This is a genomic window from Natronorubrum halalkaliphilum (assembly GCF_009834785.1).
Lineage (GTDB): Archaea > Halobacteriota > Halobacteria > Halobacteriales > Natrialbaceae > Natronorubrum > Natronorubrum halalkaliphilum.
In genome coordinates this window covers 55642-106247 of sequence record NZ_WUYX01000019.1, presented here as the reverse complement: position 1 = coordinate 106247, position 50606 = coordinate 55642, and the positions used below count along the sequence as shown (strand labels likewise).

Sequence of the window (50606 nt, the reverse complement as noted above, 5' to 3'; positions counted from 1 at the left end):
GACGAACCACGCCGTCAGCGCGTGGGGGTGTCCTTCGAGCGTAATTCCCGCATACCGGCTTTCGAGTCTGTTTCGAGTAGTAGTGGACATGATCGGATTCCTCTTTATACTCGATACGAGGCGGGCAAGACCTTTGAACGAATACCCATTTTCCCGCCCGTTGGGAACAACATCCGTGCGCTACTGGCGTTCTCGCTTCCGATCCGACCGCGAAACGGTCGGTCGAGTCCAACTTGTACCGCCGCGATCGATCACCTCCCTCAAGAACTCCATACGCGTCCGGCGGCACTCGAGCGTACTCACGCCCGACCGCGGTCGAATAGTGCCCCCGGACCGTCGAGATCGCCCTCGAGTCCGACGGCGCCACAACTGTCCCACAGCGTCGCGCCGTTGCTCGTGATCACCGGGAGCCCCAGTTCTGACTCGAGATCTTCGACGGCGGCCAGCGACCGATAGTTCGTACAGGAGACGAAGACGGCGTCGAGGTCGTCGTCCCTGTCGGCGGCGTCGAGCACCTGCTGGTGGGCGTCGTCGGCGTCAAGCGCGCCGATCGCCGTGTTCGCCTCGAGTCCCCAGCCGTCGATCGACGCGACTTCGAAGCCCGACGCTTCGAGAAAGTCGCGCTCTTTTGCGTCGAGGTCGGCGGTATAGGGCGTGACGACGGCGATTTGTTCGGCCTCGAGCGCCTCGAGTGCGCGCACCACCGAGCGGGCCGTCGCGACGGCGGGCGCGTCGGCCGCCTCTCGAAGTCGCTCCTCGAGTTCCGCGTCGAACCCAGGGCCGTGGAGCAGGCTGCCGGTGGTACAGGCGTAGGCGACGACGTCGACGTCAGCGTGACCCAGCAGTTCGGCCGCCCGCGCAGCGTCGTCGCTCATGGCGTCCAGCGCGTCGACGGTCACAGACTCGAGTTCCATTCGCGCGCCGTGGACCGTAATCTCGCCGGGAAGCCACCGGCGGGAACTCCGGTTCGGCCGTGGTGTTCGAGGAGGGGACGATTAGCCCGAGTCGGCCGCGGACGTCGTCGGCGTCGGCGCCGGTGTTCATCGGTCAGTCTCCCCCGTCTCCACGTCTGAGTCGGTTCGCTTCCCGGCCGACCGATCGGCCTCGAGGGCCTTTCCGTCCCGTTCATCGGAATCGCCGTGGCCGCCGCCGCCGGGCGTTCGAACGGTCACCGTCGTCCCGGCCGCCACGTCGACGGTGGTCTTTGCGGGCACCGCGTCGCCGTCGATCAGGTTCTCGCCCACCGCGCCGTTCTCGCCGCCGGCGACGCCCTTCGGCGCGTGACGGCGGCGCTCGGTCAGCAGCGAGACGGTCGCGTCCTGTTCGACGGTCACCGTGCGCTCGAGGCCCAACCCGCCCCGAAATCGCCCGCGTCCGCCGCTGCCGTCCCGGAGCGCGTAGCGACCGACCCGCAGCGGGTACTCGGTTTCGAGCGATTCGATCGGCGTGTTGAGCGTGTTCGTCATGCCCACCTGCACGCCGTCCATCCCGTCGCGGTCGGCTCGAGCGCCGAAGCCGCCGCCGATCGTCTCGTAGTAGGTAAAGGAGCCGTCGCGCGCGCCGATGGTGAGGTTATTCATCGTCCCCTGACCCTGGGCGGGCACGCGCTCGGGTGCGGCCCCCGCGAGTGCGGTAAAGACGACGTCGGTCACGCGCTGGCTGGTCTCGACGTTGCCGCCGACCACGGCGGCAGGAGGGTCGGGATTCAGCAACGTTCCCTCGGGTGCGTGGACGCTCACCGGTTCGTAGCAGCCGTGGTTCGGCGGGATCTCGGGGTCCGTAATACAGCGAACGACGAAGTAGACCGCACTCTTTGCGACCGCGATCGGAGCGTTGAGGTTCCCCTCGAGTTGCCCCGCGGTTCCCGAGAAATCGACGCCGATCGTTTCGCCGTCGACCGTCACCGAGACGCTGATCTCGATATCCTCGTCGGTGACGCCGTCGCCCTCGAGGACGTCACTCGCCTCGTAGGTGCCGTCGGGAAGGGCCGCGATCTCGTCCGCGATCCGCTCGCGGGAGTAATCGATCACGGCGTCGAACCCCGACAGCACCGTCTCGCGGCCGTGCTCGTCGAAGAGCGCGCTCAGCCGTTCCTCGGCGCGTTCGTTCGCCGCGAGTTGGGCCCGCAGGTCGGCCCGTCGCTCGGTGGGGTTGCGGACGTTCGCGAGGATGAGCGACTGCACGTCCTCACGGCGTTCGCCGCCCTCGACGAGTCGAGTCGGCGGCAGTCGAAGCCCCTCCTGATAGATCTCCTGGGCCCCGGCGGGCATGCTGCCGGGGGTCATCCCACCTACGTCGGCGTGGTGGGCGCGGGAGACGGCGTAGCCGACGATTTCGGTTCCGTCGCTCTCCGGCGCCCCCTCCGTTTTGGGTGCAATAGTTGATACCATCGTCACGTCCGGCAGGTGCGTCCCGCCAGTGAAGGGGTCGTTGAGCACGAACACGTCGCCCGGCTTCGGGTCGTACTCGCGGACGGCGTCGACGGCTGCCGGCATCGCCCCGAGGTGGACCGGGATGTGTTCGGCCTGCGCGATCATCCGTCCCTCGGCGTCGAAGAGGGCCGTCGAGCAGTCCCGTCGTTCCTTGATGTTCGGCGAGTACGCGCCGCGGATCAAGGTCTGTCCCATCTCCTCGGCGACGCTCTCGAGTTGGTTACGAAGGACCTCGAGGGTCACCGGATCGATACCGTCGGCGTCGGTCGGGTCGGTTGTCGAATTTGTCGTCATCGCTCGCTCACCTCCGTTTCGTCCGCCGCTCGACGCATCACCAGCGTGCCGTCCTCGAGGATCTCGCCGCCCCAGTTCGGCGGGACGACGGTCGTACTCTCGGCCTGTTCGAGGATCGCCGGCCCGGAAATCGCTGCGCCGGACGCGAGTCGATCCCGGTCGTAGACGGTCGTCTTTCGGGACTCGACGCCGGCACCGGGGAAGTGTGCGTTCCGGGAGCCGAGATGCGCGTCGCCAGCCCCTTTGTGGCGGACGGTCGGCTCCGTTCCCGGAATCGTCGCCGTCGCTCGCAGGTTGACGACCTCGAGCGATTCGTCCATCGCGTAGCCGTAGGCGCGCTCGTGGGCGGCGTGGAAGCGCTCCGCGACCGCGTCTGCGTCGAACGTCTCGTCGACGGGAACGGTCAGTTCGAAGCTCTGGCCAGCGTAGCGACAGTCCGCGGCGCGTTCGACCCGCGCCGCGTCGGGGTCGGAGGCGTCCGCGAGTACGTTTTCGACGAGGTCGTCGTAGACGTCCTCGAGTTCCGATGAATCGGCCGTCTCACGGGTCGCTTCGCTCCCCGTTCGACCGTCCGAGGCGCTACGCGCCTCGCAATCGAGTCCGACACCGACCGTCCGAACCGCGTCGTAGCTCTCGTCTGCCGCGAGCAGACCGAACGCGGAGAGGACGCCGCCCGGCCGCGGGACGACGACGCGATCCACTTCGAGCGAGTCGGCTAGCGCGGCGGCGTGCATCGGTCCCGCGCCGCCGAATGCGACGACAGCGAACTCGCGGGGGTCGTGACCCCGCTCGACCGTCACCGAGCGGATGGTCCGGGTCATCGTCGCGTTCGCGACGCGGTAGACGCCGCGTGCGGCCTCGAGCGCGCTCTCGAGGCCCGCCTCGTCGGCGAGTCGCTCGAGAGCGTCGTGTGCGGTCTCGACGTCGAGGGTCATCTCGCCGCCCAGCGCGGTCTCGGAGCCGATGTAGCCCAGCACGACGTTGGCGTCGGTGACCGTCGGCTCGGTCCCGCCGCGTCCGTAACAGGCCGGACCCGGCTCCGCGCCGGACGAGCGCGGACCGACTCGGAGCGCGCCGCCGGAATCGACCCACGCGATCGAGCCGCCGCCCGCGCCGACGGTGTTCACGTCGACCATCGGCGTCCGGATCGGCAGGCCGTCGATCTCGGCGTCGGTCGTTCGCTCCGCTCGACCGTCGCGGACGAGGCTCACGTCGCTCGAGGTGCCGCCCATGTCGAAGGTGACGAGCCCCTCGACGTCGGCGTCGTCGACGGTCGCCGCGGCGCCGACGACGCCCGCGGCGGGGCCGGACAGCGTCGTCGTCACGGCGTGTTCACGAACGGTTTCGGGGTCGGTAATGCCGCCGTTTGCCTGCATGATCCGCGGTGCCGGGATTCCGGCGTCCTCGCTCTCCTCGACCAGTCGCCCGACGTAGTTGTCGATCGCCGGCCGAACGTAGGCGTCGACAGCGGTCGTCGACGTCCGCTCGAACTCGCGAAACTCCGCGAGCACCTCGTGGGAAGCCGAAACGGGAACGTCGAGTTCCTCGCGTAACGTCTCCGCGACGAGCCGTTCGTTTTCGGGATCGGCGTAGGAGTGCAGGAGACAGACCGCGACCGCTTCGGCCTCGGATTCGCGGAGGTCCGCTGCGAGGGCGCGGACCTCGTCGGGATCGACCGCTCGCTCGACGCCCTCGGGTGTCGTCCGCTCGTCGACCTCGAATCGGCGCTGGCGAGGGACCAGCGGATCCGGCTTCTCGGCCTCGAGGTCGTACAGTTCCGGCCGGTTCTGCCGGCCGATCTCGAGGACGTCCCGGAACCCCTCGGTCGTGACGAGCGCCGTCTTCGCGCCGCCGCGCTCGAGGAGGGCGTTGACCGAGACGGTCATCGCGTGGGCGAACTCGTCGATCGCCGCGGGCTCGATACCGGCCCGGTCGCAAGCCTTCGAGATCCCTTCGAGGACGCCGACGTGCTGGTCGTCGGTGGTCGGTACCTTCGCCGTGACGAGGCGGTCGTCGACGGTGAGCGCGACGTCGGTGAAGGTGCCGCCGACGTCGACGCCGATTCGGGTGGCCGAACTCGAGGCGCGGCCGCCGTCGGCGTGCAGGTCGTTGTCGGTCATCGGTACGTCTGAGTTATCGTTCGCGTTTGAATCATCCATCGCTTAGAGAATCAGCACGTCGTAGAGCGTCTGCAGGCCGATACCGATCACGACGAGCGTGACGAGGCCGCCGAGGACGTTCTGGAGGGTCGTGTTCGTGTGTTCGCCGAGCAGTTCGTCGTTGTTCATCGCGTAGATGAGGAAGACCGCGAGGATCGGCAGGAGGAGCCCGTTGGCGACCTGCGCGAAGACGATGACCTCGACGGGGTTGTAATCGAGCGCGGAGAAGACGATGCCGACGCCGAGGATCGTCATCCAGATCGCGCGGAACCGGGTCGATTGCAGGTCGCGCTCCCAGCCGAGTGCGCCCGCGGTCGCGTACGCTCCCGCGAGGGGTGCACTCATCGCGCTCGTAAAGCCGGCCGCGAAGAGCCCGATCGCGAAGAACGTGAGCGCGTAGCCGCCGAAGACGGGATCGAGTTGGTCGGCCATCGCGCCGACGTCGGCGATCTGTGTTCCGTCGGGGAACACCGCGGCGGCCGTCACGACGATCGAGGTCGTGATGACCCCGCCGATAACGACCATTGCGATCGTGTCGGTTCGACACTCCGCGAGATCGCTTACGCCGTCCCAGCGCTCCTGGACGGTGCTCGCGTGCAGGAACAGGTTGTAGCCGACGACGGTGGTGCCGACGAGGCCGGCGATCAGGTACGCCGAGCCCTCGGGAACCGTCGGCACGAGGCCGCCGCCGAGGGCGGTGATATCCGGTCGAACGATGATCGCGTTGAGCACGAACGCGAGACCCATGACAATGACGAGTCCGATGAAGACCCGCTCGATCAGTTTGTAGCTGCCCGACCACAGCAACGCGGCGGCGACCAGTCCGATGAGCGGTCCCCAGATGTTCTCGCTGACGCCGGTGATCGTCGCCAGAATCGAGAACGCGATCGTCCACACGAGCAGGTACGCGTACTCCGCGCCGATCACACTCGCCGTCGTTACCGTTCACGGACCGACGAACGCCGCCGCAACCAGCGCGCCCGGTCCGATCGCCTTCAGTCTGTCGAGTACACCCATGATATGTGTCCACAGTCATCCCTCTCCGAGAGCAGTAAAAGGGTTGTTAAGAATCGTACATACGATTCACAATCGCGCTCGAGTCGTCGTCGAGCGAGACGGTTACGCGCTGTGTCATGCTCTCACGTAGAACGCGAGCTACGTATAGTTCACGCACTGGTCCGGTCAGCGAACGAGCACTACACGGGAGAGTGCCTGGCTACGGCATCCAGTCCCGAAAGCGATTCCCTGCGCGCGGTCGTGCGAGCAGGTATGACCGATCAGATGGGGACCGAGGACGGGGACGAACGTACGAGCCACGTCGTCACCGCCTTCCTCCGACATCGCGGCGACGTACTGTTGTTACACCGGAGCGACGCCGTCGGCACCTACGCGGGCCGGTGGGGCGGCGTCTCCGGCTTCGCGGAGGGCAATCCCGACGAACAGGTCCGCGTCGAGATTCGGGAGGAGACCGGCCTCGAGCCCGGCGACGGCGTCTCGTTCGTCCGCGCCGGCCGTCCGGTCGAGTTCGAGGATCCGGCGCTCGGACGCGAGTGGGTCGTCCATCCGTACCTGTTCGATACGGACTCGCGAGCGGTCGACCCGAGCGAGGAACACGACGCCCTCGAGTGGGTCGCGCCGACCGAGATGTTGGATCTCGACCCCGACGACGGCCTCGAGACCCGGTTCAACGCCGACCGGGAAACGGTGCCCGAACTGTGGACGGCCTACGAACGCGTCGCGCCGACGGTCCGTTCGATCGCGGCCGACGACGAACACGGGGCTGCGCTCCTGTCGATCCGCGCACTCGAGGTCCTTCGCGACCGGGCGGGGCTGCTCGTCGCCGAACGGGCGGAGTTCGGTCCCGATCCGGCGGGCGAGTGGGACGAACTCACCGGACTCGTTGACCGACTGCTCGAGGCCCGGCCCTCGATGGCGGTCCTGCGGAACCGGGTCAACCGGGCGATGGCCGACGCCGTCGCCGCCGAAGACGAGGATTCGGTCGCCGGTGCGCCGGCGGTCCTCGAGTCGACCCTCTCGAATGTCGACCGCGCGCTCGCGGCCGACGACGACGCCGCGGCGACGGCGAGCGAGCGCGCCGCCGGGACCGTGATGACGCTCTCGCGATCGGGAACCGTCCTCGAGGCCCTCCGCGGGGGCGAGCCGTCTCGCGTCTTCGTCGCCGAGTCGCGACCGGCCCGGGAAGGGATCGACGTCGCCGAGGAACTGGCCGCGGCCGACGAGGTCGACTGTCCCGTGACGGTCCACACCGATGCCGCCGCGGCGCACCTCCTCTCGCGGGAGGACGTCGACCGGGTGCTCGTCGGGGCCGACACGATCCGCGCCGACGGAGCCGTCGTGAACAAGACCGGGACGCGGATGCTCGCCCTCGCCGGGTCCCGCGAGGGGATTCCGGTCTCGGTCGTCGCCGCCACCGACAAGCTCTCGACCCGCGAGGAGGTTCCCCTCGAGTGCGGCGGCCGATCGGCGGTGTACGACGGCGACGCCTTGTTCGATGTCGCGAACCCGACCTTCGACGTGACGCCCGCCGACTGCGTCGACGAGGTCGTCACCGAGCGCGGCGCACTCGAGACCGACGCCGTCGGGGACGTCGTCGAAGAGTTGCGGGCGCTCGAGGAGTGGAGCGACGGCTGATACGGTTTACTGTGGTCAATTACCGCCGATCACCAGGGACGGGGTCGGTGATCGGCGGTACATAGTTACAGCAATCCGTATGAGGAAGCGACAGAGGGAAATCCCTTCGGGACTTACGAGGGGCCGCGGCAGTGACGAAGAGTTACCCCCTCCGAGCCCCTTGTGACGAGGGCTTTTCTCCGAGCCGCATTCTTACGCTGCTAGCGAGTCGTTCCGTCATCTCCCCGGTAGACGAACTCGGTCGCGATTTCCGCCGGCGTGGTCAGTTCGATCTCGCCCGCGGCGACGAGCGCCGAGAGGTGCGCGGCCGTCTCCTCGAGTGCCGCGGCGTCCTCGTCGTCCATCTCGTAGAAGGTGATCGTCGTGAGCCCGCCGTAGCGAGCCGTCCAGTCGATCGCGTCGATCATCTGCTCGGCGGTGAGGTTCCGCCGGTCGACGCCGCCGGAGATGCGCGTGACGGTCAGCGGGTTGGTCGCGTACGCTTGGGCTCGGTGGCGGCCCGCGAAGCCGAGGTCGTAGTGCTCTCCGACGATGTCGAGCATCCGCTGGTCGAACCGGCCGCCGGGGAACGCGAAGTACTGCGCGTCGTGGTAGCCGCGCTCGGCGAACCACGAAAGCGGCGAGAGGAGGTCCGACTCGAGCCGTTCGGGTTCGACCTGATGGAGATGCTGGTGGCGAGCGCCGACGGTCCCGAGCGACCAGCCGGCGTCGACGAGTTCGGCGACCTGCGCTTCGGTTAACCGATCGCCCGCCATCGACGCGTCCGGTCGGATCCGGTCGGTCGCGAGGAACGTCGAGGCGGACAGGCCGTACTCTTCGAGGATCGGATAGGCGAGCGTGTAGTCCGACTCGAATCCGCCCTGAAACTGGATCAGTACGCGAGCCTCGGTGATCCGCGGGACGAAGTGGAGGTCGTCGATCCAGAACTCGCGCTCCTGGTCCCCGCTCCAGTCTATCACCTGAATTTCGGTGATCGCGCTCAGGTCGGGGTCGCCGCCGACGGCCGTGTGGCCGAAGTTCCGCCTGACGAACGGGTGGCCCTCGCGGACGTGCTGTTTGAACTGGAAGAAATCTCCGCTGGCGTCCTGGAGCTGGATCACCGGGTTCGCCGCGTCGTCGGTCGCGAGCGCCAGCGCGGGGGCGACCTCGCGAACGTCGATCGGTTCCGGGAGCGGCCGCCTGATTCTGACCTGGTCTTCTGACGCGGACGCGCGCAATCGGACCGACTGCGTGCCCTCGTACGCGCGCTCGGCGTCGGCTTCGAATCTGCCGGCAAGTATCTCCCACCGTCCGAGGTCCTCGAAGTCGTCGAACGTGCCGAGTAGTCCCGGCTCCTCGTCCGCACTTTCGTCGTCGCCGTCATCGTCACTGTCACCGTCATCGGAATCGTCTTCCTCGACGTCCTCGCCGTCATCGGCGACGTCACTCTCCTCGTCAACAGTGTCGTCGCCGACGCCCTCTTCGTCCTGACTCCGCTGTGCTGGATCGTCGCTGAAACAGCCCGCGAACGCGCTCATAGCGATCGCCGACGTCGTGAGATAGGAGCGCCGTTTCATGTGATCGTGTATCGAAATCGGCTCAGCACCCTTGTTATGGAGAGGCAAGCAGCGAACCCATCGGATTAATTCAGAATAAATGTCGTCGTCGAGTTGACCCGCTTTCTGTTCGACGCGGATACTCGAGGAGGGCCAGACCGTCGGCTCCGGACATCCGAACGACTCTCCGTATCGGCGCGCGACGCGCGTGACACGGCAGAACCGAGTCTCAACAGGCCGTCCGGAACGGGGCGTGGCTTCGTTACGGGTCCCGTACAGCGAGCGGGAACCGGCCGGGCGCGTAGCGACGTGTGTTCCGATCCCCAACGAACCGCAACTCCACCGGCGCTACCCTACCGGTGACACAAACCTTCAACCCGGCTTCGTCCGTACCCACGGCACATGCAACTCGAACTCGAGCGCCTCGGCGTCCACGACTCGGTCGAGGCGGTGTTTCCACCCGCAGAACTCGCGGCGTTTCTCGCCGACCTCCCGGCCCCCGTCGACGTGATCGGCGACGGCGAAATCGCGACCTGCGACGCCGCTGTCACCCTCGAGCACCGCGAGGCCTTCCTCGAACTGGACTGGGTCCACTCGATTCAGGCGGGTGTCGACCGGTTCCCGTTCGACGCCTTCGAGGCCAACGACGTGATCTTGACCAACAGCACGGGAATCCACGACCGCAGCGTCGGCGAAACCGTTGCGGGCTACCTGCTCTCGTTTTCCCGACGGCTCCACGATCACGTCGCGAACCAGCAAGAGCGCCGCTGGAGTCGGCCGGAGTGGGACGAGGCGTTTACGCTGCCGGGAAAAACGGCCTGCGTCGTCGGAACCGGCACGCTCGGGCGCGGTGTCGCCGAGGTCGTCGGCTCGCTCGGGGTGGAGATGACGGGCCTTCGGCGCTCGAGCGAGTCCGTCCCCGGATTCGAGGCGATCTACGCGAACGATGACCTGCACGCGGCCATCGCGGAGGCCGATTTCGTGATCGTCACCGTCCCGCTGACCGACGATACCCGGCATCTCTTCGACGCCGACGCGTTCGACACCATGCGCGAGGACGCGTATTTCGTCAACGTCGCCCGCGGGCCGGTCGTGGACGAACCGGCGCTGATCGACGCGCTCGAGTCGGATGCCATCGCCGGCGCGGCGCTGGACGTCTTCGAGGCGGAGCCGCTCCCCGAGAACTCCCCGTTGTGGGAGTTAGACGAGGTGATCGTCTCGCCTCACTGTGCGGCGTACACGCGGGACTACTTCCGCGACGTCGGCGAAATCGTCCGCAAGAACGTCTCGCGACTCGACTCCGACGCGGAATTCCACAATCGCGTGGTCTGAAGATGACGGGGCCTCGAGTGTCCGTCCGTGAGGCCGCGTCGGCGGACGCCGAGTCGATCGCCGACGTGCACGCGGCCTCGATTCGCGAACTCGGCAGCGACGAGTACGAGGACCGACAGCTTCGGGCGTGGCTCTCGAACGTCCATCCGGAGCGCTACCCGCTCGAGGAGCCGGGGTTTCTGATCGTCGTGGCCGAACGCGAACACGGCGCTGACAGCGGCGCGGGCGACGATACTGCTCCCGACGCCGGTTCCAACACCGACACCGCCGACGGAATCGTCGGCTTCGGCCTGCTGGACTGCAAGCCGAGCGACCGCGACGAGTCGACCGGCGAAATCGGGGCCGTCTACGTTCACCCCGACCACGCTCGCGAGGGCGTCGGTCGGACGATTCTCGCAGCGCTCGAGTCAGCCGCACGTGAGGAGGGCCTCGAGACGCTCGTGTTAACGGCGTCGCGAAACGCGATCGACTTCTATCGGGATCGGGCGTACGAGGGGATCGAAACGGTCTCCCTCGAGATGGAAGAGGGCGTAGAACTCGAGTGTCTGCGGATGCAACGGACGATACAGTCGGCGTGACCCCACCGTCAGATCGGACACCCCGCGGACCGACGCGGTCCGCTACCTTTTTGCCTGCAGTCTCGGAAGGAATCGGCATGCTCACCGTGCGGGCACCTGCGACGAGTGCGAACCTCGGGAGTGGCTTCGACGTCTTCGGTGTCGCCCTCGAGTCGCCCGCCGACGTGATCCGAGTCGAACGCGCGTCGGAAACGCGAATTACGGTCACCGGCGCCGGCAGCCAGTACATTCCGGAGGATCCGGACCAGAACACCGTCGGGGCAGTCGCCGACGCACTCGACGCACCGGCACACATCAAGATCGACAAGGGTGTGCGCCCGTCCTCGGGTCTGGGCTCCTCCGCTGCGAGCGCGGCCGGTGCGGCCCTCGCGCTTAACGCGCTTTACGCTCGCGGTCTTTCGCGGGAAGAACTCGTGCCGATCGCTGCGGAGGGCGAAGCGCTCGTCTCCGGCGAAGCGCACGCGGACAACGTCGCCCCCTCGCTGTTGGGCGGTTTCACCATCGTTACCGACGACGGCGTCACGCAAGTCGATAGCGAAATCCCGGTCGTCGCCTGTCTTCCGGAGACCAGCGTCTCTACGCGCGACGCTCGCGGGGTCGTCCCCGACTCGGCGCCCCTCGAGGACGTCGTCGACACCGTCGGCAACGCCGCCACGCTCACCGTCGGCATGACACGGAACGATCCCGTTCTCGTCGGCCGCGGCATGAACGACGCCATCGTCACGCCCCAGCGGACCGCCCTGATCGACGGCTACGAGCAGGTTCGCGAGGCGGCCCTCGAGGCGGGCGCGACCGGCGTCACGGTCAGCGGGGCCGGACCGGGGATTCTCGCGGTCTGTCGCGAGCGCGACCAGCGGGCCATCGCCGGATCGATGGTCGACGCCTTCGACGGCGTCGGCATCGAGAGCCGCGCCTACCAGACTCGCGTCGGCGAGGGGGCGCGGCTGTACCGGGACTGATCGCCGATTCGCACTCATCACTCGAGTGAGTCCTCCCAATGGGAACACGCACCGACGCCGGACTCGCGGTACTCGTTCTTGTCGCCGCCGGAATCGCGTTTCTCGTCGTCGAGGCGACGGTGTGGTGGCCGGCCATCGTCATCGGCGGCCTCGGAACGATCGGCTTCGAACTCGTGGCCTTTCGGGATCCCGATACCGTTCGCGAGTACTGGGAACGGCCCGTCGTCCAGTTCGTGTCCGTCATCCTCGCGCTCGTCGGCGTGGCAGTCGGTGCTCGCGTCGCTCCCTCGAGCGTCCTCTCGTTCGTCTGTGGGTCGCTACTGGCGTACCTCGGCTTTCTCGCGGCTGTGGCCGTTGTGCGACGGACATCGTGAACCACGGCGTTCGAGATCGACGGAAACTGACCCGGCGTTCGAGAAGCAACACTTTATGGACTCGACAGGAAGGGGTACGTGACAGACACGGATGAACCGGTTCGTTCGCGCGATGGTGGTCCCGTTTTTCGTGGCGCTGTTCCCGGCCGTGTGGTATCTCAACCGGAATCTGACGAGCGAGCGGTTACCGCCGTACACGGAACCCACGACCGAACTACTGCTGGCCTCCATCGGGGCCGCAATCATCGGATCGGTCGTGTTTGCAATGGTCGTCGCCCTGATCACTTCACGACGTGGTACCAACGAGTCCGGTGGATTGTACCGACGGCGGATCCTTCGCCCCAGCGGCCCGGCGCTCCGGGTGTTCGGTCTCCTGATCGCGGTCGTTTTCGGGTGGGCACTGACCGAATTCGTCGGGGTCGGCCCGTTGTGGGTCGAAATCGTGTTTTCGATCCTCGTCCTGCCGCTGTCGATTCCGTTCCTCCTCTTGGCACCGCTCGCGATACGATTTCACTGGGCGGTCGTCCTCGGTCTCGCCCTGTGTGTCCTCTGGCTGTCGCTGCTGGCGACCGTCGTTTCCGATCTGCTACGTCGCGATATCGACGTGAAGACATAGCGGTGGAGACAGAAACGAAACCGTCGCGACGGCCTCGAGTGCGAGCGACTCTAGACGCCCCGTCCCTGCATCTTCTCTTCGTCGGGCAGGTCGACGTTCGCGTCGCCTTTCATGCTCTTGCCGAGGTTCTTCGAGATCTCGGTGAGCGTCTCCGGATCGTCCCAGTTGTTCGTCGCCTCGACGATCGCCTCGCCCATCTCGACCGGGTTCTCGGCACCGAAGATCCCGCTGCCCACGAAGATGCCGTCGCACTCGTGGTGCATCATGAGCGCCGCGTCGGCGGGCGTCGCGATCCCGCCAGCGGCGAAGTTGACGACCGGCAGTCGCCCCATCTCGGCGGTCTCGTGGACCAGTTCCGCGGGCGCTTCGATCTCGCGAGCGTAGGCCTCCCGTTCCTCGTGGCTCTTGCCCTCCAACTCGCGGATTGCGCCCTTGATCGTCCGCTGGTGGTGGACGGCCTGGTTGACGTCGCCGGTGCCGGCCTCGCCTTTAGTTCGGATCATCGCCGCGCCCTCGTTGATGCGCCGGAGCGCTTCGCCGAGGTTGCGGGCGCCGCAGACGAACGGCGCGGTAAAGTCGCGCTTGTCGATGTGGTAGGCGTCGTCCGCCGGGGTGAGAACTTCAGACTCGTCGATCATGTCGACGCCGACGGCCTCTAAGATCTGAGCTTCCTTCGTGTGGCCGATTCGAGCCTTCCCCATGACCGGAATGGAAACCTCGTTGACGATCTCCTCGACGTCCGCGGGGTCGGCCATGCGTGCGACGCCGCCGCGCTTGCGGATGTCCGCGGGGACCGCTTCCAGCGCCATGACGGCGACCGCACCGGCGTCCTCGGCGATGCGGGCCTGTTCTTTGTTGACGACGTCCATGATGACGCCGCCTTTCTGCATGCGGGCGAACCCTCGCTTGACGAGGTCGGTCCCGCGTCGGAGTTCCTCGAGATCGGTGTTTTCGCTCATACTGCGCGGTTAGGAGCCATCGCACTTACGCGTGTTCGTTCCGGTCGATGGCGAGATTCGATCACCGCTCCGCGACGCACTCTCCTCGTACAGCCGAACCCGCACTCGAGCGCCGTACAGTCTCGCGAGCAGGCGGTTCTAACGCTCGAGTTCGGCACGCAGGTCGAGTCCGGTCTCGAGACTCGCACCGACCGGTGAGGCGAGCACGACCGCGAGCGAAGTCAGTTCATCGGGCGGAATCACCTCGAGTCGCCCGCGTCGAACCGGGATCGTCACGCCGCCACCCGCGACGAGAGCGCAAACGACAGCCACAGCGGGAGCCGCCAACCGCTACTGTTTTGCGAGTGTCGTTCGTCACGCCGGACGAACGATGTCTGCGACGACCCGGCTGCCGGACCGCGACCCGCTACCGACGTATCTCGCCCCCGTTCCGAAGACGCTCGAGGATCTCGGACTGCGCTTTGCGTGGCTCGTCGTGGCGATCAACCTCGCGGGGACGGCCTTCGGCTTCTGGTACTACTCCGGGCAGTTCGCCGAAACCGCGACCGTAATGTGGCCCTGGGTGCCCGATAGCCCGCTCGCGACGCTGTTTATCGCGCTGGCGATCGCCGCGTGGAAACTCGGCTACGAACAGCCGTGGCTGACGTCGCTGGCGTTTTTCGGAAACATCGTCCTCGGACTGTGGACCCCGTTTACGCTCCTCGCGTTCTACGACGCCTACGCCTATCTGCATCCGTTGATGTTCCAGTTCCTCTTCTGGAGTCACCTCGCGATGGTCGTTCAGGCGTTCGTCCTCCACCGGATTACCGACTTTCCCGTCTGGGGCGTTGCCGTCGCGCTCGTCTGGTACGCGAGTAACCTCGTCGTCGACTATTTCATCCCGGTCGTCGGCGAGCCACACCACACGACGATTCCCGTTCCGCGGGACGAATCGATGTTTCTCGGTGCGGACGCGCTCGGCGTGATCGCCGCGGGCGAGGTCACGTTCGTGCTGCTCGCGCTCTTTCTCGCGCTGGCGACGCGGGTCAAAAAGTACGAAGCCGCCCGGAATCGAGCCGTGGGCACTGATTCGGGCTGATAGCGGGCCCTACAGGTCGTCGACGTACGCGAGTTCGAGATACGGGTCGAGGACTCGGGCAGCCGATCGACGTTCGAGCGTTCCGGTCTCCGAGTCGTACTGCAGGACGGCTGCATCGACCAGTTTCCGGAGGTGGTTGTGGTGGAACTCGAGGGCGATCTCTTCGAGGCGTTCACGCGTCGGTTCGCCTTCCGTGTGTGCGATCCGTTCGACGATCTCTTCGAGGCTCACTGCCCCCACTTTTCGAGAGAGGTAATACAGCGCGTACCGGCGCCGCTCCTCGAGGAGGAGTTCGAAGACGGTGTTCGACGAAAGGCTAGCATCAGCGTTCGGGGTCTCCACGTTTGCGGTGTCTGTCTTCATGGTGCTCTGTACTCGGCTTACACGGCGGCGGGCAACGCGTCTGCTCGGAACAACTTCAGCAGAGCACACCCTCCGGTTGGAACACAGAAGCGATAAATGTTTTGTTACTTTCGTCCTGTTCGCCTGAATGTCCAGGTAATGACCGGGAATAACTCATCTTGAGATTTTTCTACCGGCCTTACTGTCCAATTCTCGATCCGGTTCGAACCTGGGGTTCGTGGAGCGGATCGATACGGCGTTTCACTGCGAACGATGCCGACGAGACCTCCGCGCGTACGTGTATCGGCGTGTGAAGTGGCCGCAAACGGCTTTCGAGGAGTATATGCCGATACTCAGTGGTCGGAACGACCTGTGATCGTTATTCGACCGGCAAGATGCGGCTTCCGGAGCCGAAAGCCGGTATACCGGCCGTTGCCGTTCGAGAAGGGCTCGCTTACTCGAGGATGACGACCGCCGACTCGGTCTCGATCATCTCGCCCTCACCGGAATAGCTTCGCTCGAGTTCGACCTCGAACAGGTCGTCCTCGAGTTCTTCACCGGCGACACGAAGCACGCCGGCGTCGTCGTCGATTTCGTACTCGCCGCTCTCGATGCCGGCGTCGATATCGCCGACTTTCGAGCCGAACCTGGGGCCGAGCGTCGAGTAGTCGAGATCGATCGAGGCGACCTCGGTCGTTACTTCGGGTTCGTCCTCGAGGACGGTCAGCTCCCTGACGTGCATCACGTTCTGGACGGCCTCTTCGAAGCCCTCGATGGGGCCGTAAACGGCGACCGACTCGAGGTCGGCGTTTAGCGGCAACTGGTTCTCGCTCTTGTAGCGCCGAAGCGCGGAGATAACCTCCATCGCGGTCTCGCCGGCCTCGAGGTCGGCTTCGTACCCCTGCGGACTGGGCCAGTCACGGGTGTGAATGCTGGTTTCCTCGAGGTCCGCGCCGTCTTGCGACCCGCTGTCACTGTAGATGGCCTGCCAGATCTCCTCGGAAACGTGGGGGAGGAACGGCGCCCACAGCTCGAGGAACGTCCGGTGGGCGGTTCGCAGCGCGTACTGGGTCGAAGGGCTGTCCTCACGGGTCTTGGCGATCTCGAGGTAGTCGTCGCAGAACGTGTTCCAGAAGAACGTTCGCAGGCGGTCGCGGGCTTTGGCGAACTCGTACTCCTCGAGGTGTGCGGTCAGATCCGCGACGGCGTCGTCGAGTTCAGCCAGCAGCCAGCGGTCGATCGACTCGAGCGTTTCGGGCTCGTCGGGGTCGCGCGGCGCGAGGGTGTCGACGAGTTTGGAAGCGTTCCAGAGTTTGCGCAGGAGCTTCTCGCCCGCAGTCAGGTCCTTTTCCTGATACGGGAAGTCGTCGCCCACGGCGGCGCTGGCCGCCCAGAACCGGACAGCGTCGACGGGATACTCCGACAGCACTTCGTCCGGCTCGACGACGTTGCCCCGCGATTTCGACATCTTCTCGCGGTTCTCGTCCAGGACGTGGCCGTTGATCATCGTCGCGTCGAAGGGCACCTCGCCCGTGTGCTCGTAGCACTTGACGACGGTGTGGAACAGCCAGAACGAGATGATGTCGTGACCCTGCGGCCGCAGGTCGAACGGGTAGAGTTCGGGCTTGTCCATCTCGAACGTCTCGCGCTCTTCGTCCCAGTCCCAGCCCGCGTTGATCAGGGGCGTCAGCGAGGAGGTCGCCCACGTGTCGAAGACGTCCTCTTCGGGCTCGAACTCCTCACCGCCACACTCCGGACACGCGTCGACGGGCGGCTCGTCGCTCAGGGGATCGACCGGAAGCTCCGCCTTCTCGGCCATGATCTCGGTGTCACAGTCCGCACAGTACCAGACCGGAAACGGAATCCCCGAGTCGCGCTGGCGGGAAATGAGCCAGTCCCACTCGAGGCCCTCGATCCAGTGTTTGTAGCGGGTGAACATCTTCTCGGGGTACCAGTCCATCTCGCGGCCGGCCTCGAGATACTCCTCCTTGTGATCCAAAATTTCGACGTACCACTGCTTGGAGACGCGGTACTCCACGGGCGTGTCACAGCGTTCGTGGACGCCGACGGCGTGAGTGATCTCCCAGCGGTCGCGCAGATACCCTTCCGCGTCCAGATCCTCGACGATGGCCTCGCGGGCGTCCTCGGTGGACAGCCCCTCGTAGTCGCCGGCGAGGTCGGTCATCGTCGCGGACTCGTCGATGGCGACGCGCAGCGGCAGGTCGTGGGCCTGGTACCACTCGATGTCGTTCTGGTCGCCGAAGGTACAACACATCACGACGCCGCTGCCTTTCTCCATGTCGACGCGTTCGTCTTCGATGACCGGCACCTCGTGGCCGAAGATCGGGATGCGGGCGGTCTCGCCGACCAGATCCTGGTTTTCCTCGTCGTCGGGGTGGACGAAGACGGAAACGCAGGCCGGAATGAGTTCGGGCCGCGTCGTCGAAATGACGAACTCCTCGCGGGGGGCCGTTTCGCCGACCAATTCGAACGCGATGTCGTTGAAGTGGGAGTGGCGCTCGTCGTCCTCGGTCTCGACCTGTGAGATCGCCGTCTCGCAGTCGGGACACCAGATCGCGGGCGCCTTCTTGCGGTACTCGCGACCGTTCTCGTAGAGGTCGAGGAAGGAAAGCTGTGAGATGCGCTGCACGCGCGGTTCGATCGTCTTGTAGGTGCTGTTCCAGTCGATCGAACAGCCCAGGTTCTGCATCTTTTCCGTGAACTCGCCTTCGTACTCCTCGCAGACCTCTCGACAGAGTTCCTGGAACTCGCGGCGCTCGTAGTCCTGATGGCGGATGTCCAGTTCCTCCTCGGTCAGTCGCTCGCTGGCGATGCCGTTGTCGTCGTAGCCGAACGGGAAGAGCACGTCGCCGTCGTGCATCCGCTGGAATCGCGCGGCGAAATCCTGCAGCGTCGAGCCGTAGAGGTGGCCCATGTGCAGGCTGCCCGAGACCGTCGGCGGCGGCGTGTCGATCGCGTAGGTCGTGTTCGGGTCCCGTTCGGGGTCGCTCTCGTAGGCGTAGATCTCCTCGTCGATCCAGCGCTGCTGCCAGCGCGTCTCGACTTCCTCGGGATCGTAGCCGCCCTCGAGAGTCGGCTCGGCGGTCGCTGCATCTTCGTCCTGTTCGGGTGTATCCATACTCATGCTCTCACCGCCCGAAACGGGCGTCGTCGATCCGTCGTCGTCGCGTGGGCGTTGCTGAAATTCATTGCTGAGACCGGTCGTTGCTCGGTCAATGCTGGTCGCCGACAATACATCCGTCGAAACGGGGTGGGGAATGCGGGGCTATGGGGCCCCTACGAAAACGGTGTCGCGCGGCTGATCGACGGGATCGATCCTCGCCGCGACGGTGGCTGCCATACGTGGCTGTACTACCGGCGAGAGTGTTAGATGTTTCGTCGCCGCCGAAGCGTCTTCGAGCGCTCCCGACAGCCGAAACCTAGTATAAAAATTTCGGGGGACAGTTGGCACCCCGCCAGACGATCGATCGGGTTAACGGGCTATCAGGTTCATGGGTGAGATATGACCGCACGAACGTCTCGACGAACGCTGCTCGGGGGTGCAGGGGCGAGCCTGCTGGCAGCGCTCGCCGGCTGTAGCGGCTCGACGCCGCTGGTCGGCCGGCGCATCGAATCGAACGAAACGATCTCGCCGGACGGAGCGGAGCGCCTCGAGGTCACCGGCGACGTCGGCGAGATCACGGTCGTCGGCGTCGGTCGCGACGACGTCGGACTTGATATCGTCAAACAGTCGAGTTCGATCCGAACCGACCTCGACGACCTCGAATTTCGAACCGAGAGAGACGACGACACGCTCGAACTCCGATCCGAGTACGACGGCAGCGTGGGCTGGTTCGAGAGCCAGCCGACGATGGATCTCGATATCGAGATGCCGGAGGCGCTCGCACTCGAGCGGATCGACGCGAGCATCGGCCGAATCAGCGTTCGCGACGTGACGGGCGATCTGACTGTCGAGACGAGCACCGGGGAAATCGACGTTTCGAGCGTCGCGGGCACGGTCGGCGCTCGAGCGAGCACCGGAGACGTCGAGATTCGCGAGATCGACGCGCTCGGCGACGTCCGCACGAGCACCGGCCGTATCGAGGTCGACGTACCGGCGATCGACGGCGACACGACGGTCGAGGCGTCGACCGGCGAAATTGCGGCGGCTATCGATCCGGACCTTGACGCCGACCTCCACGTGAGTACGAGTGTGGGCGAGGTCAGCGTCGACGGACTCGAGTTGACCGACGAGACGCGCGAAGACAACCTCGTGATGGGGACGCTGGGCGACGGTGGGCCGACGCTCCGTCTCGAAACGAGTACGGGTCGGATCGACGTTACCTCGCTGTCTTGACCGGGAGCCGTTTCCCTCGCTGGCTGCCCTGATCGGGAACCACTTCGCTCGCTGTCTTGGCCGAGAGGCGCCGCGGCGAGGACGTGGCGCGCAGCCGAACGTTTATTTTTCCCGCAGGTGGAGTTCCGATCGAAATGTGTGCCGCGGCCGACGCCGTCACCGATCGCCAGCGACGGATCGCGGCGGGAGTCCGACGGTTCGTCGGGGTCTCGTTCCGGCGCCAGACGTACCTGAACCTGGCGTACCTGCTGCTCGCGTTCCCACTGGGAATCGCCTACGTCGTGTTCGTCGCGGTCGGGTTCGGTCTCGGCGTCGGTCTTTCCGTGATCCTCGTCGGATTACCGCTTCTCGCCGTCGTCTTCGTCATCTCGCTCGCCATCGCCGGCTTCGATCGCTGGCTGACCGCCGCGCTGCTCACCGTCGATATCGAACCCCGGACGAGACCGGCAGGCGAGACCCGGCGCGAACAGATCGTCTCGGTCGTGACCCACCCCAAGACGTGGTCGTCGGTGCTGTACCTGCCGACGAAACTCGCGTTAGGAACCGTGTCGTTCGCCCTCGCGGTCACCGGGCTGTCGACCGGCGCGAGCATGCTCATGATTCCGTTTTACTACGATCAGCCGGGACTGTACGTCGGCGTCTTCTCGGACCGCGCGCCGGAGATCCACCAGAGTCTCTACCTCGGCTGGGACTACCTGCTCGTGGGAATCGAGGGCGTCATTACCGTCGGCTACTGGGAGATTACGACCCTCCCGCAGGCCCTCGCCGCCGCGGCGCTCGGTTTCGTGGTCCTGTGCGGGACGTTCCACGCGCTCAACGCGCTCGCTCGACTCTGGGGTCGGTTTGCACGTCTCGCACTCGAGGACGGCGACGACCCGCTCGCGGTCGCGGTCCGAATGCTCCGGTCACCGCCGGCGTCCGACGAGCCGGGCGCTTCTCGACGGGACGGCTAACGACCGTCACTCGCCGTCGAGCCGAATCACGGCCCGGCCGTCGGACACGCGTTCGAGGTCGCCGTCGAGATAGGTTGCCAATCGCTCGAGCGAGGGGCCGCCGGAATCGCCGTCGTCGCCGTCGCCATCGTTATCGCCGCCGTCCGCGTGAACGACCGTAATCCGCTCGTACTGGCCGACGTCGCACGAACCCTGCATCACGAGAGAGAACAGTTCTCGCGGCGTCACGGGCTCTCCGTCCGCCAGCCGCTCGGCGATCCCCTCGAGCGACGACTCGATGGTCGCCTCGACTTCGAAGGTGACGTCGACCGAAACGCTCTCCTCGCGGTCGGCCGCCGCGAGATACTCCTCGGAGTTCCTCACGGCGGGCTCGAGCACCGATTCGAAGTCGACGCCGTAGTTCGTCGTCCCGAGATAGACGAACGCGAACATCGCTCGAAGCCCGTCGAGAAACGCTTCGTCGGTCGCCGTTTGCTCGAAGACCTGTTTCCGATCCTTCTCCGGAAGCGTGTGCAAGAGCAGATCGAAGTCGAGCGCCGCGGCGTGAATCCGTCGTCTGATCCGCGCCTCGGCGTTGCGTTTCGACTGATCGTGACTCATTTCTCGTTCCCCGAGGAGGTAGGCGCGATCCGCGGGACTGAGGACGCCGCGTTCGCGGTCGGTGTTCGTGTTCATAATCGGGTTTGGATTATACGAAATCGACTTCTATCCGAACCCCTATGGCTCTCCCGGTTCGAATAGCAGCCAATGAACTCGGTACTCGGACGGAGAGGTGAGCCGTGAGCAGATCCGTCGGCGCCCGGTACGCGGACGCGATCGTCTCGCACAGCCGGCTCGTCATCGTGCTCGTACTGCTGCTCACCGCCGTCGTCGCCGCCGGCGCGGTGATCGGGGAGAGCGAGGAAGGCGAGATCGGCCAGTTCGAGACCGACTCCGAGGAAACCGAGGCGCTCGAGGAGATCGAGGCGACGTACGATACCGAAGACGGGGTCGTCGCCCAACTGGTCGTCCGCGACGAGGGCGGCGATGTCCTCACTCGCGAGTCGCTGCTCGAGGGACTGCTCCTTCAGCAGGAGATTCGCGAGGACGAGACGCTAAACGCCACATTCGAGGACGACGGGTTCGTCGGCCTCGAGAACGTCGTCGCGACGGGTGCGGTGTTCGAAGACCGCGCGACGGCCGCGGACGGCCCGCCGGAGACGGGCGAGCCGACCCTCGAAGAGCAGATTGCGGCGCTCGAGGATCGATCGGACGAGGAGGTCGAAGAACTGCTCGCCGACGTGCTCGATCCGGACGCCGATCAGGGCGGCGAGGAGGCGTACGAGTTCCTGCCGACGGCGTACGAACCGGGCTCGACCGAGGCCGAGTCGCGAATCACGTTCCTCTTCCAGGTCGACGACAGCGGTCCGGACGAGGTGCCACAGGCGGCCTACGACGCGCAGGTCGAAATCGCAGAGAGCGTCGACCAGCGGTTCGACGACGCGTTCCTCTTCGGTCAGGGTGTCACCGACGAGGCGTCCTCGAACGCCGTCGGGGACAGCTTCGCGATCATCACCCCCGTCGCGCTCGTGCTCGTGCTCGGCGTCCTCGCGATCACGTATCGCGACGTCGTCGACGTCCTCATCGGCGTGTTCGGCATCGCGGTCGTGATGGCGTGGCTCGCGGGGCTTCAGGGCTGGCTCGAGATACCCTCGAGCCAACTGCTCATCGCCGTTCCCTTCCTCCTGATCGGGCTGAGCATCGACTACGCGCTCCACGTCGTCATGCGCTACCGGGAGGCGAGAGCGGGCGAACTCGAGGGCGCGCCGGCGGGAACGGAGGGGGCTGGCAGCGACGGCGAACCGACCTCGAACGGCGCCGTCGTCGGAACGCGAGCCGGCATGACCCTCGGCCTCACGGGCGTCGTCCTCGCGCTCGCGGCCGCGACGGTCTCGACCGGCGTCGGGTTCCTCTCGAACGTCGTCAGTCCGCTGCCGGCGATTCAGGACTTCGCGCTCTTGAGCGGCGGCGGCATCTTCGCGACGTTCGTCGCCTTCGCCGTACTCGTGCCGGCGCTCAAGGTCGAAGTCGACGACCTCCTCGAGAACCGGTTCGACCGCAACCGAGCGAAACGCCCGTTCGGAACGGGGACCAGCGTGGTCAACCGCGTGCTTTCGCGATTCGTCACCCTGGCCCGTCGAGCCCCGCTCGCGGTCGTGATCGTTGCGCTCGTCCTCGCCGTGGGCGGCGCCTACGGGGCGACGACGATCGATACGGAGTTCAATCAGGCGGACTTCCTGCCCGAAGACGCACCCGAGTGGGCCAAGTCCCTTCCCGGCCCGCTCGCACCCGATACGTACACGATCAGCGACGACGCCGCGTACCTCGGCGAGAACTTCGCCGAGCGCGGCGAGGGGAGTCAGACCCAGATCCTGATACGCGGCGACGTGACCGATCCCGAGTCACTCGTGGCGATGGACGAGGCGAGCAACGGGGTCGGCGGCGACGACACGATCATCGTCCGTCCGGGCGGCGAGGCCGCAATCGACGGCCCGCCCGCGGTCATCCGAGAGCTCGCGAGCGAGAACGAGACCGTCGCAGCCGCCCTCGAGGAGCGCGATACGACGGGCGACGACCTCCCGAACGAGGACGTCGCCGGCTTCTACGACGTGTTGTTCGACGCCGATTCGGATCGCGCATCCGAGGTTCTCCACCGAAGTGACGACGGTGAGTCGTACGAGACGGCCCGCCTGCTCGTCAGCGTTCAGGGGGATGCCGCCGCACAGACCGTCGCCGACGACACTCGCGACCTCGCAGCCGCGATCGAGACTGCCGGCCCCGTCACGGCGATCGCGACCGGCGGCCCCGTGACGACGGCCGTCGTTCAGGACGCGCTGCTCGAGACGCTCGTGCAGGCGTTCGCGGTCACGCTGGTGGTCATCCTGACGTTCCTGACGATCCTCTACTGGGTCCGCCACCGGGCGCTCTCGCTCGGTGCGGTCACGCTCGCCCCCGTCGTCGCCGCGCTCGCGTGGCTGCTCGGGACGATGGCGTTGCTCGATCTGCCGTTCAACAGCGAGACGGCCGTCATCACCAGCCTCGCGATCGGACTCGGCGTCGACTACAGTATCCACGTCGGCGAACGGTTCATCGCCGAAAAGGAGCAGCGACAGTCGCTCGAGGACGCCCTCGCGGCGACGGTCACCGGAACCGGCGGCGCGCTGCTCGGCAGCGCGGCGACGACGGCGGCCGGGTTCGGCGTGCTCGCGCTGGCGCTTTCACCCCCGCTGCAGCGATTCGGGCTGGTGACAGGGCTGAGCATCATCTTCGCGTTCGTCGCCTGTCTCACCGTCCTGCCGTGTCTGCTCGTCCTTCGGGAACGCGCGATCGATCGCCTGTCGTAACCGTCGGAAGCGGACTCGAAATCGACCGGTCGCCTCGCGTCCGCGACCCGTTCTCCCGTCAGGATTCGGTCACGAATCTATTTACCTCGATATGAAGAGTACAGCATGTGGAAGCCACCCACGGTAATTGCAAACACGACACGCGGAAGAACGACGGAGGAGACACGGAGACAATACATGTCAGAACACGAGATATCTGTAACGGTCAACGGAGAGCGACACGAACTGGCGGTCGAACCGCGGACGTTGCTCGTCACGGCGCTTCGAGACGAACTCGGCTATACCGGGGCGAACGTCGGTTGCGAGACGGGACGCTGTGGCACCTGTACCGTCGCGGTAAACGGCGAGACGATCAAATCTTGTACGCGTCTGGCCGTCCAGACGGACGGGGCGGAGATCGAAACGGTCGAAGGACTCGCCGACGACGGCGATCTCACGCCGTTGCAGGAGAGTTTTCAGGAACACCACGGACTCCAGTGTGGCTACTGTACGCCGGGGATGTTGCTGAGCGCGGACGCGTTGTTAGCGACGAACGACGACCCGACCCGCGAGGAGATTCGGGAGGCGATCGAGGGGAACCTCTGTCGGTGTACCGGTTACCAGAACATCGTCGATGCGATCGAAGCCACAGCCGACCGACTGGGTGAACGGCGATGAGTGACGCGGACGCGAGCGGAGACTCCGGTGACGACGGCAGCGGGGCCTTCGGCGCCGCGATCGAACGCGGCGAGGACGTCCCGTTGCTGACCGGCTCCGGCGAGTACACCGACGACATCTCCCGCCGAGGAACGACGCACCTGGCGATTCGTCGCTCCGATCACGCTCACGCGCGTATCGAGAACGTCGATACCGGCGACGCGGAAGCGATGGACGGCGTTCTGGCGGTCTACACCGGCGAAGACGTCGTCGAGAGCGGCGTGCCGAACACGATTCCGACCGCGTGGGACCTCCCCGGGCTCGTCCAGCCCCAGTACCGGATGCTCGCCACGGACAAGGTCCGCCACGAGGGCACCGCCGTCGCCGCCGTCGTCGCGGAAACGCCGCACGTCGCCCACGACGCACTCGAGCGAATCGACGTCGAGTACGAGCCACTCGAGCACGTCACGGACCCGGTTGAGGCCGTCGAGCGCGACGTGTCGCCGGTTCACGACGAGGCCGAGGACAACGTCGCGTTCGACTTCGAACTCGGCGACGCGGACGCGACGGATGAGGCGTTCGCCGACGCCGATCGGGTCGCGAGCGTCGACCTCCGACAGCCACGTATCATCCCCAACGCGATGGAGCCGCGAGCGGCGCTGGCCGACTGGGATGAGACGACGGAAAAGCTTCGCCTCTGGATGACGAGTCAGAACCCGCACCTGCATCGGATGCTGCTCTCGGCGGGGACGCTTGGATTGCCGGAGAACAAGATTCAGGTGATCGCCCCCGAGGTCGGCGGCGGCTTCGGCAGCAAGATCTATCACTACCCCGACGAGGCCGTGACGGCCTGGTGTTCGATGCAACTCGGCCGACCGGTGAAGTGGCAGGCCACGCGCTCGGAGAGCTACCTGACCGACTGTCACGGACGGGATCACGTGACGACCGGCGAGATCGCCCTCGACGAGGACGGCACGATCCGCGGGGTTCGCGTCGAAACCCACGCCGGACTCGGGGCGCAGCTCTCACAGTTCGGCACGGCGACGCCGTCGTATCTGTACGCCACGGTTCTTTCGGGCCAGTACACCATCCCGGCGATCCACTGCCGGGTCGTCGGCGCGTTCACGAACACGACGCCCGTCGACGCCTACCGCGGCGCCGGCCGGGCCGAGGGGATCTACGTGATCGAACGGCTCGTCGACGTCGGCGCGCGAGAACTGGGGATGGATTCGGTCGAACTCAGACGGCACAATCTTGTCGCCCCCGACGAGTTCCCCTACGAGTCGGCGGCGGCGCTGGTTTACGACAGCGGCGAGTACGAACGCGCGATGGATCTGGCGCTCGAGCACGTCGACTACGACGAGTTACGCGAGCGCCAGCGCGAGCTTCGGGACGAGGACCGATACATCGGGATCGGCGTCGGCAACTTCATCGAATCGGCCGGACTCTCGCCTTCGGGTCTCGCGGGCGACCTCGGCGCCCAAGCCGGCGGCTGGGAGAGTTCGATCGTCCGATTCGACTCGACCGGCTCGGTCACCGTCCTCGCGGGAACGGCCGATCAGGGCCAGGGGCATCGAACGACCTACGCCCAGATCGCGGCCGAGGAACTCGGCCTGTCCGTCGACGATATCGACGTCGTCGAGGGCGACACCGACCGGATTCCCCAGGGGATGGGGACCTACGGCAGCCGCAGCGCGTCGGTCGGCGGCGGCTCCATCGCTCGCGGCGCTCGCGAGGTCAGAGAGAAGGCTCGCCGGATCGCGGCCCACCAACTCGAGACGAGCGTCGACGATATCGAGTTCGAGGACGGCGAGTTCCACGTCGCCGGCGCGCCGGACCGATCGCTGCACATCCAGGCGATCGCTCACGAGGCCTACCTCGGCCACGATCTGCCCGAGGGAATGGACCCCGGACTCGAGGAGACCAACTTCTACGATCCGGAGAACTTCACCTACCCCTTCGGCACGCACGTCGCCGTCGTCGAAGTCGACCCGGAGACGGGCGAGATCGAGATCGAGCGCTACGTCGCGGTCGACGACTGCGGCGAGATCATCAACCCGATGATCGTCGAGGGGCAGGTCCACGGCGGGATCGCACAGGGGATCGGCGCGGCGCTCTACGAGGGCGCAGCGTACGACGATGACGGCCACCTGCAGACCCGTCGCATGGACGAGTACGCCGTCCCGCACGCGACCCAGTTGCCCGATTTCGAGACGGACAACACGGTGACGCCGAGTCCGCACAACCCGATCGGCGTCAAGGGAGTCGGCGAGTCGGCGACCATCGCGGCGACGCCGACGATCGTCTCGGCCGTGGTAGACGCCCTCGAGCCCTTCGACGTCGATCACCTCGACATGCCGATCACACCGGAGTCAGTTTGGCGGGCCGCGGAAACGGGGGGTGATCGCTGATGTACATGGACGACTTCGAGTACTATCGGGCCGACAGCGTCGAAAACGCGCTCGAACTGCTCGCGGACCACGACGGCGCGGAACTGATCGCCGGGGCCCACGGCCTGCTGCCGCGGATGAAGACCGGCGACGAGTCGCCGTCGGCGCTGGTCGACATCGGACAGCTAAGCGGGCTCGACGCGATCGAAGCGCGAGATGGCGAGCGCGACGGCGACCCCGGCGGCATCTCGATCGGCGCGCTCGCTACCCACACCGAGATCGCCGAGTCCGAGACCGTCCGAGAGCACGCGACCGCACTCGCCGACGCCGCGGCCGAGTTGGGCGATCCGCAGGTGCGAAACGGCGGCACCATCGGCGGCAATCTCGCCCACGGCGACGCGCGGTCGGACCCGCCCGCCCCACTCCTCGCGCTCGACGGCTCGCTCGAGGTTCGCTCGCCCGACGGCGAGCGGACCATAGCGGCGACCGATCTCTTCGAGGGGCCGTTCGAGACGGCGGTCGCCGACGACGAGATCGTCACCGCGGTTCGAGTTCCGACCGACGCCGACGCCGTCAGCGGCTACCACAAGCGACGGGATCCGCTGTCGGGGTACGCCATGGTCGGCGTCGGCGTCTGGCTTCGAACCGACGGCGAGACGATCGAGGCGGCTCGAGTCGCCGTCACCGGCGCGACGACGAATCCCGCGAGACTGCCGGCCGCCGAGGACGAACTCGAGGGGAGTGCGGTGAGCGAGGAGACGATCACCGAGGCGTCGGCCCAGGCTGGTACCACGCTTTCTGACGAGGCCTTCGTCTCGGACGTCCAGGCCAGCGCCGAGTACCGCGAGCACCTGCTGTCGATCGATACCGAGCGCACGCTGTACGAGGTGCTTGAGGTCGATCGGTGAGCGATCGGTGTTCGATCGGCGTCTCTTCGGCTCGAGAGGGGCGGAGAAGGATGTCTCAGGGCGCGGTTCGCTCGGTATCAGTCCGGGGCGTGAGGATGAGAGGGATGATGGAGTTGGTGTGGATGAGAGGGCGGTGAGGCGATGTGGCGCTGAGGATGAGAGGACGATATGGATCTGAGGGCAAGAGGGCGGTGAGAACGACGGCTCGTCGCCGAACTCAGTTCGTCTCGAGGACCAGCAGATCGTCGCCGGCGTCGACCTCCTGCTCGTTTTCCGCGACGACGTCGGTGATCGTCCCGTCCGCCGGAGCCGTGATATCGTGGAAGTTCTTCATGACGCCGACCAATCCGACGACGTCTCCCTCGGCGACTTCGTCACCCTCGTCGACGAACGTGGCTTCGTCCGGATCCGGTCGCGTGTAGAAGACGCCGGGCATCGGCGATTGGATGTGTTCTGTCGTCATCTATGAAATCTTATCCGTAGGTACGACGGCCGTATACATAGGCTTTGACAAAGAAGCATCGACTACAAGAGGTCGTAAACACCCATGTCCGGCGCCGTTTACGAAATTATGTTATTCATCATATGTGTACAGTAGGCCGATCTAGTCGGTATCTATACAGTGATAACCGTTCTCTATCCCAGTAGAATGAGCGACGGTACAATAACCAGACAGGAGCTTCCGTCTCCGCGGTACGAGTACGGCGGCGACGATTGGGTGTTCGTCGAACTCGCCGAAGCGATGAGCTTCGACGCGAACTTCAAGGCACAGGCGATCACGCAGGAAATTCGGCAGAACAGCCTCGAGGGACTCATCGAGGTCGCGCCGTCGAACGCGTCCTACCTGATCCAGTTCGATCCGGACGTGCTCCACCCGGACGAACTGATCGAGGAGTTGCGATCGCTCGAGGACGAAATCGACGTCTCCGACTACCAGTGGGAGGCGCGGGTGTTCGACATTCCCGTTCTCTACGACGATCCGTGGACTCGCGACACGCTGATGGACTTTCGGGAACGCCATCAGGACCCGGACGCCACGGACCTCGAGTACTCCGCCGAGCTCAACGGCTTCGATTCCGTCGAGGCGTTCATCGACCACCACGCGGGCGCGCCGCACATGGTGACGATGATCGGCTTCGTCCCCGGACTGCCGTTCTGTTTCCAGATGGTGCCCCGCGACGAGCAGATCGAGGTGCCCAAATACGAGCAGCCGCGGACGGCGACGCCGAGCCGAGCGATCGGATTCGGCGGCGCGTTCACCGCGATCTATCCCGTTCCCGGGGCCGGCGGCTATCAGCTCTACGGCCGCACGCCCGTCGAGGTGTTAGACGTCGACCAGGAGCTGTCGGCGTTCGAGGAATCGATGGTGCTTCCGAACCCGGGCGACATCCTCAACTTCCGGCAGATCGACCGCGAGGAGTACGACGAGATCCGCGAGGCGGTCGAAGACGGTACCTACGAGTACAATTACGAGCAGGTCGAGTTCGAGCCGCAGGCGTTCTTCGAGGATCCGCGCGGCTACAACGAGCAGCTTCTGGAGGTGCTCGACTGATGCGCATTCTCGATGGCGGTCTCGTCACGACGGTACAGGACACGGGACGCTACGGCCACTACCACATCGGCATGCCGCCCTCGGGCGCGATGGACCAGTACGCCCACAAAGTCGGCAACTGGCTCGTCGGCAACGACGAGTCCGACGCGACCCTCGAGATGACCTACATGGGCGCGGACGTCGAATTCGAGTCCGACACCGTCTTCGCCGTCACCGGCGCGGATATGGAACCCAAACTTGAGGACGAACCGATCCCGACGTGGACCGCCGTCCGTGCCGAGGCCGGCGACACGCTCAGTTTCGAGTTCGCGACGGAAGGCGTCCGATCGTACCTCGCCGTCGCCGGCGGCGTCGATATCGAGCCGGTGATGGGGAGCCGTGCGACGTACACCCTGATCGGGATCGGCGGCCACGAGGGGCGATCGCTCGAGGCGGGCGACGAGTTACCGATCGGCGAGCCCTCGGCGGACGCCGACGCGATGGTCGGTGCGTCGGTCGACGAGGCGAACCGCCCGGATTACTCACGAACCGAGATTTCCGTCGTGATGGGGCTCTGTGACTATCGCCTCACCGACGACGGACGGGAGCGGTTCCTCGACGCTGACTGGAACGTATCGGACGAGGCCGACCGAGTCGGCTACCGATTCGAGGGACCCGACATCACCGACATGTTCGAAGAGCGCGAGCAGCCCTTCGGCGCCGGAACGGACGTCACCAACGTCGTGGATCTGGGCTATCCCGTCGGCTCCATCCAGATGGCCGGACAGCCGATTATCCTGATGCGAGACGCCGTGACGGGCGGGGGCTACGTAACCGTCGGCACCGTCGTCAGCCCCGACCGCGATGCGCTCGCGCAGTGTCGCACGCACAGCACCGTCGATTTCAACGCCGTCGACGTCGAGGACGCACTCGAGATTCGCCAGGACCGAGACGCGCGCCTCGAGACCGTTCAGAACTCCTTGGAGGACGCGACACAGTAAATGATCGACAAAGTACTCGTCGCGAACCGAGGCGAAATCGCGGTCCGCGTGATGCAAGCGGCGACCGAACTCGGCATCGAGACGGTCGCCGTCTACAGCGACGCCGACGAAACGGCGAAACACGTCCGCCGCGCCGACGAGGCGGCCCACGTGGGCTCCTCGGTCGCCGGCAAGAGCTACCTCGATCAGGAGTCGCTCCTGGACGCGGCGGCCGAGACCGGTGCCGATGCGATCCACCCCGGCTACGGATTCCTCGCGGAGAGCGAGTCGTTCGCCCGCCGCGTCGAAGACTCCGAATTTATCTGGGTCGGACCGCCGTCGGACGCGATGGCCGACTTCGGCGAGAAGACGAAGGCGCGAGCCATCATGAGCGACGCCGGCGTCCCGATCGTTCCCGGAACCGACGACCCGATCGACGACCCCGCGGAGGTGAAAGCCTTCGGCGACGAACACGGCTATCCGGTCGCCATCAAGGCCGACGGCGGCGGCGGCGGTCGCGGATTGAAGGTCGTCGAAAGTCCCGACGAAGCCGAGGAGGCGTTCACGAACGCCAAACGCGAGGGCGAAGCGTACTTCGACAACGATTCCGTGTACGTCGAACGCTTCCTCGAGAACCCGCGCCACATCGAGGTGCAGGTTATCGGGGATACTCACGGAAACGTGAGACACCTCTACGAACGGGACTGTTCGGTCCAGCGTCGCCAACAGAAACTCATCGAGGAGACGCCCTCGCCGGCCCTCGACGAGGAGACGCGCGAAGAACTGTGCGAGTCCGCTCGAGCGGGCGTCGCCGAAGCCGGCTACAGCAGCGCGGGCACCGTGGAGTTCCTCTACGAGGACGGCGACTTCTACTTCCTCGAGGTGAACGCCAGAATCCAGGTCGAACACACGGTCACCGAGGCGGTCACGGGCATCGATATCGTCAAAGAGCAGTTCCGCGTCGCCGCGGGCGAGGAACTCTCGTTCGAACAGTCCGCGGTCGAACCGCGAGGGACCGCGATAGAGTTTCGGATCAACGCCGAGGACCCGTTCGACGAGTTCGCCCCCACACCCGGGACCCTCGAGACGTACCGACCGCCGACCGGGATGGGCGTTCGCGTCGACGACGGCGTCGACCAGGGAGACAGAATCAGCCCGTTCTACGACTCGCTCGTCGGGAAGTTCATCGTCACCGCACAGGTCCGTCGAGAACTCCTGGAACGCAGCAAGCGCGTCCTCGAGGAGACGGAAATCGAGGGGATTTCGACGACGATTCCGTTCCACCTCGCGGTCCTCGAGGACGACGCGTTCGTCGACAGCGAGCACACGACGAAGTACCTCGACGAGCAGTTCGAGGGGCTGGGCGAGGACTGATCGACGCCTCGCCGAACCGCCCCCACGTCAGACCAGTTCGTCGAGGCTGGCCAGTTCGATACCTTCGGCGTCGAGTCGGTCGTGGATCGTCTCGAGCAACTCGACCGCGTTCGAGCCGTCGCCGTGGATACAGATCGACGACGCGGGAACGTTGATCGTCGTGCCGTCGACCGCCTCGATCTCGCCGCGCGTCGCGATGGAGACGACCCGATCCGCGACCAACTCGGGGTCTTTCGGCCCGACCGATTTCTCGACGATCAGCGTGCGGTCGGGGTTGTAGTCGAGGTCGACGTACCCCTCAAAGACGGCGTCTAGCTCGTCGTACTCCCGGGCGACCTCGTAGATGTTCATGTCGGTCGCCAGGTAGACGAGATCGGGGTCGACCTCGAGCATGCCTTCCATCACGGCCCGACAGTGGGCCTCGCTCTCGGAGAGCATCGAGTACATCGCCCCGTGGGGTTTGACGTGCTGGACGCTCGCACCATGGCGATTTGCAAACGCCGTTAGCGCACCCAATTGGTAGACGACGTAGTCGCGCACTTCTTCCGGCGTGGCATCCATCGTTCGGCGACCGAATCCCATCTTGTCCGGGAGGCCGGGGTGGACGCCGATGCCGACGTCGTGTTCGGCGGCGAGTTCGACGGTCTCTCGCATGACGTGCGGGTCGCCGGCGTGGTAGCCGCCGGCGATGTTCGCGGAGGTGATATAGGGCATCACCTCGCTATCGCGCCCCATCGTCCAGTTGCCGAAGCTCTCCCCCATGTCGCAGTTGATGTCGATTGCAGTCATCGTTTGGAAGCGATACTGTTCGTTCGTCGTCCGCATACTTGAGGTATCGTGCCCGTGAGTTGTCGAGAATACACTGCACCGGAAGACCGAGTCAGATGAAAAACACATCGAAACCGACGATTACTCGGCCAATGAATTATACGCCTCCTCGTGGCCGGGACTGCTATGGACACGTCACCGAACCTCGCCGACTACGAGGCCCTCTCGGAGGTGTTCGAGTGGGATCACATTTACACGGACGCCGATTGGGACGCCCCGGACGAGGTGAATATCGCCCACGAGGTCTGCGATCGCCACACGGCAGACCGTGGCACCGTGGCGCTCTTTTTCGTCGGATCGGATGGCGATCGTGAGCGGATTACTTTCTGGGAACTGTCACAGCGATCGAACCGGTTCGCGAACGTCCTCGAGGAACTGGGCCTCGAGCGCGGCGACCGAGCGTTCGCCTACATGCCACGAGTTCCCGAACAGTACGCGGCGATGCTCGGGACGCTGAAAGCGGGCTGTGTGTTCGGCGGCATCGACCCGCAGTACGGCGCGGACCGCGTCGCCTATCGGCTCGAGAACGCCGGTGCACGGGTGGTCGTCACGACGCCCGAACACCGGGAGACGTTGGCCGCAGCGCTCGAGGACGTCCCGTCGGTCGACCACGTGATCGTCGTCAGCGACGACGGGACGGGCATTCGACGAACCGACGTGAGCTACTACGAAGCGATGGACAACGCCTCGCTCGAGTACGAGACCGTCGAAACCGCGGGGTCGGATCCCGCACTGCTGTATTATACGAGCGGGACAACCGGTTCCCCGAAGGGGATCGTCCACGGTCACCGATGGATCGTCGGCGTCGCCGCCGCGAAACTGTACGCGGCCGATCTCCTGCAACACGGGAGCGATATCTACTGGGGAACGGGTGACCGCGGCTGGTTGACCGCGCCGGTCAACGCCCTCGGGGTGTGGTTCTGGGGCCACAGTCTGCTGGCGTACGACGGCGAGTTCGACGCGGAAACCTGGGCATCGATCCTCGACGAGTTTCCCGTGACGGTACTCTCGAGTATACCGACGATTTACCGACAGTTGCGAGATGAATCGGAGTACCTTGCGGACGCGGATCTTTCCCTCCATCGGGCGCTCAGTACCGGCGAACCGCTCGATCCGGAACTCGTTGAGTGGGGCGAGGAAGTGCTGGATGTCCCGATTCACGAGACCTACGGGCAGGCCGAGACGGGGAATATGATCGTCAACGTGTACCCATCGATCGAGACCCGGCCCGGAAGCATCGGCAAACCCCTTCCGGGCGTCGAGGCCGCTATCGTCGATCCGGATACCGGGGAGCGGATCGGACCCGGCGAAACCGGTGAGATTGCCGTCAGGGGCGAATATCCCTGTTTCTTCCTCGGCTATTGGGAGGACCCTGCCGGGACGGCAGCGGCGTTCGTCGACGGTCCGGATGGGGATGAGTGGTATCTGACTGGTGATCTGGGCCAGCGCGATGAGGAGGGCTATTTCTGGTACCAGGGTCGAGCCGACGACGTGATCATCAGCGGCGGAACGCGGATCGGTCCGCGTGTCGTCGAAGACGCGCTCGCCGACCACGACCGCGTTCGCGAAGCGGCCGCCGTTCCGACATCCCATCCGGAACTCGAGCAGGCCGTCAAGGGGTACGTCGTCCCGGCCGACGGGGTCGACGGTGACGAGGACCTCGCCGACGAACTCCGCACCGATGCGAAGGCATCGCTTTCCGACAGAGAGGTTCCCGAAGAGATCGAATTCCGCGACTCGTTACCGCGAGCGACGACGGGGGCGATTCGACGGTCGAAACTCCGCGAGTCGTCGCTTGGCGGCGAGACCGAGTAGTTCAACGCCAATTTCGATAGGCTAAAATCAGTCCCGCCGCTCGTCCGTTTCGACGGCTGTCTCGGAATCGGAATGCGCCCGCACCCACAGCTCGCCGATCCGGGAGAGCCGCGTCCGGTACGATTTCCCGTGTTCCTCGCGCTCGATATAGCCCTTGCCGCCGGGTCCCAACCGGTCGACGTTGTAGATGACCTTCGAGCGGAAGCTGTCGGTGTACTCCTCGTTCAACTCGCGGGCGAGCGATTCCGCGAGCTCCGAGACCGAGTCGAACTCGCCATCCTCGCCGAGTTTGTACAGGATGAGTTCCTCGAAGGGTTTGACGTTCGAGAACGAGGCGACGGGCAACTCCACGATATGGCCGCCGTCGATCTCCTTCGCGCCGATCGTCGTCCCGCGCTCGTCGAACTCGGACAGGAGATCCCGTGCGCTCTCGAGACGGGACTCGATCCGTCCGGCCTCGATTGCGGCGTCTTCGGCGACCTCCCCCTTTTCGCCGAGATCCTCGAGCAGGGCGATCTGCTCTCTAAGTTCCTCCGCGAGTTCCGTCTCGAGATACTTTTCGGGGGCGGTGTAGTAGGTGTGGATCTGCTCGCGGTCTTCCTGGCGCTCGACCATCAGCGAGTGGGCGGCGTTCGCGAAGGCGAAGCTAACCGTCCGCGGCATCGCGGCGACGTTCACCCAGACCTCGTTGCCCCGATCGAGTTCGGCGGTGATGAGTTCGTAGGCCTGCTCGAAGGCGTCGTCGTAGTTGTAGACGTCTTCCAGGACGAACCGGTCCGTTTCGGCGCCCAGCAGGCTCCGAAAGTCGGTCTCGAGTTTCTCCGAGAGGTGCCGGGAGTACTCGACGTTGGCCTCGCTCCCGACGGCCCCCTCGAGGAGAATGACGCTATCGACGTCGATCTGATCGCGCACCAACGGGGCGATCAGCCGGTCGTAGTCGAAGCCGACCGGGACGATGTGGGTTTGCATACCTGATAGAGCCGGCTGGGAGTTATAAAAACCACCAGACTTTGGACGCTCTCTATCCCGTTTGCCCGGTCAGATCGGTCCGTCTCGGTTACTCGGCGGACTCGGCGCCGGTACCGAAATCGATCGTCCGGATCAGTTCTGCGACCGTCTCCCGGTCGCGCTCCGGATCGGCGGCGAACCCGTCCGTCAGCTCAGCCACGTCCACCGCCGCGTTTTCGTCGATAGCCTCGGTGACGTCCTCGAGCGGAAGCGTCCCGCCGGCCATGCCGTAGCTCTCGTCGGTCGGCCAGATGGCGACGTGGGCCTCGGTCCCGATCCGTTCGGTTCCGTCGCCGTTCGCCGTCAGGTCGGGGGCGACGGGATAGGTCGCGTCGAGGACGAACCAGGCACCCGCGGCCCCGTTGGCCGCCTCGAACTCGAGGGTCTTTCGAGTGTCGTCGACGGATAGGCCCTCGTCCTCGAGCGTCTCGATGAACTGCGTTTTCGCCTTCGGTGCCGCCTTCGAAAAGACCGCATCCGGCGACAGCCCGAGATCGGAGAGCGACGGGGAGACCGTCACGTCGACGGCGAACAGCGAGCGGGCCGGGATCTCGCTCGCCCCCAGTCTCGAAAGTTGCTCGGCCCACTCGATCGGTTCGTACAGCGTCGTCTCCGCGGTAATCGAGGCGAGGAGGACGCTCGACTCGCCGGTACGGGTCCCGAGCGGTCGCCACGACTCGGCTAACGACTCCGGCAGGTGGGACGTCATTGCGCTCGTGTATGCGATCGGTCCCTTTTGGTCTGCCGGTCTCCGGACTTTTGGGCCGTCGAGAGTCGAGGCGCGATCTCGAGATCGATCAGTCCTGATGGCGCACGCGAACCATCCCGTCGGAGGTGACGCCGACGATCAGTGGCGTCGAAATCTCGCGCCCGGAAACCGCGTTGCCTGCGGCGTCGCTGACGACTTTCATCAGGTCCGGCGCGGTGTAATCCACCTTGACACCCTGCTCGTCGCAGGCCCTGTAGACCAGTTGTGGAACGTCGTACAGGTCGGTCCCTTCGGGAACGCGAACGCGAACCGGGGCCCGAAGCGCCTCCGCGAAGGCGACCGTCTCGCGAGCCTTCTCGAGGTTCTCTCGAGCGCTCGACTCGATCGAAGAGACGTTCGCCCGCGACGTTCCGAGCGAATCGGCGATGTCGGCCTGTGACACGTCGCGTTCACGAAGGGCCAGCACCTGCGCCTGCCGGTAGGTGAGGACGCTCGTGTCGGGATCGAAGCCGATCTCGTCGAGCAACTCCGCGATGTCGTCGATCATGGTGACCGCCTCCGCTCCCGGTGGGCGACGGACGCACACGCGCTCATACGATGCACTAAGACGGCGGCAGGATCAAAGCTTCCCCGATCCGATCGCTCGAGTCCGTTCGGTCGTGGCCGTTTTCGCTCGTTCGTGATACCAGCCGCCGAACGCACCGAGCGGTACGATCACCCACCCGGCGAAGACGACGGCGAACAGGAACGCCGAAACCACGGTCAGGAAGAAAACGACGGCTACCTCGCCCAGCGCCAGCGTACCACTAAGAAGACTCAGACCGGCAAACACGACTCCCAGTCCGATCGAGCCGCCGATCATGCTTCCGACTGCGGTACACGTGCCGAGCAGCGAGCCGAGAATCGGATTCGGATCCGGATCCGTGCCCGACTCGTTCCGGCCGATGGCCCGCCAGCAGCGCGTGCCGAGGAGAAACGACGTCAGCACGGCAAACGGGGCGAACAGCGCGCCGAACGCGACGACGAACTCGAGATCGGTCGCGTTCGTCACGGCGGTCGCGGTGTCGGTCGCGAGCAACAGCCCGCTGGCACCGAACCAGCAGGCGATCGCGAGTAGTGCGGTCGCCGCCATCGCGATTCCGCCGCCGACATCGCGTCGGGACGCGTACGGAAGCCGCCCAGGACCGAATCGTCGGCAGAGCGAACCGGACATATTCGCCCCGTTCGTGCCGAATCGAGTTAAGTATGTGTCACCTCTTCGGCCCGCGTCGGTATCGAGCCGCGTCGAAAGGGAGGGAGAACGAAGCGACCACGACGAGCGACTGCCGGCCAAACGCTATATACCGGTTGCGTGACTGACAGCGAGCATGAACGTTGCCAAAGCCGCCGGAACGTGCGAGGACGTTCTCGCCGAAATCGGGACCGCAGTGATCGGAGATCGGGAGCTGTTCGAAACCGTCCTGACCGCCGTCGTCGGGCAGGGCCACGTCCTCGTCGAGGACGTCCCCGGGACCGGAAAGACGCTGACCGCGCGGACGCTCGCGACCGCGCTCGATCTCGAGTTCAAACGCATCCAGTTCACGCCGGACCTGTTGCCGGCCGACATTACCGGTACGCACGTCTACGACGAACACGCCGGGGAGTTTTCGTTCGAGGCCGGCCCCATCTTTTCGAACGTCGTCCTGGCCGACGAGATCAACCGCGCGCCGCCGAAGACCCAGGCCGCACTGCTCGAGGCGATGGGCGAACGGCAGGTTTCGATCGGCGGCGAAACCCGCGAGTTGCCGGAGCCGTTTTTCGTCATCGCGACCCAGAACCCCGTCGAACAGGAGGGGACGTTTCCGCTTCCCGAGGCGCAGGTCGATCGGTTCATGGTCAAAACCGAGATGGGGTACCCCGACAGAGAGGGGGAACTCGAGTTGATCGATCGCCGAGCGAGTCGGGAATCACGGACGCCGAACGTGGGCAGCGTTGTCGACCGGGACTCAGTGCTTGATCTGCAGGGTGTCCCGGAGGCGGTTGCGGTCGACCCGGCGATTCGAGAGTATCTCGTCGACGTCTGTCGGGCGACCCGCGAGGACGAACGGGTCGACGTGGGCATCTCTCCGCGCGGGCTCCAGCGGCTGTTCGAGGCGAGTCGTGCTCGGGCAGTGATTTCGGGTCGGGACTACGTCGCTCCCGAAGACGTCCACGCGATCGTTCATTCGGTGCTCGATCATCGCATCGTCCTGACGACGGAAGCCGACGTTCGCGGCGTCGATCCGCGATCGATCGTCGAGGGTGCGGTCAACAGCGTGCCGGTGCCGTCGATGGGGTGAGCAACGAGGGAAGACAGCGGACCCGGTGACAGTAGCCGGTGCAGTGGCAGTAGCCGTACAGTGATAGTAATCGACACCGCCGCAGTAGCGCCACAGCGCGGGAGTACCGTCAACCGGCACCGCCCATGAAAAACAGCCACGACCAGTCGTCATCGTCGGTGTAGTACTCCCACTCACCGAGCGTCTCACCCCACGCGACCGGCGGTATCTCGTCGTCGCCGTCGTCGAGTTCCTCGAGTCGATCGCGGAGTTCCGGCGGGCCGAAGTCCGGTTCGCGAGTGAGTCGCTCGGCGTCCCGCGGTCGAACCGCGATTCGCCGTTGCTCTTCGTCCCAGTCCCACCACGACGTATCACCGTACGCGAACACGACATCGTACTGGCGGACGTGCTCGTCGCGACAGGCGGGATGGACCGCCCGAATCACCTCGGCCGCGATCCGGTAGACGGCGGCCAACTCGGGCTCGTCCGTCGTCTCGAGATCGATCTCGACCAGCGGGACGAACACCGGCTCGCCGTCCCGGTTGGTGTTCACCCGATAAACGTCATCGAGCGTCGGCGGCTCCGCCAGCCGATCCGCGTCCCGTCCGAGCGAGCAGCGTTCGAGAGCCTCCTCGGTCGCGGTAGTGAGGTCGGAGCCGGTCATACGAGAAACGACAGGCAGAAGTTATTAAAAATCTGACGCTCCGCGTATCAGTACTCGAGCGCCCACCGCTGTTCGTCCCGCGCCTCGAGTTCGTCCGAAACGCCCTCGGCCAGTCGGTAGTCCGACCCCTCGCGGACGACGGTGCCGGCCCGTTCGAGGTGCTCGAGGTGGGCGTAGGACTCGCCGGGGCCGTGAAGGATGTGGATGTCCTCGAGTTCGCCGAAGAGGTCGTCGCTGACGGTCCAGGTGTCGCAGGGCCCCTTCCGATCCAGCGCGTCGAGGACGCGCCAGGACCGTTCCTCGTGGTGATCGATGATGTACTGCGCCCGGCCGGCCGGGTCGTCGATCGGGTCGCGGTGGCCCGGCCACGCCCGGTCGTAGTCGGCGTCGACGATCCCCTGCAGCGCCCGGAGGTACTTCTCGAGGGGGTGGTCGACGCGAACGTCCGCGCCGCCGACGTTCGGGGTGTAAACCGGGAGCAGCACGTCGCCGGAGAAGACCTCGCGTTGGCCGTCGAGCGTCGTCTCGAACATCGAGAGTCCCGCGGCGTGGCCCGACGTGTGGACGACCTCGAGTTCGTGGCCGTTGAACGAGAACCGGTCGCCGTCTTCGAACGGCGTTACGGTCGGCGACTCGCTCGAGGTCACTTCGCCGGCCATCCGCTCGACGAGCACGTCCCGTTTCGCCTCGGGCATCCCCCACTGCTCGAAGTACTGCTGTTGCCGGTCGTACATCGCTTCCCACGCGTCCTCGTCGCCTTCGACGAGCGGGGCGTCCGCGGAATGTGCGTAGACCTCGGCACCGCTCTCGGCCTGAATCGCGTCAGCCAGTCCGACGTGGTCGCCGTGCCAGTGGGTGAGAAAGATCCGATCGACGTCGGCGAGGCTGAGGTCGCGCTCCGCGAAGGCGGCCTCGAGTTGCTCGCGGGTCGTGTCCAGCCAGTCGCCGGTGTCGATCAGCACCGTTTCGCTTCCATCCGCGAAGAGATACGCGTTGTTGTCACCTTCGAACGCCGAATTCGACAACGAAAGTCGCTCCATGCGGGATTATCGCACGGGAACTGCGAAAACTGTTGCGAGACCGGCCAGTCGCGAGCCGACCGTGGTCAGCCGCGAAGCGCCCAGGTGACCAACACGACCGCGAGCAGCCCGGTTCCGACGGCGATGGCCGCGTGTGCCGGATCGGTGATCGACGCGTCCGTCAGGACCCACCGGTAACACGCTATCGCGCCGCCGGCGACGACCGCGCCCGTCAGCAGCGAGCCGCCGACGTGGACGAGTTCCGCCCGGAGCGTCGCCGCCTCGCGACCCAGTTCCGTCCGAACGCCGTCCGCGTACTCGCCGATATCCCACAGGACGAACGCCCCCGTCGCCGTGAGAATCGCGGGTTCGACCTGCCCGACGACGGCGAGGCCGACCGCCAGGCAAAACACCGCGCCTGCCGCCAGCGCGGCCCCAATGGCTCGCGCCGGGAGAATGCGGAGCGCGCGGAGCATCGCGACCGACCACAGCAGCGACGAGAGGACGAACAGCGCGGCGACCAGTATCGCCGCCGCTATCGCGAACGCCGGGAACGCCCCGAGCAACTCGACCACCGACGGCGGAGCCGTTCCCTCGAGTGCACCCTCGAGATCCGCCTCGAGCGCCGTTTCTGAGAGTCCGCGGGCGAGCACGAGCGCGACGGCCGCGCCGCCGATTGCCGGTGCGACGAGTCGGGCCAGAACGCGTGCGACGTTCCGCCCCAGCACGCGGCGGACCCACTCGAGGAGTGCGAGCGAGAGCGTGACCGCGACGAGCGAGAGCAAGGCGATCCGCACCCCGGAGGACGTCACGAGCGTCGCGATCACGTCTCCGGCGGGCGCGGGAAGCGCCGAGCAAAGCTCCGCGGGCGCGATCGGGACGCTTTCGATCCGATCGGTCACCGACGACGCGGCGAACGCTGCGACCGTCAGCGCGATTGCGACCCGAACCGCGAGCGAACAGCCCCACCGGCTTCGTTCGATGCCGGCCGCGAGCGACCCGCGACGGTCGGGCGGAACGAGTCGCTCGAGCGGGAGGTAGCCGAGCGTTCGACTCGAGGCGAACGCCGCGACGAGGAGTAGCCCGGCGAAGGAGACGACCGCCCACGAGTCGGCCGCCGCGACGAGAATCTCGCCGGCGGATCCCAGCACGTCCATCGCGGCCGTTCCGGCGCGGTCGCGAACGGCGGATTCGGGGACGATCCGGAGGACGACGACGGCAAGCACACCGAACGCGGCCAGCATGGTCCCCGTCGCGCCGCGGCGAACGCCGCCGCTTCCGAGTCGATCCCAGGAGACGAGTCCCGCCGCGAGCGCGGCGATGATGAGCGCCCAGACGGAGAGTCCGGCGAAGAACCCGACGCCCGAGGACGCGACCGCGAGCGCGCCGGCCAGCAGCATCGGTGACGAGACAAACACCGCGACGGGGACGGCAACTGCGCCGCCGAAGCCGCGGACGACCGGGCGGTCGCTCGCGAGCAGCATCGTCGCCAGCGCCGCGCCGAGCCCCGCGCCCGTCGCGAGACCGGCGAGTTCGAGGCCGACGAGCCGCGAACCCACCAGAAGTCCGATCGACAGCGTCCAGACGACCATCGCTACGTCGCTCGCCGTCGGTCGAGCGAGCGCCGTCCAGAGCCCGCGTTTAGCCGTCGTCAGGACGCGTTTGCCGGTCTCGAGAGCGACGGTGCGTTTCGACGTCGTACCGGCGGCGTCCGAGCGGCGGCGAGTCGCTTCGGGACTGCCTGGGCCTGGGCCTCGAGTGCCAGTTCTAGTTCCAGTGCCAGTCCCGCCTCTAGCCCGGGTCCCACCTCCGGCGTTGCCACCCGGAACCGAATCGCCGCTCATCTCGATCCCCCTCCGGCACCGCCGGCGCGGAACGACTTCGCGAGCGCAACCGAGATCGGTTCCGCGAGCGTCCAGTCGACGACGGTCGCGCCGAGACCGCGAAGCGCGTCGATCCGGTTGGCTCGCCGCAGGCCCGCGATTCGAGCGCCCGCCGAGGGTGCCGTCGTCTCGGTGCCGTCGGTCACGTCGGGCGAGATGACCGTGACCGCGCGGCCGCGAGTCCGGAGCGTTTCCACGATATCGACCGCCTCGTCGTCCAGCAGCGGCGTACAGAACGCCACCTGTGCGCGACGGGGTAACCGACGCTCGAGGTCGGCCGCGAGCGAGTCATCGTCGAGAGTGTTCCCCGATGTAGTTCGGTTCGCGTGACCCGATTCGCCGCCGTCCGCGACGGGATGGGATCGATCAGCCGCCGTTCCGGAGTCAGCCGCGGCGTCCTCGAGCACGCTATCGGCCCGTCGCCGAACCTCGCTGCCGGCACCCGGTTCGATCCACGCGTCTCCCGACAGCGTTGCCAGGCCGGTTCGGTTGCCGTCCTCGATCGAGGCCACGACGCCTCGGGAGGCGGCGTAGAGGGTGAAGTCGAACGAATCCGGGCCGCCGCCGGGAACGCCGCGGTGGTGCTCGCGGCGGTCGTCGATCACGAAGACGATCGTCACGGACCGTTCCTCGCGGTACTCGACGGTCGCGAGGTCGCCGGTTCGAGCGAACCGATGCCAGTCGATCCGGTTGATCGGATCCCCGCGGCGGTACTCTCGCGTCGAGAAGAACTCGGTGCCGCTCCCGCCGTCGTCGGTCGGCGTCTGGCCGACGAACTGGATGGTTCGATCCTGAAACGGGAACGCGTCGAGCAGCGTCTCGCAGGCGAACTCGGTGTCGCCGGCCGGCACCCGTTCGGCCGTCGCGACGGCCGTCGCCGGCAGCGAGCGCAGTCGCACCGTCGCCGTTCCGAACTCGTACTCACCACGCGGCGGCGTCAACGTGTACTCGTGGCTGACGGTCTCGCCCGGCGAAACGGCGGTCGCGAACGCGGGCGAGCCGTTCGTTACCGGCACGTCGGCCGGCGGTTCGTCCACGATACGAACGTCCGGAACGACTCGAGACCCCTCGTTGGTCACCGACAGCGTCACCGTGACCGACTGGCCCGGCCGCACGCGAGTCTCCTCGAGCGTTCGCTCGAGTCGGACGGGCGCGTCGGTCGCCGTCGCGGTTTCTGACTCCGACTCCGAGTTCGACTCCGATTCGGTTTCGGCGCCGCGTTCGGACTCGGTAGCTTCCCCACCGGCATCGACGACTCGCTCGATATCGGGCGTCAAACTCGCCTGGCCGACGAGGACGAACCCCAGCGCGACGATCGCGAGGAAAAACAGCGCCGGGACGCCGAGTCCGACGGCGAGCAGACACGACGTCAGCGCGACCACGAGCGCGGCCTGCCAGCGTGCCTGCCGACTCGTTTCGCTCACGCCGACACCTCCTCGGCCGGTTCCGCAGCGTCCGTAGTGTCCGTATCGTCCGCTCCGTTCGCAGCGTCGACAGTACCTATGGCGTCCGCGCCGTCCCGTCGTGGCCCCGCAACCGTCGCCGTCGCCTGCACCCGCTCGATCTCCGCGAGCGTCCGCTCCAGGCTCCGTTCGAATGGATCCGCGGCGGTGACGAGGTCGAACAGCCAGAGCCACAGCGGCGTCGACGGTCCCTCGGCACCGGCGAGGAACGCGGCTGCGCGCGGATCGTCGGTCCACGAACCGGCTTCGATCGCCGCCGTCGCGTCGGCGTTGGAGCAGCCGGCGGCGTTCGCGTAGGCCGTCGCCGCGATCGGGCGCAGCGACTCGAGGAGCGCCTCGCGCGCATTCTCTCGGGTCTCGCGCGGTTCCTCGTCGTACGCCGTCACGAGGGTGATTCGCCCGTCAGCCGACGCGCCGACGACCGACTGCTGATCGGTCGCGATGGAACTGCCGAATCGAGCGCCGGTATCGGATGCGGACCCGTCCGCGGTGAGCGGCGTCGTCGCGGACGGTCGAAGCCGGCCGACGAGTCCGTGTATCGGGGCAAACACCACGAACAGTGCGACGAGGGTGAGCGTGACCAGCCCGGGGTTGATCGCCTCGAAGAGCGGCCGGAGTTCGGGAACCGACTCGATCAGGAGCGCCGGTCGGTACGCGAGAATCCCGCTGATGGCGACCAGCGCCGCCGCGGGGAGCGTGACGAGCGCGAGGCCGATCGCCGACGGCGTTCTACTCACCGGGATCCGCCTCCGGGTTTGAATTCGTGCTATCCGTCCCACTGGTTCCATCCGTTCCATCCGCTTCGGCTGCCTCCTCCGTCTCCGTCGACTCGAGCGTCGAGCGCAACCGATCGTGAGCGGTCGTCGTCCGCTCGAGGTACGATTCGGGGTCGCGGTCGCCGTACTCGACGTCGCGGAAGGAGTCGGTAATCGTCTCGACGGGACCGTCCGGCGCGCCGGCATTCCTGGCACTGCGGGCGACGTCCGACGGTGTCGCCGTCGCGACGCGTCCGCGGTACATCGGCGAGGCGTCGATCACGCTCTCGAAGGCCCGCCGGATGCGCTGGCGAGCGGGAACGTGCGTTTCGTCGCCCTCGTCGCCCTCACCCGTGGTCTCGTCCCCGAAGAGCGACGAGCGAACGGTCCGGACTCGCGTCCCCGCCGAGCGGAACGCGCCCGCGATAGCCGCCAGTACGAGCCCCGGCAAGTCGGCGATCGATCGCAGTCCGCGAAGCGCTCGGATCGCGCGCTCGAGGGCCTGGGAACAGGCGACCACGGCCGTCAGCGCGAGGGAGACGAGCCGTCCCGGAATCGAGAGGACCGCGCCGAGCAGCCACCTGCGCGTGTAACAGAGGTAGCCGAGGATCAACAGCGCGAGCGCGACGAGGGCGGTCGTGATGTCTCCTGCGGAGAGTCCGGGAACGGCGTCCTCGAGCGCGGATTCGTCGCCGCCGTCTTCGGCGGTCGTCCCCCCTTCGTCGCCGTCGTCGTCAGTATCGTCCGCATCACCGGTGTCGCTACCGTCGTCATCACCGTCCGTCTCCGATCCAGGTTCGTCGTCTCGAGTCTCGCCGTCGGCTGACTCGCCCTCCGTCTCGTGTTCTTGATCCCGCTCGGAGGCGTCCTCATCGACTTCATCTCCGCCCTCGTATCCACCATCGTCGGCACCCTGCTCATCGTCCGTATCCGCCCCATCATCGCTGCCGTCCCATTCGTTCTCACCGTCACTGTCGCTCTCACCGTCACTTCCGTCCCAGTCGTCACCGCTTCCCGTCCGTTCGTCGCCGTCAGATTCGCTCGAGCCGTCTTGCTCGCCGTCAGCCGCTCCGTCCTCGTGGTCGCTCCAACCGTCGCTATCGGAGTCGTCAGTGTCGCCGTCCCAGGAACCATCGTCCGTATCGGAGCCGTCGCTTCCCTCGCCGTCAGCGTCGTCGGCCGATTCCGGTTGGCCGTCGAACTCGTCATCAGCTTCGGGATCATCACCTTCGCCGCTCGAGTCCTCCGCAAATTCACCGGAATCGACGGACGAGTCGAGCAGGTCGCCGAACTCGCCGTCGACGCCGGCTTCGGCGAGACTGCCTTCGGCATCGGTCTCCGTTTCGGCATCGGCGGCGACATCGGAATCGGCGGGGATGTCAGCATCATCCGACGCTGGGTCGTCCGGCGCTGCGTCGGCCGAGCCGGAGTGGTCGGGCGACGCGCCGGCGCCATCGTCAAATAGAGACACCAGTCCCGCGAGCCCGTAGAGCGCGCGTTCGACGATCGAATTGTCGATTTCGTCGGCGCGGTCGGCGAGTGCAGCGGCGGGCGAGTCGGATTCGCCGGTCGCCAGTGCATCGGTCGACTCCTCGGGGACGCCATCGCCAGTTGCGCTTTCGTCAGCCGCCGCACTCGATTCGGAGGTCCCGTCATCGCCGGTCTCAGTGCGTTGCTCGGACTCGGTGTCGCCTGCTGAGTGGGCTTCCTGCGCTGGTACATTCGCCGGCTCCATCGATTCCTGTTCACCGCCACCGCCGTCGAGGAAGTCGTTTGCCGGCGATTCCGATGCCAGCATCGGCATCGCACTCGCAGCGAGAAGCAGTCCACACACCGCACAGCAAACCGCACCGATTGCAAGCAGTCGTCGTCCAATGTCCGATCCAGCCGCCATCAATTGCGCTACTGTTGACGTAACTGGTACTTACGTCTTATTGCAAAATCACGGTGAGAACAGCGATAGGGCTCCGTTGACTGTCCACTCGACGGAACCGGACTCGAGGCGAGTTACGAGCCCCAGAAGTTATCGCGACTGCCGAGCCGTTCGCGGCGGTTGCTCTTGTCGGAACCCTCCGATTCGTCTTCGGAGGGACCGTCGCCCTCTTGGTCCGCACCGGTGTCTTCGCCGGCGTCGGCGTCCGTCTCGTCGTCCTCGTCGTCTGCCTCCATCGGAAGCAGTTCGAGCTCTTCTGCGCGTGCGTGATTGCTGTGGACTCGCGTGATCTCGACGCGAGCGCGGGCCTCCGGCAGGACGCCGTCGACCATGACGATGAACCCGTCGTCGGTTCGACCCACACCGGCACCGCTTTCGTGCATGTCGACGACGTCGATGACGACCTCTTCGCCGGGTTTGACCGGCTGCGTCTTCAGATCCTCGATGGGCTGGCTGTAGTGGTTACACCACTCCTTGCCACCCCGGTCACCGTAGTGTTGGCACCCCATTCCCGAAATCCGTTCGGAGAAGCTCGGACAGTCGTCGGCAAGTGGACAGTCTGCCATAGCGCGTACTACCAGTGACGACGTTAAACCGTTTCCGTCTTCCAGATGGGAATCGAAGCGATTGAAAACGCTGGTAGGGTAGACCGCCGCTCTAATAAGGGGCGTAATCTCCAATGGGCTTCCGAGTGAAAATCGGCAAATGAACGGAAACCATCTAACGGGGCGTTTCGAAAAGGTTTACGGTACGGACGTAGCAGTGATAAACGATGAAAATCCTCGTTACGGTCAAAGAAGTCGCGACCGTCGAAGACGAGTTCGAAATCGAGGGTACTGAGATCGCCGATCAGTACCTGGGTGCCGACCTCAACGAGTGGGACGATTACGCCATCGAAGAGGCCGTTCAGCTCCAAGAGGACGGAATCGCCGACGAAGTCGTCACGGTCACGATCGGCCCTGAAGACTGTGAACAGACCATCCGTCAGGCCCTCGCGAAGGGTGCCGACCGCGCCGTCCGCGTCTGGGACGACTCGCTGGAGGGTGTCGACCTGCTCGACGTCAACGCGAAGACGGAGATCCTGAGCGCCGTCATCGAGGACGAGGACCCCGACCTCGTGCTGACGGGCGTTCAGGCCGGCGACGACAGCTTCGGCGCGACCGGCGTTTCGGTCGCCGAGGAGGTCGGCTACCAGTGGGGCGCCGTCGTCAACCACCTCGAGCACGACTTCGACGACGAGGTCGCCTCGGTTCGCCGCGAACTCGAGGGCGGTGTCGAGGAGCTCACTGACATCGAGCTCCCGGCCGTGCTGACGATCCAGACGGGTATCAACGAGCCACGCTACGCAAGTCTGCGCGGTATTCGACAGGCCCAGCGCAAGGAACTCGACGTGCAGGGCCTCGCCGACCTCGGCGTCGAGGAGAGCGCAATCGAGTCCGAACTCACCCTCACCGACATGTACGAGCCGGAAAGCGAGAGCGACGTCACCGTTTGGGAAGGCAGCGCCGACGAGACCGCCTCGGAATTGGGTGAACTGCTCCGCGACAAGGGGGTGGCGCCATGAGCGACGTACTCGCCGTCACCGACCACCGCCGCGGCGAACTGCGAGACGTCAGCTACGAACTCATCACCGCGGGCCGCCAGCTGGCCAACGAAACCGGCGGTGACCTCCACATCGCCGTCATCAGCGGCACCGTCGACGACTTCGCGGAGAAACTCAACCGCAACGGCGTCGACGCCGTCCACACGGTTTCCCACGGCGAGGAGTTCAACCACGACGTCTACACGCAGACGATCACCCAACTCTACGACGAACTCGCGCCGCAGTTCGTGCTCACGCCGAACAGCGTCAACGGACTCGACTACGCACCGGCGGTTGCCAACCAGCTCGATCTGCCGGTCGTCACCGACACCGTCGACCTCGAGACTGACGGCGAGACCCTGATCGCCACCCGCGAAATGTACGGTGGCAAGGTCGAGACGACGAACGAACTCGAGGGCGACGCCGTCGTCACGATCCGCGGTGCCGAGTGGCCAAAAGCCGAAGGCAACGGCGACGCCTCGATCGAAGCCTTCGATGTCGATATCGACGAGGACGCCGTCGGGTCGACCGTCAACGGCTTCGAAGAGGTCGGCGGCGGCGACGTCGACATCAGCGAGGCCGACGTGCTCGTCAGCGTCGGCCGCGGGATCGAAGAGGAGGAGAACCTCTCGATCATCCAGGACCTCGCGGACGCACTCGACGCGACGGTGTCGTCCTCGCGACCGATCGTCGACAACGGCTGGCTGCCGAAGAACCGACAGGTCGGCCAGTCCGGAAAGGTCGTCACGCCCGACGTCTACATCGCAATCGGTATCTCCGGCGCCGTTCAGCACGTTGCCGGCATGAAAGGCTCCGATACGATCGTCGCGATCAACACGGACCCCAACGCGCCGATCATGGACATCGCGGACTACGCGATCCACGACGACCTCTTCGATGTCGTCCCCGCGCTGACCGAAGAATTCGGCGGCTAGCCGCCGGTCGAGTCGATCACGATTCGTGGTTTGGGGTGTTCACAGAGTCCATTTTTGCGACAGTAGCTCTCGACAGAGCGTCAGCGCTATCGATCGTCCCGGTGGGGTGACCTCGAGTGCGGCGTCGACGAGAGCGCGATCGAACCCGACGGCGGCTCGTCCGACGGGCCGTATTCCTGCAGGCAGGTGGTCAGGAGGAAGCCGACAGCTGCAATGCCCTCGATCCGTCACCTACTTTGTACCCCCGTCCTAAGCGCTGGCAATGGAACGTCTGGAGCGTCGTCGGGCCCTGGTCGAGGAGCGCCTCGTCGAGGTGGTCGACGGCGTCGAGCCGGACGCGCTCTCGGACGAAGTTCGCCACACCGTGCTCTCGGGTGGCAAGCGCGTTCGGCCGATGGTAACGCTGCTGGCCTGTGAGACAGTCGGTGGGACGGCCGAGGACGCGGTCGACTTCGGCGTCGGTATCGAACTCGTTCACAGCGCGTCGCTGGTCATCGACGATATCATCGACCGATCGGAACTGCGCCGCGGGACGACGAGCGCGTGGGCCGAATACGGGTACGGCCCGGCGATTATCACCAGCGACGGGCTGCTCGGCGAAGCCTTCGCGCTCTTCTCTGCGGACCCGAACGCGATGCAGGTCGTCACCGAAGCAATGGTCGAACTCGGCATCGGCGAAGCGACGGAGCTATCGGCCAAACCGGAAACCGAAACGGAGTACATGACGTTGGCCCGTCGCAAGACTGGCGCGCTCTTTCGGGCCGCCGCCGAACTCGGGGCCATCGCCGCCGACTCGGATCCGGTCACCGTCGAAGCGCTCGGCGAGTACGCCGAACGGGTCGGCGTCGCCTTCCAGATCAGAGACGACGTGCTCGACGCCGTCGCGGACCCCGACGAACTGGGCAAGCCGACCGGCCACGATGCCGCCCTCGAGCGCCCATCGGTTGTCCAGGTGACCGATCTCACTCCCGACGAAGCGAACGCCCGCGCTCGAGCCGAGTCCGAGCGCGCGATCGAAGCGCTGGATCGCGTCGAGGTGGCCGATCCCGACGCCAGAGACTACTTGCTCGAACTAGCGGAGTTCGTCGTCGAGCGCGAGCGATAACTCGGCCAGTCTGTTGTCGGTCTGCTGTCCCTGTGTATCCTCGACCAGTCTGCTATACCCGTGTACCAGGGCGACCGCGAGGAATATCGGGTCGCGCCGGCACTGACTACAGCGGTCCGTATCAGACCCGGTCCGTTTGCCGCGTGCCCTCCTCCGCGTCATCCGCTCGGTCCGAAAATCGCGACTCGACGACGGCAAACGTGAGCGTGCTAACGATACCGAGCAGCGTTCCGGCCGTCAGCGCCGTTGCGAGGTAGCTGATCTCAACGACGTCGAGGAAGTACGCACTCACCGCGTGGAGGACGATCGCGATCGAGAGCACGTAGAACGGGGCGTTGAGGTAGCGCCACTCGAGGGAGCCAGCGATGTACTCGTCGGTGATCTGTCCGAGGCTGGTGGTGACGCCCGCAGCGGCGACCCACTGGACCGAGCCGTAGACGAGCGCAGCGATCGTGACCGGAGCGCCCACCTCGCCGGCTGTGGACTGGCGGACCTCCTCAAGCGTGTTCAGACCGCTGACGCCGCCGAGGACGAACAACGCGGCGGCGACGACGTAGGCGAGCAGAGTCGTCCGACCGGCGTACAGCGATCGGCGAGCGCGCTCGACGGCCTCGTCGAGACGGTCACCGAGTCCAAGGCCGCGGGAGATGAGATACAGCCCGAGCAGCGCCGAGGTCATCCCCAGTACGAACCCCGGCATCTCGAGGACGGCCCCGATCAGTGCGAGCGGATAGATGAGCAGCAGAATGCCCAGCGGGATCAACACCGTCCCCCTCGTCTCGGGGTCA

Annotated in this window: 43 protein-coding genes and 3 pseudogenes (1 of these 46 running past the window's edge); 21 read left to right on the top strand and 25 right to left on the bottom strand. The window is 66.0% G+C overall.

What is annotated here, in order from left to right; genetic code table 11:
- The 5 genes and pseudogenes from GS429_RS22075 to GS429_RS04850 form a co-directional block, all read right to left on the bottom strand.
- A pseudogene (locus GS429_RS22075) lies at nucleotides 1–90 on the bottom strand (DoxX family protein); the annotation flags it as partial.
- Between the two features lie 209 nt (nucleotides 91–299).
- Nucleotides 300–1044: pseudogene (locus GS429_RS04865) on the bottom strand (maleate cis-trans isomerase family protein).
- Nucleotides 1041–2726 carry a hydantoinase B/oxoprolinase family protein gene (locus GS429_RS04860; protein WP_160063259.1) on the bottom strand — a complete coding sequence of 562 codons (1686 nt, stop codon included), beginning with the start codon at nucleotides 2724–2726 and terminating at the stop codon, nucleotides 1041–1043. Before GS429_RS04860 ends, GS429_RS04865 begins: the two are co-directional and overlap by 4 nt.
- Nucleotides 2723–4885 carry a hydantoinase/oxoprolinase family protein gene (locus GS429_RS04855; protein WP_160063257.1) on the bottom strand — a complete coding sequence of 721 codons (2163 nt, stop codon included), beginning with the start codon at nucleotides 4883–4885 and terminating at the stop codon, nucleotides 2723–2725. The genes GS429_RS04860 and GS429_RS04855 overlap by 4 nt, the downstream gene beginning before the upstream one ends.
- A gap of 3 nt (nucleotides 4886–4888) precedes the next feature.
- A pseudogene (locus GS429_RS04850) lies at nucleotides 4889–5902 on the bottom strand (NRAMP family divalent metal transporter).
- A gap of 252 nt (nucleotides 5903–6154) precedes the next feature.
- On the opposite strand from GS429_RS04850, the gene GS429_RS04845 reads away from it, so the two are divergent.
- A complete protein-coding gene (locus GS429_RS04845; RefSeq protein ID WP_160063255.1) occupies nucleotides 6155–7537 on the top strand; it encodes an eIF2B alpha/beta/delta subunit family protein in 1383 nt (460 codons plus the stop codon).
- 200 nt (nucleotides 7538–7737) lie between these two features.
- Here GS429_RS04845 and GS429_RS04840 read toward each other — a convergent pair whose 3' ends face one another.
- Nucleotides 7738–9093 (bottom strand): polysaccharide deacetylase family protein, encoded by a 1356-nt coding sequence (locus GS429_RS04840; RefSeq protein ID WP_160063253.1) that lies wholly within the window; start codon nucleotides 9091–9093, stop codon nucleotides 7738–7740.
- A gap of 381 nt (nucleotides 9094–9474) precedes the next feature.
- On the opposite strand from GS429_RS04840, the gene ddh reads away from it, so the two are divergent.
- The 5 genes from ddh (at nucleotide 9475) to GS429_RS04815 (ending at nucleotide 12931) form a co-directional block, all read left to right on the top strand.
- On the top strand, nucleotides 9475–10404 hold the full coding sequence (gene ddh, locus GS429_RS04835; protein WP_160063251.1) for a D-2-hydroxyacid dehydrogenase: 930 nt from the start codon (nucleotides 9475–9477) through the stop codon (nucleotides 10402–10404).
- 2 nt (nucleotides 10405–10406) lie between these two features.
- On the top strand, nucleotides 10407–10982 hold the full coding sequence (locus tag GS429_RS04830) for a GNAT family N-acetyltransferase (protein WP_160063249.1): 576 nt from the start codon (nucleotides 10407–10409) through the stop codon (nucleotides 10980–10982).
- Between the two features lie 77 nt (nucleotides 10983–11059).
- Nucleotides 11060–11941 (top strand): homoserine kinase, encoded by an 882-nt coding sequence (locus GS429_RS04825; RefSeq protein ID WP_160063247.1) that lies wholly within the window; start codon nucleotides 11060–11062, stop codon nucleotides 11939–11941.
- A gap of 38 nt (nucleotides 11942–11979) precedes the next feature.
- Complete coding sequence (locus GS429_RS04820; RefSeq protein ID WP_160063245.1) at nucleotides 11980–12315, top strand: hypothetical protein; 336 nt, start codon at nucleotides 11980–11982, stop codon at nucleotides 12313–12315.
- A 91-nt stretch (nucleotides 12316–12406) separates the two neighbouring features.
- Nucleotides 12407–12931, top strand: coding sequence for a hypothetical protein (locus GS429_RS04815; RefSeq protein ID WP_235920735.1), 525 nt, complete (start codon nucleotides 12407–12409; stop codon nucleotides 12929–12931).
- A 50-nt stretch (nucleotides 12932–12981) separates the two neighbouring features.
- Here GS429_RS04815 and pdxS read toward each other — a convergent pair whose 3' ends face one another.
- Nucleotides 12982–13890 (bottom strand): pyridoxal 5'-phosphate synthase lyase subunit PdxS, encoded by a 909-nt coding sequence (pdxS, locus tag GS429_RS04810; RefSeq protein WP_160063243.1) that lies wholly within the window; start codon nucleotides 13888–13890, stop codon nucleotides 12982–12984.
- A 138-nt stretch (nucleotides 13891–14028) separates the two neighbouring features.
- On the bottom strand, nucleotides 14029–14202 hold the full coding sequence (locus GS429_RS04805) for a hypothetical protein (RefSeq protein ID WP_160063241.1): 174 nt from the start codon (nucleotides 14200–14202) through the stop codon (nucleotides 14029–14031).
- Between the two features lie 58 nt (nucleotides 14203–14260).
- On the opposite strand from GS429_RS04805, the gene GS429_RS04800 reads away from it, so the two are divergent.
- Complete coding sequence (locus tag GS429_RS04800) at nucleotides 14261–14968, top strand: DUF1405 domain-containing protein (RefSeq protein ID WP_160063239.1); 708 nt, start codon at nucleotides 14261–14263, stop codon at nucleotides 14966–14968.
- 9 nt (nucleotides 14969–14977) lie between these two features.
- On the opposite strand, the gene GS429_RS04795 is transcribed toward GS429_RS04800, so the two are convergent.
- Together GS429_RS04795 and GS429_RS04790 are read right to left on the bottom strand one after the other, a co-directional pair.
- Nucleotides 14978–15331, bottom strand: coding sequence for a DUF7344 domain-containing protein (locus tag GS429_RS04795; protein ID WP_160063237.1), 354 nt, complete (start codon nucleotides 15329–15331; stop codon nucleotides 14978–14980).
- 433 nt (nucleotides 15332–15764) lie between these two features.
- On the bottom strand, nucleotides 15765–18563 hold the full coding sequence (locus GS429_RS04790) for a valine--tRNA ligase (RefSeq protein ID WP_160063235.1): 2799 nt from the start codon (nucleotides 18561–18563) through the stop codon (nucleotides 15765–15767).
- Between the two features lie 270 nt (nucleotides 18564–18833).
- On the opposite strand from GS429_RS04790, the gene GS429_RS04785 reads away from it, so the two are divergent.
- Nucleotides 18834–19667 carry a DUF4097 family beta strand repeat-containing protein gene (locus GS429_RS04785; protein WP_160063233.1) on the top strand — a complete coding sequence of 278 codons (834 nt, stop codon included), beginning with the start codon at nucleotides 18834–18836 and terminating at the stop codon, nucleotides 19665–19667.
- A 134-nt stretch (nucleotides 19668–19801) separates the two neighbouring features.
- A complete protein-coding gene (locus GS429_RS04780; RefSeq protein WP_160063231.1) occupies nucleotides 19802–20620 on the top strand; it encodes a sensor domain-containing protein in 819 nt (272 codons plus the stop codon).
- A 6-nt stretch (nucleotides 20621–20626) separates the two neighbouring features.
- Here GS429_RS04780 and GS429_RS04775 read toward each other — a convergent pair whose 3' ends face one another.
- Nucleotides 20627–21295 (bottom strand): DUF8102 family protein, encoded by a 669-nt coding sequence (locus GS429_RS04775; RefSeq protein WP_160063229.1) that lies wholly within the window; start codon nucleotides 21293–21295, stop codon nucleotides 20627–20629.
- A gap of 104 nt (nucleotides 21296–21399) precedes the next feature.
- Here GS429_RS04775 and GS429_RS04770 point away from each other — a divergent pair, with 104 nt between their 5' ends.
- From GS429_RS04770 to GS429_RS04755, 4 genes are all read left to right on the top strand, one after another.
- Nucleotides 21400–24003: an efflux RND transporter permease subunit gene (locus GS429_RS04770; RefSeq protein ID WP_328821243.1), complete on the top strand. Its 2604-nt coding sequence runs from the start codon at nucleotides 21400–21402 to the stop codon at nucleotides 24001–24003.
- 177 nt (nucleotides 24004–24180) lie between these two features.
- The gene (locus tag GS429_RS04765; protein WP_160063227.1) at nucleotides 24181–24660 is read left to right on the top strand and encodes a (2Fe-2S)-binding protein; all 480 of its coding nucleotides are present in this window, start codon (nucleotides 24181–24183) and stop codon (nucleotides 24658–24660) included.
- On the top strand, nucleotides 24657–27050 hold the full coding sequence (locus GS429_RS04760; protein WP_160063225.1) for a xanthine dehydrogenase family protein molybdopterin-binding subunit: 2394 nt from the start codon (nucleotides 24657–24659) through the stop codon (nucleotides 27048–27050). Before GS429_RS04765 ends, GS429_RS04760 begins: the two co-directional genes overlap by 4 nt.
- Nucleotides 27050–27937: an FAD binding domain-containing protein gene (locus tag GS429_RS04755; RefSeq protein ID WP_160063223.1), complete on the top strand. Its 888-nt coding sequence runs from the start codon at nucleotides 27050–27052 to the stop codon at nucleotides 27935–27937. The genes GS429_RS04760 and GS429_RS04755 overlap by 1 nt, the downstream gene beginning before the upstream one ends.
- A 217-nt stretch (nucleotides 27938–28154) precedes the next feature.
- Here the strand turns inward: GS429_RS04755 and GS429_RS04750 are convergent, their stop codons facing one another.
- Nucleotides 28155–28400: an acetyl-CoA carboxylase gene (locus GS429_RS04750; RefSeq protein ID WP_160063221.1), complete on the bottom strand. Its 246-nt coding sequence runs from the start codon at nucleotides 28398–28400 to the stop codon at nucleotides 28155–28157.
- 186 nt (nucleotides 28401–28586) lie between these two features.
- Between GS429_RS04750 and GS429_RS04745 the strand changes: the two genes are divergently transcribed.
- The 3 genes from GS429_RS04745 to GS429_RS04735 are packed head-to-tail and all read left to right on the top strand — an operon-like array spanning nucleotide 28587 to nucleotide 31822.
- The gene (locus GS429_RS04745) at nucleotides 28587–29489 is read left to right on the top strand and encodes a 5-oxoprolinase subunit B family protein (protein WP_160063219.1); all 903 of its coding nucleotides are present in this window, start codon (nucleotides 28587–28589) and stop codon (nucleotides 29487–29489) included.
- Nucleotides 29489–30469 carry a 5-oxoprolinase subunit C family protein gene (locus GS429_RS04740; RefSeq protein WP_160063217.1) on the top strand — a complete coding sequence of 327 codons (981 nt, stop codon included), beginning with the start codon at nucleotides 29489–29491 and terminating at the stop codon, nucleotides 30467–30469. Before GS429_RS04745 ends, GS429_RS04740 begins: the two co-directional genes overlap by 1 nt.
- Nucleotides 30470–31822, top strand: coding sequence for an acetyl-CoA carboxylase biotin carboxylase subunit (locus tag GS429_RS04735; protein WP_160063215.1), 1353 nt, complete (start codon nucleotides 30470–30472; stop codon nucleotides 31820–31822).
- A 27-nt stretch (nucleotides 31823–31849) separates the two neighbouring features.
- Here the strand turns inward: GS429_RS04735 and GS429_RS04730 are convergent, their stop codons facing one another.
- Entirely contained in the window at nucleotides 31850–32611 is a 762-nt protein-coding gene (locus GS429_RS04730) for a LamB/YcsF family protein (protein ID WP_160063307.1), read from the bottom strand.
- 165 nt (nucleotides 32612–32776) lie between these two features.
- Here GS429_RS04730 and GS429_RS04725 point away from each other — a divergent pair, with 165 nt between their 5' ends.
- A complete protein-coding gene (locus GS429_RS04725) occupies nucleotides 32777–34465 on the top strand; it encodes an acetate--CoA ligase (RefSeq protein ID WP_160063213.1) in 1689 nt (562 codons plus the stop codon).
- A 27-nt stretch (nucleotides 34466–34492) separates the two neighbouring features.
- On the opposite strand, the gene GS429_RS04720 is transcribed toward GS429_RS04725, so the two are convergent.
- The 4 genes from GS429_RS04720 to GS429_RS04705 all read right to left on the bottom strand — a co-directional run bounded on the left by GS429_RS04720 (nucleotide 34493) and on the right by GS429_RS04705 (nucleotide 37395).
- The gene (locus GS429_RS04720; protein WP_160063211.1) at nucleotides 34493–35434 is read right to left on the bottom strand and encodes an HFX_2341 family transcriptional regulator; all 942 of its coding nucleotides are present in this window, start codon (nucleotides 35432–35434) and stop codon (nucleotides 34493–34495) included.
- A gap of 88 nt (nucleotides 35435–35522) precedes the next feature.
- A complete protein-coding gene (locus GS429_RS04715) occupies nucleotides 35523–36182 on the bottom strand; it encodes a DUF6517 family protein (RefSeq protein WP_160063209.1) in 660 nt (219 codons plus the stop codon).
- A gap of 88 nt (nucleotides 36183–36270) precedes the next feature.
- On the bottom strand, nucleotides 36271–36729 hold the full coding sequence (locus GS429_RS04710; RefSeq protein WP_160063207.1) for a Tfx family DNA-binding protein: 459 nt from the start codon (nucleotides 36727–36729) through the stop codon (nucleotides 36271–36273).
- Nucleotides 36730–36801: 72 nt separating this feature from the next.
- Complete coding sequence (locus GS429_RS04705; RefSeq protein WP_160063205.1) at nucleotides 36802–37395, bottom strand: hypothetical protein; 594 nt, start codon at nucleotides 37393–37395, stop codon at nucleotides 36802–36804.
- A 154-nt stretch (nucleotides 37396–37549) separates the two neighbouring features.
- Here GS429_RS04705 and GS429_RS04700 point away from each other — a divergent pair, with 154 nt between their 5' ends.
- The gene (locus tag GS429_RS04700; protein WP_160063203.1) at nucleotides 37550–38500 is read left to right on the top strand and encodes an AAA family ATPase; all 951 of its coding nucleotides are present in this window, start codon (nucleotides 37550–37552) and stop codon (nucleotides 38498–38500) included.
- Between the two features lie 109 nt (nucleotides 38501–38609).
- Here GS429_RS04700 and GS429_RS04695 read toward each other — a convergent pair whose 3' ends face one another.
- The 7 genes from GS429_RS04695 to GS429_RS04665 form a co-directional block, all read right to left on the bottom strand.
- Nucleotides 38610–39143 carry a hypothetical protein gene (locus tag GS429_RS04695; protein ID WP_160063201.1) on the bottom strand — a complete coding sequence of 178 codons (534 nt, stop codon included), beginning with the start codon at nucleotides 39141–39143 and terminating at the stop codon, nucleotides 38610–38612.
- Nucleotides 39144–39190: 47 nt separating this feature from the next.
- Nucleotides 39191–40183 carry an MBL fold metallo-hydrolase gene (locus tag GS429_RS04690; protein ID WP_160063199.1) on the bottom strand — a complete coding sequence of 331 codons (993 nt, stop codon included), beginning with the start codon at nucleotides 40181–40183 and terminating at the stop codon, nucleotides 39191–39193.
- A gap of 65 nt (nucleotides 40184–40248) precedes the next feature.
- Nucleotides 40249–42006, bottom strand: coding sequence for a DUF7519 family protein (locus GS429_RS04685; RefSeq protein WP_201293955.1), 1758 nt, complete (start codon nucleotides 42004–42006; stop codon nucleotides 40249–40251).
- Complete coding sequence (locus GS429_RS04680; protein ID WP_328821242.1) at nucleotides 42003–43469, bottom strand: DUF58 domain-containing protein; 1467 nt, start codon at nucleotides 43467–43469, stop codon at nucleotides 42003–42005. The genes GS429_RS04685 and GS429_RS04680 overlap by 4 nt, the downstream gene beginning before the upstream one ends.
- Nucleotides 43466–44245 (bottom strand): DUF7269 family protein, encoded by a 780-nt coding sequence (locus GS429_RS04675; protein ID WP_160063197.1) that lies wholly within the window; start codon nucleotides 44243–44245, stop codon nucleotides 43466–43468. The genes GS429_RS04680 and GS429_RS04675 overlap by 4 nt, the downstream gene beginning before the upstream one ends.
- Entirely contained in the window at nucleotides 44238–46157 is a 1920-nt protein-coding gene (locus GS429_RS04670) for a putative sodium/potassium/calcium exchanger (RefSeq protein ID WP_160063195.1), read from the bottom strand. The genes GS429_RS04675 and GS429_RS04670 overlap by 8 nt, the downstream gene beginning before the upstream one ends.
- A gap of 113 nt (nucleotides 46158–46270) precedes the next feature.
- A complete protein-coding gene (locus GS429_RS04665) occupies nucleotides 46271–46762 on the bottom strand; it encodes a TRAM domain-containing protein (protein ID WP_160063193.1) in 492 nt (163 codons plus the stop codon).
- 206 nt (nucleotides 46763–46968) lie between these two features.
- Here GS429_RS04665 and GS429_RS04660 point away from each other — a divergent pair, with 206 nt between their 5' ends.
- The 3 genes from GS429_RS04660 to GS429_RS04650 all read left to right on the top strand — a co-directional run bounded on the left by GS429_RS04660 (nucleotide 46969) and on the right by GS429_RS04650 (nucleotide 49818).
- Complete coding sequence (locus GS429_RS04660; RefSeq protein WP_160063191.1) at nucleotides 46969–47760, top strand: electron transfer flavoprotein subunit beta/FixA family protein; 792 nt, start codon at nucleotides 46969–46971, stop codon at nucleotides 47758–47760.
- Nucleotides 47757–48713: an electron transfer flavoprotein subunit alpha/FixB family protein gene (locus GS429_RS04655; protein ID WP_160063189.1), complete on the top strand. Its 957-nt coding sequence runs from the start codon at nucleotides 47757–47759 to the stop codon at nucleotides 48711–48713. Before GS429_RS04660 ends, GS429_RS04655 begins: the two co-directional genes overlap by 4 nt.
- 262 nt (nucleotides 48714–48975) lie before the next feature.
- Nucleotides 48976–49818, top strand: coding sequence for a polyprenyl synthetase family protein (locus GS429_RS04650; RefSeq protein ID WP_160063187.1), 843 nt, complete (start codon nucleotides 48976–48978; stop codon nucleotides 49816–49818).
- A 121-nt stretch (nucleotides 49819–49939) separates the two neighbouring features.
- Here GS429_RS04650 and GS429_RS04645 read toward each other — a convergent pair whose 3' ends face one another.
- A protein-coding gene (locus GS429_RS04645; protein ID WP_160063185.1) for a DUF373 family protein crosses the window boundary here: on the bottom strand, nucleotides 49940–50606 show its 3' portion. It continues 455 nt past the right edge of the window; 667 of the gene's 1122 nt are visible here — the last part of the coding sequence; the start codon falls outside the window, past its right edge — the gene reads right to left on this strand; its stop codon occupies nucleotides 49940–49942.

Coding starts and splice junctions, on each gene's coding strand:
- GS429_RS04845 (WP_160063255.1), top strand. CDS start 6,155: ATGACCGATCAGATGGGGACCGAGGACGGGGACGAACGTACGAGCCAC.
- GS429_RS04705 (WP_160063205.1), bottom strand. CDS start 37,395: ATGTCCGGTTCGCTCTGCCGACGATTCGGTCCTGGGCGGCTTCCGTAC.
- GS429_RS04750 (WP_160063221.1), bottom strand. CDS start 28,400: ATGACGACAGAACACATCCAATCGCCGATGCCCGGCGTCTTCTACACG.
- GS429_RS04740 (WP_160063217.1), top strand. CDS start 29,489: ATGCGCATTCTCGATGGCGGTCTCGTCACGACGGTACAGGACACGGGA.
- GS429_RS04765 (WP_160063227.1), top strand. CDS start 24,181: ATGTCAGAACACGAGATATCTGTAACGGTCAACGGAGAGCGACACGAA.
- GS429_RS04730 (WP_160063307.1), bottom strand. CDS start 32,611: ATGACTGCAATCGACATCAACTGCGACATGGGGGAGAGCTTCGGCAAC.
- GS429_RS04695 (WP_160063201.1), bottom strand. CDS start 39,143: ATGACCGGCTCCGACCTCACTACCGCGACCGAGGAGGCTCTCGAACGC.
- pdxS (WP_160063243.1), bottom strand. CDS start 13,890: ATGAGCGAAAACACCGATCTCGAGGAACTCCGACGCGGGACCGACCTC.
- GS429_RS04840 (WP_160063253.1), bottom strand. CDS start 9,093: ATGAAACGGCGCTCCTATCTCACGACGTCGGCGATCGCTATGAGCGCG.
- GS429_RS04660 (WP_160063191.1), top strand. CDS start 46,969: ATGAAAATCCTCGTTACGGTCAAAGAAGTCGCGACCGTCGAAGACGAG.
- GS429_RS04670 (WP_160063195.1), bottom strand. CDS start 46,157: ATGGCGGCTGGATCGGACATTGGACGACGACTGCTTGCAATCGGTGCG.
- GS429_RS04800 (WP_160063239.1), top strand. CDS start 14,261: ATGTCTGCGACGACCCGGCTGCCGGACCGCGACCCGCTACCGACGTAT.
- GS429_RS04785 (WP_160063233.1), top strand. CDS start 18,834: ATGACCGCACGAACGTCTCGACGAACGCTGCTCGGGGGTGCAGGGGCG.
- GS429_RS04775 (WP_160063229.1), bottom strand. CDS start 21,295: ATGAACACGAACACCGACCGCGAACGCGGCGTCCTCAGTCCCGCGGAT.
- GS429_RS04860 (WP_160063259.1), bottom strand. CDS start 2,726: ATGACGACAAATTCGACAACCGACCCGACCGACGCCGACGGTATCGAT.
- GS429_RS04820 (WP_160063245.1), top strand. CDS start 11,980: ATGGGAACACGCACCGACGCCGGACTCGCGGTACTCGTTCTTGTCGCC.
- GS429_RS04855 (WP_160063257.1), bottom strand. CDS start 4,885: ATGGATGATTCAAACGCGAACGATAACTCAGACGTACCGATGACCGAC.
- GS429_RS04780 (WP_160063231.1), top strand. CDS start 19,802: ATGTGTGCCGCGGCCGACGCCGTCACCGATCGCCAGCGACGGATCGCG.
- GS429_RS04725 (WP_160063213.1), top strand. CDS start 32,777: ATGGACACGTCACCGAACCTCGCCGACTACGAGGCCCTCTCGGAGGTG.
- GS429_RS04830 (WP_160063249.1), top strand. CDS start 10,407: ATGACGGGGCCTCGAGTGTCCGTCCGTGAGGCCGCGTCGGCGGACGCC.
- GS429_RS04795 (WP_160063237.1), bottom strand. CDS start 15,331: ATGAAGACAGACACCGCAAACGTGGAGACCCCGAACGCTGATGCTAGC.
- GS429_RS04745 (WP_160063219.1), top strand. CDS start 28,587: ATGAGCGACGGTACAATAACCAGACAGGAGCTTCCGTCTCCGCGGTAC.
- GS429_RS04760 (WP_160063225.1), top strand. CDS start 24,657: ATGAGTGACGCGGACGCGAGCGGAGACTCCGGTGACGACGGCAGCGGG.
- GS429_RS04720 (WP_160063211.1), bottom strand. CDS start 35,434: ATGCAAACCCACATCGTCCCGGTCGGCTTCGACTACGACCGGCTGATC.
- GS429_RS04665 (WP_160063193.1), bottom strand. CDS start 46,762: ATGGCAGACTGTCCACTTGCCGACGACTGTCCGAGCTTCTCCGAACGG.
- GS429_RS04715 (WP_160063209.1), bottom strand. CDS start 36,182: ATGACGTCCCACCTGCCGGAGTCGTTAGCCGAGTCGTGGCGACCGCTC.
- GS429_RS04710 (WP_160063207.1), bottom strand. CDS start 36,729: ATGATCGACGACATCGCGGAGTTGCTCGACGAGATCGGCTTCGATCCC.
- ddh (WP_160063251.1), top strand. CDS start 9,475: ATGCAACTCGAACTCGAGCGCCTCGGCGTCCACGACTCGGTCGAGGCG.
- GS429_RS04655 (WP_160063189.1), top strand. CDS start 47,757: ATGAGCGACGTACTCGCCGTCACCGACCACCGCCGCGGCGAACTGCGA.
- GS429_RS04735 (WP_160063215.1), top strand. CDS start 30,470: ATGATCGACAAAGTACTCGTCGCGAACCGAGGCGAAATCGCGGTCCGC.
- GS429_RS04755 (WP_160063223.1), top strand. CDS start 27,050: ATGTACATGGACGACTTCGAGTACTATCGGGCCGACAGCGTCGAAAAC.
- GS429_RS04690 (WP_160063199.1), bottom strand. CDS start 40,183: ATGGAGCGACTTTCGTTGTCGAATTCGGCGTTCGAAGGTGACAACAAC.
- GS429_RS04825 (WP_160063247.1), top strand. CDS start 11,060: ATGCTCACCGTGCGGGCACCTGCGACGAGTGCGAACCTCGGGAGTGGC.
- GS429_RS04685 (WP_201293955.1), bottom strand. CDS start 42,006: ATGAGCGGCGATTCGGTTCCGGGTGGCAACGCCGGAGGTGGGACCCGG.
- GS429_RS04650 (WP_160063187.1), top strand. CDS start 48,976: ATGGAACGTCTGGAGCGTCGTCGGGCCCTGGTCGAGGAGCGCCTCGTC.
- GS429_RS04700 (WP_160063203.1), top strand. CDS start 37,550: ATGAACGTTGCCAAAGCCGCCGGAACGTGCGAGGACGTTCTCGCCGAA.
- GS429_RS04815 (WP_235920735.1), top strand. CDS start 12,407: ATGAACCGGTTCGTTCGCGCGATGGTGGTCCCGTTTTTCGTGGCGCTG.